General features: G+C 64.5%; 54 protein-coding genes. 16 read left to right on the top strand and 38 right to left on the bottom strand.

The features are described 5' to 3' along the window. Window positions 1–120 precede the first annotated feature (120 nt). Window positions 121–999: a 2-hydroxy-3-oxopropionate reductase gene (locus tag B4F51_RS23605; protein WP_296229227.1), complete on the top strand. Its 879-nt coding sequence runs from the start codon at window positions 121–123 to the stop codon at window positions 997–999. Window positions 1,000–1,099: 100 nt separating this feature from the next. Here the strand turns inward: B4F51_RS23605 and B4F51_RS23600 are convergent, their stop codons facing one another. The 15 genes from B4F51_RS23600 to B4F51_RS23530 all read right to left on the bottom strand — a co-directional run bounded on the left by B4F51_RS23600 (window position 1,100) and on the right by B4F51_RS23530 (window position 15,920). Beyond that, window positions 1,100–2,200, bottom strand: coding sequence for a porin (locus B4F51_RS23600; protein WP_296229226.1), 1,101 nt, complete (start codon window positions 2,198–2,200; stop codon window positions 1,100–1,102). 159 nt (window positions 2,201–2,359) lie between these two features. Continuing rightward, the gene (locus B4F51_RS23595) at window positions 2,360–3,316 is read right to left on the bottom strand and encodes a PDR/VanB family oxidoreductase (RefSeq protein ID WP_296229225.1); all 957 of its coding nucleotides are present in this window, start codon (window positions 3,314–3,316) and stop codon (window positions 2,360–2,362) included. A 23-nt stretch (window positions 3,317–3,339) separates the two neighbouring features. Further along, window positions 3,340–4,302, bottom strand: a complete 963-nt coding sequence (locus B4F51_RS23590; protein ID WP_296229223.1) for a VOC family protein — start codon at window positions 4,300–4,302, stop codon at window positions 3,340–3,342. Window positions 4,303–4,381: 79 nt separating this feature from the next. After that, complete coding sequence (locus tag B4F51_RS23585; RefSeq protein ID WP_296229221.1) at window positions 4,382–5,644, bottom strand: MFS transporter; 1,263 nt, start codon at window positions 5,642–5,644, stop codon at window positions 4,382–4,384. A 100-nt stretch (window positions 5,645–5,744) separates the two neighbouring features. Continuing rightward, window positions 5,745–7,241: an aldehyde dehydrogenase gene (locus B4F51_RS23580; protein ID WP_296229219.1), complete on the bottom strand. Its 1,497-nt coding sequence runs from the start codon at window positions 7,239–7,241 to the stop codon at window positions 5,745–5,747. Between the two features lie 13 nt (window positions 7,242–7,254). After that, on the bottom strand, window positions 7,255–8,058 hold the full coding sequence (locus B4F51_RS23575) for an aspartate dehydrogenase (RefSeq protein ID WP_296229218.1): 804 nt from the start codon (window positions 8,056–8,058) through the stop codon (window positions 7,255–7,257). A gap of 32 nt (window positions 8,059–8,090) precedes the next feature. Next, complete coding sequence (locus B4F51_RS23570) at window positions 8,091–9,806, bottom strand: thiamine pyrophosphate-binding protein (RefSeq protein ID WP_296229217.1); 1,716 nt, start codon at window positions 9,804–9,806, stop codon at window positions 8,091–8,093. Then, window positions 9,799–10,602 (bottom strand): SDR family oxidoreductase, encoded by an 804-nt coding sequence (locus tag B4F51_RS23565; RefSeq protein ID WP_296229216.1) that lies wholly within the window; start codon window positions 10,600–10,602, stop codon window positions 9,799–9,801. Before B4F51_RS23565 ends, B4F51_RS23570 begins: the two co-directional genes overlap by 8 nt. Window positions 10,603–10,604: 2 nt before the next feature. Then, window positions 10,605–11,432: an IclR family transcriptional regulator gene (locus B4F51_RS23560; protein WP_296229215.1), complete on the bottom strand. Its 828-nt coding sequence runs from the start codon at window positions 11,430–11,432 to the stop codon at window positions 10,605–10,607. A gap of 20 nt (window positions 11,433–11,452) precedes the next feature. Then, complete coding sequence (locus tag B4F51_RS23555; RefSeq protein ID WP_296229213.1) at window positions 11,453–12,355, bottom strand: alpha/beta fold hydrolase; 903 nt, start codon at window positions 12,353–12,355, stop codon at window positions 11,453–11,455. Between the two features lie 4 nt (window positions 12,356–12,359). Beyond that, on the bottom strand, window positions 12,360–12,896 hold the full coding sequence (locus B4F51_RS23550; RefSeq protein WP_296229211.1) for a cupin domain-containing protein: 537 nt from the start codon (window positions 12,894–12,896) through the stop codon (window positions 12,360–12,362). A gap of 45 nt (window positions 12,897–12,941) precedes the next feature. After that, window positions 12,942–13,715, bottom strand: a complete 774-nt coding sequence (locus tag B4F51_RS23545; RefSeq protein ID WP_296229209.1) for an SDR family oxidoreductase — start codon at window positions 13,713–13,715, stop codon at window positions 12,942–12,944. Beyond that, on the bottom strand, window positions 13,708–14,775 hold the full coding sequence (locus B4F51_RS23540; RefSeq protein ID WP_296229208.1) for an aromatic ring-hydroxylating oxygenase subunit alpha: 1,068 nt from the start codon (window positions 14,773–14,775) through the stop codon (window positions 13,708–13,710). The genes B4F51_RS23545 and B4F51_RS23540 overlap by 8 nt, the downstream gene beginning before the upstream one ends. 82 nt (window positions 14,776–14,857) lie before the next feature. Next, a complete protein-coding gene (locus B4F51_RS23535) occupies window positions 14,858–15,175 on the bottom strand; it encodes a recombinase-like helix-turn-helix domain-containing protein (protein WP_414706818.1) in 318 nt (105 codons plus the stop codon). Between the two features lie 178 nt (window positions 15,176–15,353). After that, window positions 15,354–15,920 carry a TetR/AcrR family transcriptional regulator gene (locus B4F51_RS23530; protein WP_296229207.1) on the bottom strand — a complete coding sequence of 189 codons (567 nt, stop codon included), beginning with the start codon at window positions 15,918–15,920 and terminating at the stop codon, window positions 15,354–15,356. 95 nt (window positions 15,921–16,015) lie between these two features. On the opposite strand from B4F51_RS23530, the gene B4F51_RS23525 reads away from it, so the two are divergent. Next, window positions 16,016–16,429, top strand: coding sequence for a helix-turn-helix transcriptional regulator (locus B4F51_RS23525; RefSeq protein ID WP_414706816.1), 414 nt, complete (start codon window positions 16,016–16,018; stop codon window positions 16,427–16,429). A gap of 36 nt (window positions 16,430–16,465) precedes the next feature. Here B4F51_RS23525 and B4F51_RS23520 read toward each other — a convergent pair whose 3' ends face one another. The 3 genes from B4F51_RS23520 to B4F51_RS23510 all read right to left on the bottom strand — a co-directional run bounded on the left by B4F51_RS23520 (window position 16,466) and on the right by B4F51_RS23510 (window position 18,217). Continuing rightward, the gene (locus B4F51_RS23520; RefSeq protein WP_296229206.1) at window positions 16,466–16,942 is read right to left on the bottom strand and encodes a nuclear transport factor 2 family protein; all 477 of its coding nucleotides are present in this window, start codon (window positions 16,940–16,942) and stop codon (window positions 16,466–16,468) included. A 134-nt stretch (window positions 16,943–17,076) separates the two neighbouring features. Beyond that, entirely contained in the window at window positions 17,077–17,544 is a 468-nt protein-coding gene (locus B4F51_RS23515; protein WP_296229205.1) for a GNAT family N-acetyltransferase, read from the bottom strand. Between the two features lie 448 nt (window positions 17,545–17,992). Then, window positions 17,993–18,217, bottom strand: a complete 225-nt coding sequence (locus tag B4F51_RS23510) for a DUF2798 domain-containing protein (RefSeq protein ID WP_296229204.1) — start codon at window positions 18,215–18,217, stop codon at window positions 17,993–17,995. Window positions 18,218–18,323: 106 nt separating this feature from the next. On the opposite strand from B4F51_RS23510, the gene B4F51_RS23505 reads away from it, so the two are divergent. Next, window positions 18,324–19,232, top strand: a complete 909-nt coding sequence (locus tag B4F51_RS23505) for a LysR family transcriptional regulator (protein ID WP_296229203.1) — start codon at window positions 18,324–18,326, stop codon at window positions 19,230–19,232. A 3-nt stretch (window positions 19,233–19,235) separates the two neighbouring features. On the opposite strand, the gene B4F51_RS23500 is transcribed toward B4F51_RS23505, so the two are convergent. The 5 genes from B4F51_RS23500 to B4F51_RS23480 are packed head-to-tail and all read right to left on the bottom strand — an operon-like array spanning window position 19,236 to window position 23,767. Continuing rightward, window positions 19,236–19,712, bottom strand: a complete 477-nt coding sequence (locus B4F51_RS23500; protein ID WP_296229200.1) for a hypothetical protein — start codon at window positions 19,710–19,712, stop codon at window positions 19,236–19,238. Window positions 19,713–19,730: 18 nt separating this feature from the next. Then, window positions 19,731–20,513, bottom strand: a complete 783-nt coding sequence (locus tag B4F51_RS23495; protein ID WP_296229198.1) for an FAD:protein FMN transferase — start codon at window positions 20,511–20,513, stop codon at window positions 19,731–19,733. Window positions 20,514–20,521: 8 nt separating this feature from the next. Continuing rightward, complete coding sequence (locus B4F51_RS23490) at window positions 20,522–21,082, bottom strand: FMN-binding protein (RefSeq protein WP_296229196.1); 561 nt, start codon at window positions 21,080–21,082, stop codon at window positions 20,522–20,524. A 37-nt stretch (window positions 21,083–21,119) separates the two neighbouring features. Next, window positions 21,120–22,496, bottom strand: coding sequence for a porin (locus B4F51_RS23485; RefSeq protein ID WP_296229194.1), 1,377 nt, complete (start codon window positions 22,494–22,496; stop codon window positions 21,120–21,122). Window positions 22,497–22,525: 29 nt separating this feature from the next. Continuing rightward, on the bottom strand, window positions 22,526–23,767 hold the full coding sequence (locus tag B4F51_RS23480) for a cytochrome-c peroxidase (RefSeq protein WP_349676327.1): 1,242 nt from the start codon (window positions 23,765–23,767) through the stop codon (window positions 22,526–22,528). Between the two features lie 385 nt (window positions 23,768–24,152). On the opposite strand from B4F51_RS23480, the gene B4F51_RS23475 reads away from it, so the two are divergent. Continuing rightward, window positions 24,153–25,154: an alpha/beta fold hydrolase gene (locus B4F51_RS23475; RefSeq protein WP_296229193.1), complete on the top strand. Its 1,002-nt coding sequence runs from the start codon at window positions 24,153–24,155 to the stop codon at window positions 25,152–25,154. On the opposite strand, the gene B4F51_RS23470 is transcribed toward B4F51_RS23475, so the two are convergent. Further along, window positions 25,155–25,523, bottom strand: a complete 369-nt coding sequence (locus tag B4F51_RS23470) for a hypothetical protein (RefSeq protein ID WP_296229284.1) — start codon at window positions 25,521–25,523, stop codon at window positions 25,155–25,157. It abuts the gene before it with no gap. A 137-nt stretch (window positions 25,524–25,660) separates the two neighbouring features. Between B4F51_RS23470 and B4F51_RS23465 the strand changes: the two genes are divergently transcribed. Next, window positions 25,661–25,873, top strand: coding sequence for a hypothetical protein (locus B4F51_RS23465; RefSeq protein WP_296229190.1), 213 nt, complete (start codon window positions 25,661–25,663; stop codon window positions 25,871–25,873). Between the two features lie 42 nt (window positions 25,874–25,915). Here the strand turns inward: B4F51_RS23465 and B4F51_RS23460 are convergent, their stop codons facing one another. Together B4F51_RS23460 and B4F51_RS23455 are read right to left on the bottom strand one after the other, a co-directional pair. Then, window positions 25,916–26,464 (bottom strand): surface-adhesin E family protein, encoded by a 549-nt coding sequence (locus B4F51_RS23460; protein ID WP_296229188.1) that lies wholly within the window; start codon window positions 26,462–26,464, stop codon window positions 25,916–25,918. A 66-nt stretch (window positions 26,465–26,530) separates the two neighbouring features. Continuing rightward, window positions 26,531–27,412: a D-amino-acid transaminase gene (locus tag B4F51_RS23455; protein WP_296229187.1), complete on the bottom strand. Its 882-nt coding sequence runs from the start codon at window positions 27,410–27,412 to the stop codon at window positions 26,531–26,533. Window positions 27,413–27,588: 176 nt separating this feature from the next. Here B4F51_RS23455 and B4F51_RS23450 point away from each other — a divergent pair, with 176 nt between their 5' ends. Continuing rightward, a complete protein-coding gene (locus B4F51_RS23450) occupies window positions 27,589–28,098 on the top strand; it encodes a GNAT family N-acetyltransferase (protein ID WP_296229184.1) in 510 nt (169 codons plus the stop codon). A gap of 104 nt (window positions 28,099–28,202) precedes the next feature. Continuing rightward, window positions 28,203–28,511: a hypothetical protein gene (locus B4F51_RS23445; protein ID WP_296229182.1), complete on the top strand. Its 309-nt coding sequence runs from the start codon at window positions 28,203–28,205 to the stop codon at window positions 28,509–28,511. A gap of 19 nt (window positions 28,512–28,530) precedes the next feature. Here the strand turns inward: B4F51_RS23445 and B4F51_RS23440 are convergent, their stop codons facing one another. The 4 genes from B4F51_RS23440 to B4F51_RS23425 form a co-directional block, all read right to left on the bottom strand. Continuing rightward, on the bottom strand, window positions 28,531–29,274 hold the full coding sequence (locus B4F51_RS23440; RefSeq protein ID WP_296229180.1) for an ABC transporter ATP-binding protein: 744 nt from the start codon (window positions 29,272–29,274) through the stop codon (window positions 28,531–28,533). Window positions 29,275–29,285: 11 nt separating this feature from the next. Continuing rightward, window positions 29,286–31,112: an ABC transporter permease subunit gene (locus B4F51_RS23435; RefSeq protein WP_296229178.1), complete on the bottom strand. Its 1,827-nt coding sequence runs from the start codon at window positions 31,110–31,112 to the stop codon at window positions 29,286–29,288. Window positions 31,113–31,116: 4 nt separating this feature from the next. Continuing rightward, window positions 31,117–32,169, bottom strand: coding sequence for a branched-chain amino acid ABC transporter permease (locus B4F51_RS23430; RefSeq protein ID WP_296229176.1), 1,053 nt, complete (start codon window positions 32,167–32,169; stop codon window positions 31,117–31,119). Between the two features lie 105 nt (window positions 32,170–32,274). Then, window positions 32,275–33,171, bottom strand: a complete 897-nt coding sequence (locus B4F51_RS23425) for an IclR family transcriptional regulator (protein WP_296229175.1) — start codon at window positions 33,169–33,171, stop codon at window positions 32,275–32,277. 293 nt (window positions 33,172–33,464) lie between these two features. Here B4F51_RS23425 and B4F51_RS23420 point away from each other — a divergent pair, with 293 nt between their 5' ends. The 3 genes from B4F51_RS23420 (at window position 33,465) to B4F51_RS23410 (ending at window position 36,391) form a co-directional block, all read left to right on the top strand. Further along, window positions 33,465–34,424 (top strand): MBL fold metallo-hydrolase, encoded by a 960-nt coding sequence (locus tag B4F51_RS23420; protein ID WP_296229174.1) that lies wholly within the window; start codon window positions 33,465–33,467, stop codon window positions 34,422–34,424. 75 nt (window positions 34,425–34,499) lie between these two features. Next, window positions 34,500–36,179 (top strand): FAD-dependent oxidoreductase, encoded by a 1,680-nt coding sequence (locus tag B4F51_RS23415; RefSeq protein ID WP_296229172.1) that lies wholly within the window; start codon window positions 34,500–34,502, stop codon window positions 36,177–36,179. Window positions 36,180–36,184: 5 nt separating this feature from the next. Further along, entirely contained in the window at window positions 36,185–36,391 is a 207-nt protein-coding gene (locus B4F51_RS23410) for a DUF2783 domain-containing protein (protein WP_296229171.1), read from the top strand. A 49-nt stretch (window positions 36,392–36,440) separates the two neighbouring features. Here B4F51_RS23410 and B4F51_RS23405 read toward each other — a convergent pair whose 3' ends face one another. Together B4F51_RS23405 and B4F51_RS23400 are read right to left on the bottom strand one after the other, a co-directional pair. Then, window positions 36,441–36,884 carry a PaaI family thioesterase gene (locus tag B4F51_RS23405; protein WP_349676325.1) on the bottom strand — a complete coding sequence of 148 codons (444 nt, stop codon included), beginning with the start codon at window positions 36,882–36,884 and terminating at the stop codon, window positions 36,441–36,443. Window positions 36,885–36,952: 68 nt separating this feature from the next. Beyond that, window positions 36,953–37,870, bottom strand: coding sequence for a LysR family transcriptional regulator (locus tag B4F51_RS23400; protein ID WP_296229169.1), 918 nt, complete (start codon window positions 37,868–37,870; stop codon window positions 36,953–36,955). 134 nt (window positions 37,871–38,004) lie between these two features. Between B4F51_RS23400 and B4F51_RS23395 the strand changes: the two genes are divergently transcribed. The 3 genes from B4F51_RS23395 (at window position 38,005) to fahA (ending at window position 42,130) form a co-directional block, all read left to right on the top strand. Continuing rightward, window positions 38,005–39,405 carry an MFS transporter gene (locus tag B4F51_RS23395; protein ID WP_296229168.1) on the top strand — a complete coding sequence of 467 codons (1,401 nt, stop codon included), beginning with the start codon at window positions 38,005–38,007 and terminating at the stop codon, window positions 39,403–39,405. Window positions 39,406–39,468: 63 nt separating this feature from the next. After that, the gene (hmgA, locus tag B4F51_RS23390) at window positions 39,469–40,815 is read left to right on the top strand and encodes a homogentisate 1,2-dioxygenase (protein ID WP_296229166.1); all 1,347 of its coding nucleotides are present in this window, start codon (window positions 39,469–39,471) and stop codon (window positions 40,813–40,815) included. 43 nt (window positions 40,816–40,858) lie between these two features. Beyond that, the gene (gene fahA, locus B4F51_RS23385; protein WP_296229165.1) at window positions 40,859–42,130 is read left to right on the top strand and encodes a fumarylacetoacetase; all 1,272 of its coding nucleotides are present in this window, start codon (window positions 40,859–40,861) and stop codon (window positions 42,128–42,130) included. Window positions 42,131–42,218: 88 nt separating this feature from the next. Here the strand turns inward: fahA and B4F51_RS23380 are convergent, their stop codons facing one another. The 5 genes from B4F51_RS23380 to B4F51_RS23360 all read right to left on the bottom strand — a co-directional run bounded on the left by B4F51_RS23380 (window position 42,219) and on the right by B4F51_RS23360 (window position 48,152). Beyond that, the gene (locus B4F51_RS23380) at window positions 42,219–42,821 is read right to left on the bottom strand and encodes a LysE family translocator (RefSeq protein WP_296229162.1); all 603 of its coding nucleotides are present in this window, start codon (window positions 42,819–42,821) and stop codon (window positions 42,219–42,221) included. A gap of 37 nt (window positions 42,822–42,858) precedes the next feature. Then, a complete protein-coding gene (locus B4F51_RS23375) occupies window positions 42,859–43,497 on the bottom strand; it encodes an FMN-binding negative transcriptional regulator (protein WP_296229161.1) in 639 nt (212 codons plus the stop codon). Between the two features lie 262 nt (window positions 43,498–43,759). Continuing rightward, on the bottom strand, window positions 43,760–45,103 hold the full coding sequence (locus B4F51_RS23370) for a nitrate/sulfonate/bicarbonate ABC transporter ATP-binding protein (RefSeq protein WP_296229159.1): 1,344 nt from the start codon (window positions 45,101–45,103) through the stop codon (window positions 43,760–43,762). A 6-nt stretch (window positions 45,104–45,109) separates the two neighbouring features. Next, the gene (locus B4F51_RS23365) at window positions 45,110–46,843 is read right to left on the bottom strand and encodes an ABC transporter permease (RefSeq protein WP_296229157.1); all 1,734 of its coding nucleotides are present in this window, start codon (window positions 46,841–46,843) and stop codon (window positions 45,110–45,112) included. Window positions 46,844–46,994: 151 nt separating this feature from the next. Beyond that, complete coding sequence (locus B4F51_RS23360; protein WP_296229155.1) at window positions 46,995–48,152, bottom strand: acyl-CoA dehydrogenase family protein; 1,158 nt, start codon at window positions 48,150–48,152, stop codon at window positions 46,995–46,997. 113 nt (window positions 48,153–48,265) lie between these two features. Between B4F51_RS23360 and B4F51_RS23355 the strand changes: the two genes are divergently transcribed. Next, window positions 48,266–49,201 carry a LysR family transcriptional regulator gene (locus B4F51_RS23355; RefSeq protein ID WP_296229271.1) on the top strand — a complete coding sequence of 312 codons (936 nt, stop codon included), beginning with the start codon at window positions 48,266–48,268 and terminating at the stop codon, window positions 49,199–49,201. 26 nt (window positions 49,202–49,227) lie between these two features. Here B4F51_RS23355 and B4F51_RS23350 read toward each other — a convergent pair whose 3' ends face one another. After that, window positions 49,228–49,461 (bottom strand): hypothetical protein, encoded by a 234-nt coding sequence (locus B4F51_RS23350; protein ID WP_296229153.1) that lies wholly within the window; start codon window positions 49,459–49,461, stop codon window positions 49,228–49,230. Between the two features lie 531 nt (window positions 49,462–49,992). Here B4F51_RS23350 and tssI point away from each other — a divergent pair. Then, complete coding sequence (gene tssI / locus B4F51_RS23345) at window positions 49,993–52,929, top strand: type VI secretion system Vgr family protein (protein ID WP_296229151.1); 2,937 nt, start codon at window positions 49,993–49,995, stop codon at window positions 52,927–52,929. Window positions 52,930–53,087: 158 nt separating this feature from the next. Further along, window positions 53,088–56,441: DUF6531 domain-containing protein (locus B4F51_RS23340; protein ID WP_296229149.1), on the top strand; the 3,354-nt coding region annotated here is incomplete at its 3' end.

The raw sequence follows: 56,441 nt of genomic DNA, 5'->3' as shown, positions 1-56,441 counted from the left end.
CGCATGTACAGGTGCAGCGCCCGCACAATGCTGCGCCGTGCGATCTGGCCTACGCTTGTGAGATGCGCTGCCTGCGCGGCAACGCTCTTTTCTTCCACACAGAACAAGCGGGAACACATCATGGCAACCATCGGTTTCATCGGCCTGGGCATCATGGGTACCCACATGGCTCGCAACCTGCTCAAGGGCAGTCACACACTCGTCGTCAGCGGCAAGCACTCCGTACCCGACGATCTACGTGCACATGCCACGGTTGTCGCCAACTCCGCCGCCGTCGCGCAGGCGGCCGACATCATCATCGCCATGGTGCCGGACACAGCGGACGTGGCCGACGTCCTGTTCGGTGAGGATGGCGTCGCTCGGGGGCTGTCTGCCGGCAAGCTCTTCATCGACATGAGTTCGATTTCCCCCATCGAAACGCAGGCGTTTGCCAAGCGCGTCGAAACGCTCGGTGCGGATTACCTCGACGCCCCTGTGTCCGGCGGTGAAATCGGCGCGCGTGACGCGACGCTCACGATCATGGTCGGCGGTAGGGAAGCCGCCTTCGAGCGCGCCAAGCCGCTGTTTGCGCTCATGGGCAAGAACGTCACCCTCGTGGGTAAATCCGGCGCCGGGCAGACCTGCAAAGTGGCCAACCAGATCATTGTGGCGCTGACCATCGAGGCGGTTGGCGAAGCACTGCTGTTCGCCTCCAAGGCCGGCGCAGATCCGGCGCGCGTGCGCGAAGCGCTGATGGGCGGCTTTGCCTCATCGCGCATTCTGGAAGTGCACGGCGAGCGCATGATCAAGCGCACGTTCGATCCCGGCTTTCGCATCGAACTGCATCAGAAAGACCTGAACCTGGCGCTGGACGGCGCCCGCAAGCTGGGCATCGCTCTGCCGAACACCGCGAGCGCGCAGCAACTCTTCAATGCATGCGCCGCCAACGGCGGCAAGGCCTGGGACCACTCGGCCATGGTCCGCGCGCTGGAACTGATGGCAGATCACACGATCGCCTGACCGCACGTCGATCGACGCAGTGCGGCCCGCATGGGACCTACCTTAAAGCCGACGCAGTGCCGCCGGATTTCAGCCCGGCGGCACGCGTTCGGCTCAACGATTAGAACGAGTGGTGCACCCCGGTGCTGACAACGATCTGGCTGCGGTTGGCCGATACGCCCACCCCATTGATGGCCGCCGACGGCGCATCACCGGAAGCACGCTGATACGTCCCTTGCAGATACACCTGCGTGCGCTTGGAGAACGCATAGACGTTACCCAGGCTGAACTGGTTCCAGCGTGCGCTCTCGTACTTGCTGAAGGTGTAGCCCACGTTGAGCGTGTTGGCCGCGCTGTAGTGCCATGCGGTGCCCAGGTCGACGTTCTGCGCACGGGCATTGGCACCGCCCAGCGTGATGCGCGTCTGCGTGTACACGGCGTTGATCTGCACCGGCAGGCTGCTGAACTGGTACAGCGTGCCCGCACCGAACGACTTGACCGAGCTCATCGGCGTCATCACGCCCGGCACCAGCGTCGTGCCCAGCGTATTGGTGATCCCCAGGCGGCCGGCAATGTCCAGCGCGCGGTCATTCGACGCGGTGTAGGCTGCCGCCGCACGGAAACCGCCATTGCTGTAGTACGCACCCAAGCTGTAGCTGCGGCTCTTGGACGGCGAACCTGGCACTTCGCCAAAACCATACATGCCGCCCAGTTGCAGCCCGCCGAAGATGGGCGAGACATAGCGCACGGCATTGTCGATCTGGAACTGGTTGGCCAGGTTGTCGAAGTTGCCCGGGTGGAACAGATAGAAGTTGGTGAGCTGGAAGCCGTTGCTCAGGCGGCCAAGGTAATCGAACATGAAATCCGCCTGGTGGCCGAGCTGAATGTTGCCCAGGTTCTCGTTCGTCAGCCCCACCCACGCGGCACGGTTGAACAGCTTGCCAGCCACCACGCTATTGCCGGTGTCGCCCAGGAAGCCCGACTCCAATTGGAAGATAGCCTGCGTGCCTTGCCCCAGATCCTCCGAGCCACGGAAGCCGAAACGGTCCGGCTGCATCGTGCCCGGGTCCACGCGCATGACAGAACCGCTCGTCGCGCCGCTCTTGACGTTGTTGATATAGGCCACGCCCTGGTCGATGCTGCCGTACAAAGTCACGTTGCTTTGTGCGGCGGCCGTGCCGGCCAAGCCCATCGCTGCCATGGCGAACAATGTCTTCCTCATTTGTTTCCTCCGGTGGCTGGGGCGCCGGCCCCGCCGATTGTTGTCGCCGCCTTGGTGGGCGGGCTGATTGTCTTCGTTCCGTATACGAAACGACGTTTAAAAAATGGGTGAAGATGAAAAAAAAGGAGCGCACGACTGGTCAGATCGGCGCCCCCATACTTAAAGATCAATCACCAGGCGCTTGCCCTTGCAGCCCGATACGCAGACCATCATGGTCTGGTTCGATGCGCGTTCGCTCTTGGACAGCACGCTGTCGCGATGTTCGGGCTCGCCCTCCAGCACACGGGTCTCGCACGAGCCGCACACGCCCTCCTTGCAGCTGTATTCCACCTCGACACCCACTTCCAACAACGCGTCGAGCAGCGACTTGCCGGCCGGCACACACAGCTCTGAGCCGGTTCGATTGAGCTTGACCGTATACTCGCCCTCCTGCACCGATGCCACCGCTGCATCGGCGGCAAAACGCTCGATGTGGACGTTGGTGTAACCAAGCGCCTCGCACGCGGCCTCAAAGGCGCGCAACATCGGGCCGGGGCCGCAGCAATAGAAGTGCGTATCGGCGGGATGGCCTGCGAGCAGCGCCTTCAAGTCGGGGGGGCCACCCGCATCGGCGTCAAAATGGAAGCGCACTGCATCGCCATGAGCAGCCAACTCATCAGCGAAGGCCGCCTCGGCACGCGAGCGCGCGCAGTACAGCATCGAGAACGTCTTGCCCAGCTCTGCCAGCCGGCGCGCCATGCACACGATAGGCGTCACGCCGATACCACCCGCCACCAGCACCGTGCGCGGCGCGGCCTCATCCAGCTCAAAGTTATTGCGCGGGCCACCGATCTTGAGCGTCGAGCCAACACGCAACTGCTCGTGCACGTAGCGGGAGCCGCCGCGGCTGTTGCGGTCGAGCAGCACACCGACCACGTAGCGGTCACGCACCTCCGGTGCGCCGCAGAGCGAATAGCTGCGCACCAGGCCGTTGCCGAGGTGCAAGTCGATATGCGCACCCGGCGAGAACTCCGGCAGGGTCTTGCCCTCGACATCGCGCAGCTCCACGCTCACGATGCCCTGGGCTTCGTAGCGCATGGCCTGCACGCGCAGGGTGAGAGGGGGATTCGTACTCATGGCACTTCTCTGGAAACTTCGGTTTAGCGCTTCTCGGTCAGGAACTTGCCTTCCGGTCCGCCGGCGTTCTTCTGACGGCGCGTATTGCCGTCGATCCCGCCTTCAATGGCCCACTCCGCAAACACCGTGGGGCCGGGCTCGAAATCGCGCGGCAGCCATTCGGCGTCAAGCTGGTCTTCGTCGGCGTAATACTCGATCAGGCCGCCGGCTGGGTTTTTGAAGTACCAGAAGTACGCCGATGAGATCGGGTGGCGCCCCGGCCCGAGCTGCGTATCCCAGCCGCAGCGCGACATCTGCATGCCGCCGCCGAACACCTCATGGATGTCACGCACGGTAAAGGCAACGTGGTTCAGCCCGCTCTTGGCCTGCGGCAATTGCAGCAGGAACAGATCGTGGTGGCCACCTTCGGGCTCGCAGCGCAAGAAGGCACCACGGCCCGGATAGTGATCCGACGGCACAAAGCCAAGCTTGTCGATATAGAAACGCTCGGTGGCCGCCACGTCCTTCACGAAGAACACCACGTGACCCACTTCGATGGGCGTGGCCCGTTCATAGATCGGGCTGGGCTGGTTCACGCGCGGCTTGTCGGTCCAGGTGTTCATGGCCGCGCATTGCACGTTGATCTCGCGCTTGCGGGTGAGCTGCACGCGCACAGCCAGGCCGTTCGGGTCGGTACAGCCGACGCGGCCATCCGCGTTGATGTAGCCGGGCTGGTCAGCCAGCTTGTCGGCCAGTCGATCAAGCACACCTTGCGAATCCGCGCCCCAAATCACCTCGCGCAGCGTCGGGCCTGCCTCAATGGCCGGCGGCAGCGACGAGTCATCGGCGTGCCTGACGCGCACGCGGCAGCCGTTGAGCGTTTCGAACAGCAGGCCGCCTGCGTCTTCGGCCTGCAGCGCGAGGCCCCAGTCCTGGAAGAACTGCTTGCATGCGGCAAGATCGTCGGCACCGTAGACGATTTCGTCGATGCCCCGAATGGTATTCATCTTCATCTCCTGCTTTGCTCCGCTTGGCACCGGGTGGCCAACGGTCGCTGTAAATTCTTGATGTCCTGACAGAGCGGGATCACGCCGCACCCGGGATGCGCTGGGCAGCAAGCGCACCACTCCGCAGCAAGGCCAGGCCACACACCAGCACGACAAGTTGGGTGCCCACCAGGCTGCCGAAGCCGGCAGCAAGGCCGCCACCATTCCCGAGGGCGATCACGACCCCCATGACAGCTGGCATGAAACCCGCTACTAGGCTACCCACGCCATTGACCACCCCAAAGGCGCAAGCGACATGTTCGGGCGCCGAGTTGAACTGCACCGTGCTGGGAATGGCAGGGCTTTGCAGGCCCCAGCACAGACTTGCCGCGGTCAGCCAGTAGGCAGCGGCATAGCGATCAGTGCTATTGATCGCCAGCAACACTGCGACCGCCACACCCAAGCTGCCCAGCACGAACACCAACGGCACGCGACGGCGCGGGATGATATCCAGCAACAGGCCACCCAGCAGCACACCCAACACCGCCGCGTATTGCGGCATAGAAGCCATCCAGCCCATTTCCCGCAAGGAGAAGCCGCGCGCCTCCTTCAAGTAGGTCGGCAACCAGTTGCTGCTCCCCCACAAGTAAGAGAGAAAGGCCGCGGTCAGCACTGTCATGGTCAAGATATGGCGGGTGTGGAAGGCGCCACGGAACATATCGCCCACCGTGCTCAGTGCGGCGGAGAAGGACTCCGGCCTGGGCATGGCTGCGTAGCGGGCCGGCATACGCACAAAGGCCAGCACCAGCGGAATGCCCAACAGCAGGTTGCACAAGCCCAGCAGATGGAATGATGCTTCCCAGTCGACGTTCGCGATGGCGTAACCGACCAGCGGATAACCCACGGCCAGGCCGATGCCGGTGCCCATGTTGAACAGGGCGTTGGGCTTACCGCTTTCCCGGCTGTCGAAATGAGCCTTGATGTAGGACGCCCCCAGCGAGAACAACGGCCCTTCGGCAAAGCCCAGCACAAAGCGCGACGACAGAAGCTCCATGTAGCTGTGGAACCAGGGCGAGGCAATGGTGATGGCCCCCCACAGACTGAGCCCATAGATCAGGCTACGGCGCACACCGAACAGCGCCGCACAGAACGGGGTAAACACAACGGCCGACAAACCGTAGCCAGCCATAAAGGCCGTTGCCAGCAAGCCCTGGCCGCTGCGGTCGTTGGCGGCAAGGCCCATATGTTGCAGAAAGTCGTGCTGCGTAATCAGCACCGCAATATTGATGCGGTCGACGTAAGAAACGGCGACGACCAGAAACAGCGTGGTCACGCCCAGCCAGCGTTGCGCGTTCGAGTTCATTGCGCGCTCCTTTGCGTTGCCGGCGCTTGTGTCGGCTTCATGGCAAAGCCTTTGCCCAAATTGATGCTCATCCTTGTCTCCTCCACACCAGTTCTCGGCCTTAGTTGGCCCAGGCCAGCGGTTGTTCGTTCAGGCCCCAGTAGAGGCTCTTCTGTTCCATGTATTGCAGGATGCCCAGGCGACCCTTCTCGCGACCCAGGCCGCTGTCACGCCAGCCGCCAAACGGCGTCGAGATCGAAAACTGCTTGTACGTGTTGATCCATACGTTGCCGGCCTGCACGGCGCGCGCGACGCGCCAAGCGCGCTTGTAGTCGCGCGTCCAGATGCCAGCAGCCAGTGCGTAGACGCTGTCGTTGGCCTGCTCGATCAGTTCCTCTTCATCGTCGAACGGCATGGCCACGAGCACCGGGCCGAAGATTTCTTCCTGGCAGATGCGGTCGCGGTTGGTCAGGCCTTCGATGATGGTGGGCGTGTAGAAGTAGCCCGACTCGCAGCCGGCAATCTCTGGGCGCAGGCCGCCAGTGCGCAGGTGGCCGCCGTCCTCCACGCCCATCGCCACGTACGATTCGATGGTCTCGCGATGGCGATCGGTGATCAGCGGGCCCATCTGCGTTTGCTCGTCGGCCGGGTTGCCCACACGCAGACGTGCCGCACCAGCGGCCAGACGGTCCATGAATGGCTCGTACAGCGAACGTGCCACGAACAGACGCGAGCCCGCGATGCACGACTCGCCCGACGAACTGAAGATGCCGTACAGCACACCGTTGACCGCGTGGTCGAGGTCGGCATCGTCAAACACCATGGTCGGCGACTTGCCGCCCAGCTCCAGCGACACCGGCATCATCTTCTCGGCAGCAATGTGCGCGATATGGCGGCCTGTGGTCGTGCCGCCCGTGAACGATACGCGGCGCACCAGCGGATGCTTGGTGATCGCATCGCCGATGATCGAACCCTTGCCCGGCAGCACGCTGATCATGCCCTTGGGCACGCCCGCCTCTTCACAGATGGCAGCCAGCTCCAGCGCCATCAGCGGCGTCACCTCGGCAGGCTTGACGACGACGGCGTTACCGGCGGCCAGCGCGGGCGCCATCTTCTGCGCTTCGCTGGCAATGGGGGAATTCCACGGCGTGATGGCGGCCACCACGCCCATCGGCTCGTGCACGCTCATCGTGAGGCAGTCGCCGCGTGCCGGGGTGAGCGATTCTTCCAGCGTCTCGCAAGCCGCTGCAAAGAACTGAAACGTGGCTGCCGCACTAGCCACCAGGGCACGCGTCTCACTGATCGGCTTGCCATTGTCCAGGCGCTGGCGCTGCGCCAGTGCCTCACTGCGCGTGCGGATCAGCTCGGCCACGCGGTACAGCACGGCGGCACGCTCGTGCGGCTTGCGCTGGGCCCAACCGCTGGAGAGGAAGGCACGGTAGGCACCGGCGACCGCCTCCTCCACATCGGCCACGCTGGCGGCGTTGAGTTCGGCGACGACCTCACCCGTGGCCGGGTAGCGGGTGGCATAGCGCTCGCCCGAGCCGAGGCGCCATTCGCCCGCGATGCAGATCGGAAGCAGAGAAGTTGCGGTTGCATTCATGGTTGAGACAGTCATGCGCTGGACTCGCTTAAATCGAAACAGCGTGCGCGCGGTTGCCCAGCGCACGCACCACGCTGAACACCGTCAGCGCTGAAGTCTTGGGATTGGCTGCCAGCGGCTTGCCGCGCATGGTCAGCTCGAAGCCGCCAAAGGCGCCGCGTGCCTCGACGTGATGAACGTTCTCGTCGACGGTCGGGTCGGCCAGCAGTTTGACCTGCGTGTGCTCCAGCCCCAGGCCCGCCAGCGACAGCGTGGCCGCCACGTTGGCGTTCTTCGGGAACAGGCGCGCGGCTTCGCGGGCATTGCCCTCGAAGATCACGGTCGGCTCGCGCAGCGCATCGAGATCGAATTGCCCGTCTGCCGGCGTGTCCTTCCAGGCACGGGGCGGCTTGCGGCCGGTGTAGATCACGGCATCCAGCCCGCCGACGCGCGCAGCCGCCAGCGCATCGATGGCACCGATGGCACCCGAGAGCAATTGCACTTGCGCATTGCCGCGCCGGGCTGCGGCTTCCAGGCGCTCGGCCAGGCCGGGCTCGGACAGCGCTCCCACTGACACCACCAGGCAATCGATGCCCTGCTCCAGCGCAGGCATCACATGCTCTTTCAGTGCCTCATGGCCCGCGCATTCGACCAGCAGGTCGGGGCGTGCATCAGCCGACAGGTGCGTCGTCACCCGCGCATGCGGGGCCAGCGGAGCAATCGCCTCGCGTGCCTTGTCCATCGCGTGCTCGGGCACGATCACCGCGTCGAAGCAGACGTCCGGATCGCTCTTGAGCAGTTCCAGCACGCCCTGCCCGATTGCACCGCAACCGACCATCGATACATGCAGCATGTGCGGCTCCTTGGGTTCTTGCCGTTGCAAGTTCACGCCACCACCGTGGTACGTTCGGCAGCGCGCTTGCCCTGGCCGCCCGGTGCCTGCTGGTTGACCGGCGGGCCGGCAAAGGCCGTCTTGAAGCTGCCGATGGAGAGCATGTCGATCTCCAGCAGGAACGGGCCTTCGCCGTCGATTGCGTCGTTCAGTGCATTGCCGATGTCGGCCAGATCCGACACGCGGCGATGGCGCAGCGACAGCGACTGCGACAACACGGCGTAGTCCGGCGTATGGAGCTCGACATAGTGGCGGCGGCCGCCGTACTGCGCGTCCTGGATGTTCTTGATGACGCCGTAGCCCTTGTCATTCATCAGCACAATGACGAGGTTGGCGCGCTCCTGCACAGCGGTGGCCAGCTCACCCAGGTTCAGGATGAAGCCGCCGTCACCGGCCAGACAGAAGGTCTTCTTGCCCGATGCCGTGGCGGCCGCGCCGATGGCTGCGCCAATGCCCATCGCCAGGCCCTGGCCGATGCCGCCGCCCAGCGCATGCACGCCGGCACGCGAATCGAAGATGCGCAGTTGGCGGTTGCCCCAGGTGCTGTTCGAGACGGTCACGTCGCGCACCCAGTTGAACTCGCGACCGACTGCCGACTGCAGCGCTTCCACCAGCTTGGTGTACGGGCCCAGGCCATCGATCAGCCCGCCGACGGCCTTCTCGTGCACGGCACGCAGGTCGCCCGCAAACGCGGCGTCGATCTGCATCTTCTTTTCCAGCCGATCGGCCAAGCCGTCCAGTGCCAGAGCTGAATCGCCGCAGACGAAGTAGTCGCTGGCGTAGCAGCGGCCCTCCGCAGACGCATCGGCATCGATGCGGTAAAGCGGGCGGGGCAACTTCAGTTCGTACTTGAGCGTTTCGTTGCCGCGCAGGCGCGAGCCCACCACGACCATCGCATCGCACGTCTGGTAGAACGCCTCGACCGGCTTGTGCAGGTTGAAGGCGCCCAGCGAGCGCGGGTCATCTTCCGGCACGATGCCGCGGCCCTGCGTGCTGGTGACCACACCAAAGCCCAGGTCCATCAGGCGCTTGACCTGCTTGGCGGCATGGCGGGCGCCACCGCCCAGCCACAACATCGGACGGCGCGCGCGCAACAGGCGCTCGGCCAGTTCGTCCAGCGCGTGAGCCGACGGCACATGCTGCGGCACCTGCAGCGGGCGCAGGTCTTCCGGCATCGGGATCAGCGCGGCCTGGATGTCGATCGGAATCTCCACGCTCACCGGGCCGGTCGGGGCAGTGAGCGCGGTCTGCACAGCCAGCTTCATGGTACTGATGGCGGTGTCGGCGCTGCGCACACGGAAGGCGGCCTTGGAGACGGCCTTGAGCATGGTGAGCTGGTCCGGCGCCTCGTGGATGTACGCCAGGCTCTGGTCCAGGTACGGCGTTTCGATCTGGCCAGTAATGTGCAGCAGCGGCGTGCCGGCGGTCAGCGCTTCCACCATCGCACCGGCGGCATTGCCGGCGGCGGTGCCGGTGCTCGTCAGGCACACGCCCAGGCCACCCGTGGTACGAGCATAGGCGTCGGCCATGTTGGTGCCACCCGCTTCACCGCGTGCCGGGATGAAGCGGATCTTGCCGCGCTCGCCCATCGCATCGAGGATCGGCATGTTGTGGATCGAGATCACGCCAAAGGCGGCCTTGACCTCGCAGGCTTCCAGGAAGGCGGCGATGGCGCAGCCCACCGTGACCAGTTGTTGTTCGTTACGCATGACGGGAGTGTCCTCCGGAGATATCGATATGGCTGCCCGTGGTGTACGAAGACAACGGCGAGGCAAGGAACAGAATGGCGCGGGCTGCCTCTTCTGGCAGGCCCAGACGGCCAAGGGGGATATGCTTTTGCACGGCCAGGCGGCGCGTCCACGCGGCCCAGTCGAGATGACGATCGGCTTCCGGACGTGCCTCGAAACGGCGGCGCCACTGGCCGGACTCGACCAGCCCGATCAGGATGCCGTTCACGCGCACGCCCTTGGGGGCGAATTCGGTGGCCATCGAGCGCACCAGGTTGAGCACACCGGCGCGCGCGGCCGAGGTGGCCACCATGTGCGGCTCGGGTTGCTGCGCCAGCAGCGAGTTGACGCAGACGATGGCGCCCTGCCCCGAGCGCTCCAATTGCGGCAGGAAGGCACGCGTCGGGTGGATGACGGAGAAGAACTTCAGGTGCAGCTCGTCCGTCCACGCCGCATCTTCGGTATCGGCAAACGTCGAGACGCGGCCCTGGCCGGCGTTGTTGACCAGCATGTCGACAGGCCCGAGTTCTTTCTCCACCGCATCGGCAAACGCGGTCATCTGCGCGGCGTCGAGCACGTCGCAGCTGGCGGCGAACAGCCTGGCACCGGGAAAGCGGCTGCGCAGCGCTTGCTCGGCAGCCGCCAGACGTTCGGCATTGCGGCCGCACAGCGCCACGGCGGCGCCGGCTTCCAGCAGCAGTTCAACAGTGGCGAGGCCGATGCCGGAAGAGCCCCCCGTCACCACGGCCGTCTTGCCGGTCAGGTCGATCATCGGCATGGTCATTCCCGAAACAGGTTGACGACTTTGGCCTCAGCCGGACGGTAATCCAGCAGGTACGACAGCTCACCGGCGGCGGCGCGCACCTTGTCGACCATCGGGTCGAGTTGCGAGGGCTCGATGCGCGGCGACGGGATCGTCGTGCCGAGCGCAGCCACCACCTTGCCGGCGCGGTCCAGCACCGGCGCGGCAATCGTCGAAATGTTGGCTTCGAAGAAGCCCTCTTCCAGCACGTAGCCGTGCTCGCGGTCGCGCTGGACCAGTTCGAACAACTGCTCAACGGTGCGCGGCGTGTTTGCAGAGAACAATTCCAACTGCGACTCCGGATACAACTGGCGCAGTTCGGCCAGCGACAGATCCGCCAGCAGCACACGGCCCAGCACCGTGGCATGCGCGGGCAGACGCGTACCGACGTTGACGGAACTTGTGAACGGCGTGGGCGCCACCGACTTCGCCACATAGACGATCGAGCGGCCATCGCGCACCACGAGGTTGCACGGGTAGTGGATATCGTCGCGCAGGCGATCGAGCAGCGGGCGGCCGAGCTCGGTCAGTTCCAGCGAGGCGAGGTATTCAAAACCCAGGCGCAGCACGGCCATGCCGAGACGGAAATCGCGGCCGCCATCCACACGTTCGATAAAGCCCATCACTTCGAGCGTGGTCAGCAAGCGGAACACCGTCGAGCGTGGCACCTTCAGCCGGCGCGCCAGCTCCGGCGCGGACAACACCCGGTCTTTATGGCTGAACTCGCACAGCAGCCGCAGGCCGCGTTCGAGCCCGGGAACGATGTACTTCTCCTGCACGTCTTCTGGGATGAGGTCGCTGCTCATACGTCTTGGCCCTTAGGTGTCTAGGCGTTTTGAGGATTGGGAATAACGGCTTGCTCGATCCAGCCCGCAACCGCTTCAGGTGCATCGATATAGGAGGCGTGCCCAGCTGCCGGCACCAGTGCGAACGGCACGCCAAATGTTTGGGCCAGCGCTGCGCAGCCAGCCGGCGGCGTGATGCCGTCGACATCACCGCAGGCCACGCGGGCCGATACGGATGTCGGGCGCTTTCGCAAGTAGGCGCCGATGTCGTCACCGCTCAGCATGGCAACCGCCTGGCGGTAGCCGCCGTCGTTCAGGCGCGCCATGTTCCAGCGCACCCAGGCACGTTCTTCGCCCGTGGCATCGGGGCGCAGCAGATGTGCGTGGCGCGACTCGGCCATGCCGTTGATGCCAAGCGAATCGAGCGTTGCCAGACGCTGAGCCTGCACCGCACGGGACTTCTCTTCCTGCCCCGGCTGGCCGTAACCTTGTGCGGGGTTCAGCAGAAGCAGGTTGTTCGGCTGCATCGCCGCCGGTGCTTCGGCCACATACGCGGAGGCCATCAACGCACCCAGCGAATGACCGACGATCACGTCTGGCCTCACATGCAACGCTGCAAGCCACGCTTGCAAACGCAGGGCATAGTCGGCCGCACGCGGCTCCGCCTGTTCGAGCGGCGTCGAGTTGCCGTAGCCCGGCGCATCCCACGCAAGCACGCGCATGGTTTGCGACAGCACGCGCGCGCAGGGCAGCCACGACGCGGCGCTGGAACTGATGCCATGCAGCAGCACCACCAGCGGCCCGCGCTCGCCCCACTGCCGGTAGCCGATACGATCGCGCCGCTCATTGATCGTGACCGTGCGTTCGGCAAACTCCGCGCCAAGCACCGCCAGGGCGTCAGCAACACGGAAAGCGGAGGAAGACATGACAGCCTGCGCGCTCATGGCATCAACGCTTGATCTTGGTGAGCGGATGCTCGGGCGGATACGTCGGCGTGATCGGCTTCTTGGCGCCGAGCATCACGCACATCAGCGCGTCTTCCTCGCCGATGTTGATCTCTTCGCGGTACACGCCCGGCGGCACGGAAACGAGGTCACGGTCGGTCAGGATGGTCTCGTAGCGCTCACCGTCCTTCTCCAGGATCAGCTTGAGCTTGCCGCGCAGGACGAAGAACACCTCTTCCACATCCGTGTGGAGGTGCGACGGGCCTTCATGGCCTGCCGGGATGATCATGGTCGAGAACGTAAAGTGCTCCGACGGCACCGTGTTGGTGTCCGCGGCCACGCCCGTACCACCCGTGCCCAGGTAGCGCATCTGTGCGCGGCGGTACTTCGGATCGTAATCGGCTTGGAACTTGAGGGCGTCCCAGTCGTAGCGGCGGGTGGAGAAGCGCGCCACACGGCTGTTCATCCACTCTTCAAACGACGCGCCCTCAGGACGGTCCCACGTGCGCTGCACTTGCTGTTGTTCGGAGAGATCGCTCATCGAATACCTCTTCTCTGTGGTGTGTGGTTGCAGAATGTGGTCACGTCAGTGCATGACAAAACCGCCGTTGACGGCCAACGTCTGGCCCGTCACGAACCGGGAAAGATCCGACAGCGCGAACAGCACGGCGCCGCAGACGTCGTCGGGCACCTGGTCGCGCGAGATGGCACGCTGGTCGCGGTACAGCGCGTGCCGGTGCGCAGGCACGTATTCGGTGGCTTCCACCAGCGTCAGGCCCGGCGCGATGGCGTTGACGGTGATGCCGTCCGCCCCACATTCGCGCGCCAGCGACTTGGTCATGCCGATGATGGCGCTCTTGCTCGCCACATAGGCCAGCAGGTTGGGCGCGCCCCACAACGGCGTGTCGGAAGCCAGGTTGACGATGGCGCCACGGGCGGAAGCCTTGAGCGCCGGCAGGCAGGCCGTCGTCATCAGCCAGGTGCCGCGCACGTTGACGTTCATCACGCGGTCCCAGGTGTCCACGTCGATGGACGATGCGTCGCGCCCGCCTGAGTTGGTGATGGCCGCATTGTTGACCAACCCGTCCAGACCGCCGAGCGCTTCGGTTGCCGCCGCAGCGCAGGCTTGAACGGAGGTCGGATCGCCCAGATCCAGTACAAAACCATGCGCGTTGAAGCCGGCTGCACGCAGCGCCGCAGCCTCTTCCTGCACGCGCGCGCCCAGGATGTCGGCCAGAGCAACAGCGGCACCGGCTTCAGCAATGGACTTGGCGAAGGCCAACCCCAGCCCGCGCGCGGCGCCCGTCACGAGCACCTTGCGGCCGGCCAGCAACCCGGCGGTTTGATTGCGCTCAGGCATGGTGGGCTTCCGCGGAAACGGGCTTGAGCATGGCAACCGGCTCGTCAGCCAGTTCGGCAGCCGCGCGGCGCGCCAGCACGCGGCGGATGCGCGTCACGCCGATGTCGTGTTGGTACAGGATCTCATGATCGCGCGCGTTCGGCGCCATGGATTCGAGCACCACGCGGTCCTGCTCCAGCACGTCCCAGTGCAGACCTTCCAGGCGATTGCGGTACAGGAAGCGCCACACGTCGCGCTGCCAGCCTTGCACGTTGCGGGTGCGCCAGAAGAACACCATGCAGTGCTCCTCATCGACCGGCGTGGCGATGCCGACGATGGTGAACGGGCCGCCCGGGCCCACCTTCGGCTGATACGGAATCGACAGACGCAGCCACATCGTGCCGGTCTCGCCAAACTCGGTCCAATCGAAGTTCACGCCGCGTTGGCCGGTCTTCTGGAACATGATGCCGGTGTCGGTCTCGATGATTTCCATCTCGGCCTTCTTGTCACCGCTGGCCATCGAGTGCGACACAGCATGCAGGTAAGCACCGTGCATCGGGTCCATGACGTTGTCGATGGCATAGCGGTAGTTGACGTTCCAGTGCGCGAAGCAGAGGAAGTGGCTGTGCTCGTCGTTCGTCAGTTCTTCGGGCAGGCGCAACGTGCCGACGGCTTCGTCGAACTCGGAGGGCGCCTTGTCGCCGAACCACAAGAAGATGGCGCCGGCGCGCTCCTGCACCGGGTAGCTGCGCACGCAGCTCTTACCTTCCATGCTGCAGCTATCGACCGCCGGCACGCTCTCGACCACGCCATCGCCGTTCACCTCGACGCCGTGGTACCAGCAGGCCACGCGGTTGCCCAGATTCCAGCCCATCGACAGGCGGGCGCCGCGGTGCGGGCAGCGGTCTTCCAGCGCATGCAACTGCCCATCGGCATCGCGCCACAGCACGATGTTCTGACTCAGGCGGGTAATGCCCACCGGGGCGTTCTTGACATTCCACGATGCAGCCACCGGGTACCAGTAGTTGCGCAGACCGGTGTTGATGCGCTTGTCTTTCAGCGCTTCCTTGTTGCCTTCCATTGCTTGCCTCGCTTGATGGGGTTGGGCCGGCCGCCTCTGTGGGCGATGCGGCATCAATTCGGATGAAAGAACCGCTCTGGGCTCAGGCGCCCAGGCGGCGCATCTCGGCCAGGAAGGCGTTCTCCGTCCACGCCTCGCCGGCGGGGGTCCGCGGGCCACGTTCGTTCAGCACGACGACGATCTCGGCCGGCGTCTGCGCACCACCCAGAAATGCGGCTTCCAGCGAATCGGCCAGTTGGTTCTCATAGGTGGTCGGCTCGGCCGCACGCGTTTGCCACACCAGATTGGCAACGTGGCCGGGGCGCTCGATGCGGCCCTTGCCGGCGATATTGTTGGGGGAAACCGGCTCCCACGGAGCGAGTTCGGGGTTGTATTGCGGCTGCATCGCTGTCGAGTTCATCATGACTCCATCACGTTTCGCTTGTTTTACCTATAAAACGCTTGTTAATATCTGAAACACAGGTGCAACTATAGACCGCGCCTTCGAAATCGCAGATGCGGGATTACCCTATGCTTTTGTGGGGAAAATTAGCGCCTGAAGCCGGTCGGTCGGTCGGATGGCGCGCCCGGCGTGGGTCTTAGCGCAAACGGGCCAGCAGGCGCCGCCCGGCATCGATGGCCGCACGGTCGCCGGTCATCTGATAGCGCACGATCATGCCCTCCACGCACAGCAATGCTTCTTCGGCAATGGCTTTCGGGCGTGCATAGCCAAGGCGCTTGGCCAGCTCGGCCAGATAGGCGGCGAGGTCCGCCTTGTGCGCCACAGCCTTCTCCATCAGTTGCGCATCGCCGGTTTCGGCGCCGGATTCGGCCACCAGGTTGATGAACGCGCAACCGCGGTAGGTGTCGGTCTGGAACCAGTGCGCCAGAACGTCAGCCAACACATCCAGATCGGCACGCTTGGTCAGGCGCGCTTCCGTCGCTTCGCGAAACCATGCCATCCAGCGTTCATGGCGCGCTTCGAGGAAGGCGGCAATCAAGTCGCTCTTGGACGGGAAATGCCGGTACAGCGACATCTTCGCCACACCGGATTCGGCAATGATCCGGTCGATCCCGGTGGCACGATAACCTTCCTGCAGGAACAGGCGCTCGGCCGTTTCCATGATGCGCTCACGGGCGGAAAGGGTTTCGGCTGCCTTGGTCATGTCGATGCCTTCAGGTGGGATGACGGCAGTATGGTCTTGACAGACAGACCTGTCTACTCAATCATGTAGACAGACCTGTATCATGTACTGACTTCGTGACAACCGCGCTGCCCGCCATCCTCACCGATTGCCGCCCCATCGTGCAACCAACACGCACGCGGCCGGCACCGCTACCGCTGTGGCGCCTGAGGCTGGCGGCGGCCTATGTCGACGCCCACCTGGCCGGGCCAGTGCGATTGGAAGATATCGCCCGCGCGGTGGGCCTGACGCGCATGCACTTCGCAGCGCAGTTCCGTGCGGCGACGGGTGTGCGCCCGCACGACTACCTGCTGCACCGGCGCATCGAGCGCGCCAAGCTCCTGCTCGTGCAAAGCGAAACGACCATCGTCGATATCGCGCTGGCGGTGGGCTTTCAGAGCCAGGCGCATTTCTCGACCGTGTTCAAGCGGCACGTGGGTGACAGCCCGTCGATCTGGCGACGTCACACGCGCGACGGTCTGCGCGACTGAACATGCCGCGCCCGGCCGAAGCCGGGCATCGCACCCTCATAGGCCCAGATCCGACAAACCCGGATGGTCATCCGGGCGGCGGCCCAGCGACCAGAAGAACTTGCGATCGGACTCTTTGATCGGCGCATCGTTGATGCACGCATAGCGGCGCTGCATCACGCCGTGCGCATCGAACTCCCAGTTCTCGTTGCCATACGAGCGGTACCAGTTGCCGGAATCGTCGTGCCACTCGTAGGCAAAGCGCACACCGATGCGATTGCCGCCGAAAGCCCACAGCTCCTTGATCAGGCGGTAGTCGAGTTCCTTCTGCCACTTGCGCGTGAGGAAGGCGACGATCTGCGAGCGGCCGGTGACGAACTCGGCGCGGTTGCGCCATTGGCTGTCCGGCGTATAGGCCAGCGCTACCTTCTCCGGGTTGCGGCTGTTCCAGCCGTCTTCGGCCAGGCGGACTTTCTGGGTGGCGGATTCCAGCGTGAACGGCGGAAACGGCGGGCGTCCTTCGGTGGCAGACATCGTGTGCTCCTGTGCGATCGGTTGCGCCGCAGGCGTCGCGGCGTGAGGACAGTCTGCCGATCAGGCCCTCACAGCGATATCAAGATCGCACGGCGCTTTGCCGGAACGCACGATGACCGCATCTGATCGCGCCGCTACAGGAACTTGCGATAGACCACAAAGCCCGATTTTTCGGCAACGGTGTTGTAGAGCTTCATGGCGGTGGCGTTGGTCTCGTGCGTCTGCCAGTAGACGCGCGGCAGGCCGGCTTCTGCCGCACGGCGGTAGACCGCTTCGATCAACGCGCGGCCCACGCCCTGCCCGCGCGCTGCTTCCGCGGTGAAGAGGTCCTGCAGATAGCACGTCATCTGCAACTGCGTCGTGCTGCGATGAAAGAGGAAATGCACGATGCCCAGCACCACCCCATCACGCTCCGCGACCATGGCGTAGACGGGCTCTTGCTCGTCGAAGAAGCGCTGCCACGTCGTCTGCGTGACGATGTCGGGCAAGGCGGTGTCGCCAGCGCGGCCGTAGAAGGCGTTGTAGCCGTCCCAGAGCGGTTTCCAGGCGGCAAAGTCGTCTTGGCGGATGGGCCGGATCAGCAAGTCTGCGGGTGCGGGCATCGTGGGCAGTCCGTGTGGTGAGGCCGCCATTTTGCCAGGGGGGATGTGAATTCGCTGACACAGGGCATGCAGTATCGGCATGCACATGCGGGTAAGTCCCGAGGCCACCCGAAAGTTTGACGAAAGCATGCGGGCCATACAGTGCAGCCACTGCTTGGCGATGATCGATCTCCACCGGTGTGCACGGTGGAATCGGTCGGGTGTCAGGTAGTCGCGTTTGGCAGCATTGCGCGGCAAGGGCGGGCGTTCGGCGTGATTGGGGAATCCGCGCCGCACCCGACCGAAAGATTGCCGCGTCGATACTGCAAGGCGCGATTCGGTTGGCGACGTTGCGAACGGGACTTCTGCACGCCGCCAGCCTGTTCGTTGTACCGATTTGATCGGTCTTTCCTGCTGTCAATTCTCCGGCCCGCTGGCCCTCCTGGCGGGCCGTTTTCTTTTCTGCGGATCAGGGCGTCACGAGGCGTTGCGTCAGGCGTTGCACCGTCGGCGCAGCGATCAGCACGATGGTAAAGGCGGCCGGCCAAGCCAGCACGAAGGCATGCGGCCAGCGGGCGAAAAAGTCAGGGCCGAAGCCAGCATTGATCCAGCCGATCCAGCCTGTCATCAAGAGCGACATCAGGCCGGACATCAACCAGGCAAAAGTGACACGTAGGCGAGTGGGCGTCGACATGGCGGTTCTCCTGTAGAGCCATCAAATGTGATTGACGGTATGCTAGACAACCGCGTTTCAAGAAACTACATACGTTTATTGAAACTTAAATTCCGAAAATGGAATCATGTTTGACGACTTGGCCCTCTTCGTTTCCATCGTGGAGCACGGCAGCCTGCAGGCCGCAGCCCGCCACGCCAACCTGCCCCCGGCCACGCTCACGCGGCGCCTGCAAAAGCTTGAGGCTTCGCTCGGCTGCCAGCTTCTACTACGCAGCGCCCGCAGCCTGAAACCCACGCCCGAGGGCCAGCTCTATTACGAGCAATGCCGCCCGCTGCTGACCGCGCTCGCGCAGACCACCGCCACGCTCGACGACGATCTCAACCAGGTCAAGGGCACGCTGCGCGTGCTGGCCCCGCTGAACCTGTCGCGCGGGCTATTTGGGCCGGCGTATGCCAGTTTCATGGCGACGTGGCCGGAGATTCGGCTGGAACTGTCTCTGAGCAACCGCAACGAAGATGTATGGCGGCACGGCGCGGATCTCGCCATCCGCGTCGGCCCGCAAGACGACCCGAAGCTGCGGCAGCGCCGGCTGGGCGTGATCGGGATCGTGCTGGTGGCGTCGCCCACCTATCTGGCGGCCCGCGGCACGCCCGAGCACCCGCGCGAACTGGCAGCGCATCGGCTGTTGGTGGCATCGCCCATCTCCACATGGCGCTTCACCTCGCCCGACGGCAACGAGATCATCGAAATGCAGCCCCAGGGGCAATGCGACGTGAACGACATCGAGCTGGCAGTCACGCTGGCAGAAGCGGGACAAGGCCTGCTGTATTGCCCGCGCACGCTATGCCACGAAGCGCTGGAGAGCGGCCGCCTGGTGCGTGCGCTGCCCGAGTGGCGCACGCCGCAGCGCCCCATTTATGCAGTGTGGCCACAGCAACAATTGCCGCGCAAGGTGCGCACGCTGCTGGAGCATCTGGCTGAATTCGCGGCCGCAACACCGCTGCTGCAGGACGGCCTTGAGTCGACCGCCTGAACGCTACATCTGGAACGCCGACGCAGCCCTGCGCCGCCTGCGCCCGATCGCGATGTGCACCCACAGCGCAATGCACACCACCACGCCCGCCACCCAATGCAGGATCTCCGCACTCTGGCGCGGCAGCTCACCATTGACGTAGTACAGCGCATAGCCGGTTGCCACCAGCACCGCCGTCAACGCACTAAACACGGCGCCCGCCGCACGATTGCGCCGCCGTACCCACGCGTTGCGGATATGCGGGCCCCACAGCATGCCGAAGAGGTACAGGCCCGCCATGGCGGCCGCGCCATGCAGCTTCATGCTCCATGCCAGCGCCAGCATGCCGCCCTCGCTGCCGTCATCCAGGAAATGCAGCACCAGCCAGACCAGGCCCGTCACCAGCAGCAAGGCGAACACGCCATACACCGCCCAACGCCGGCGAGGGCCCAGGCGGAACGCACTTTCGCGCAGATGGTGGGAAAAACGGGGCGCAGACATGTCGGACGAAGCAACCGGTTAACCCGCGGAGTATACGGCCACCGCCGCGCCGTACTGACCCAACAGTGGATGCGCAACGTCACCCGTGGCCAATACCACCTTGGTCAGCGCATCGGCCAGCATGCAGGTCGGCGCCAGCACGGTTGCCCCAGCAAGCGCCGGCAAGCTGGTTCGCGCTGCGTTGTGGAGTCGCGAAGCACTCTCTGCATCGGCGCCCAGACCACCTGCCGTCGAACTGGCCAATGCCGCGTTGTCGAGCATCACCGTGGTTGCGATGCGTGCCGCGTTGCGCGGGTCGCGCACCTGCACCGTCATCGGACGCGCACCGTGGTGGCGCAGATCGCCGCCAGCGTTGACGACGGCGCGGTCAATGGCGAAATCACGCATCACCTCGACTGCACGATCGACGGCAAACCCCTTGGCGATGCCGCCCAGATCCATCGGCGCATCGGTCAGCTTGAGCAGCACATCGCCTTCGAAGGCGACTGGAAAGCGCGTGTCGGCCAAGCGTTCCGGCGTTCCGACACGGCAATCGAAGGCACGCGCCGATGCTTCATGCAGCGCGCCAGCCAAGCGCAGAACGGCGAGCGTTCGGGGATCGACATGCAGCCGCGCACCGGGCACTGCGTGATTGACCGTCTGCAACTCACTGTCGTGCGTGTGGAAGCTCAGCAATGCATGCACGGCGGCAATCTCGTTGAATGCCGCCGCCACGGCCATCTCTGCATCGGGACCTTCTGCCTGTATGTCGACGAGCGTACCGAGCAGCGGCCGCGCACGCCGGAAGACGACAGACTCCACCACTCGCCTCAGCTCTTGACGAGCGCCAGTTGCGCCATCACCGCGATGCGTCGGATGCCGTCGGTCAGGTGCGTGCACGACAGCGTCGCTCCGCTGATGTTGTTGATGTCGTCGCCAATGCGCAGCGCCGACTTGGCCGACTTGCCCAAGAACTGCGTGCGCCACGGCTTGTTGCGAACTTCGTAGCCGTGGCTCTCACGGTACGTAAGGATCTCGACGCCGGTAATCTCGCCCGCCGGGTTCAGGCCCACGGCGTAGTTGATCAGCTCGAACTTGCCGATGACGGCGTCGGTGACGACGTAGCCGATCGCCTTATCGCCCTGCCTGGCTTGCCACGCACGCCAGGCACCGGGCTTGGCCTGCCCGCCGGCGCGGTCAGCCAACTGCCTGAGCTGATCGGCCGACAGCGCGAGCGGCACCGGCTCGAAGCTGGTGGCGTGGGGAAACATCGACTTCTGAGCCTCGGCAGCGGACATGTAGTCCGCCGCAAAGGCCTTCGTGACGACGATTCCCGGCGCGCCAATGGCGGCGGCACACACGAGAACAATGGGCACTGGCTGGTAACGCATGGCTTGCACCTCCTTCGGTTCTTCGGATTGACGCCACTTAGAACGATACGCCCAAGCCCAGGTCCACCCGCGAGAAATCGCGATTCTGCTTGAAGCGCTGGTAATCGACCTTGAAGACCACATTCGGGTTCAGGTAGAAGTTCGCGCCGATGGTGTAGACCGTGTCGGACAGCGACGGCCAGCCTGCGGGGAACGTAAAGCCCGGCGCCAGACCCGCGTATTTCTCGCCCATGTTGTAGCGCTCGTAGCGAACGAACGGCGCAAAGCGGTAGTCACCCTTCTGCCACACGTTGTAGGCCGCCTGCATGAACCAGCCGTAGAACGCCGCTGGCATCGGATTGGCCGCCCCCGGGTTCGCTTGGTTGATGACAGCGGTATTGCTGAACAAACCGCGCGCATACAGGGCGGACAGATCCCACTTGCCGGGCGTCCAGCGGGCATGCGCTTCGTACAGTGTGGCGCGCTGTTCAGGCAGCACAGCTTCGGTGCTCGACCGACTGCTCTTGCCCGTGAAAACCGAGCCGCCCAGCGTCAGGCCCGAGATACCGGTGTAGTTGAGCGCCACGTACTGCGACAGGTTCTTCGCATTTGCCAGCCCCAGTTCCTGGTGGGTCTGCTGCAGCGGGCCGGCGCCGTTGTTCTGCATCTCCAGCGCGGAGCTGAATGGCGGGTTCTCGGGGTTGAAGTTCCACTTGGCCAGGTCCAGGCCAGTGGTCAGGCCCACGTTCCAGTTCAGACCGAAATCGGTATCGCCGTACAGCGACAGGCCACCCTCGCGCCACGTGCTCGGGATGATCAGCGTTTCGACAAAGTTACGATGCACGCCGTAGTAGTTGGTCGGCTCGTGATTGCGGTTGATGAAGCCCGTCGGGATCAGGAACAGACCGGCGTTCAGGCCGATCTTGTCCGTCAGCTTGTGGTCGATGTAGAACTGCTCGACCTCGAATTCACCCGAATCGGTCGACGATGCAATTGCATGCTCGACCTCGAATTCCGAGTTGAAACGCGTCTTGTCGTTAAAGCGGTAACCGATGCCGAACACGGCGCGCGAGAGGTCGAACCTGGTGTCTTCGGAGTGGCGGGTTGGGCGGCTGTAGTTGGCTTCGCCGTAACCCCACAGCGTCAGGTTGTCCAGCGGCGACGGCTTGGTCGAGGCAAGCTGCGCGGTCTGCACGGTCTGCTGCACATCCTGCAACGCCGCGGTTTGCTGCTCCTGGGCCTTGGCCTGCGTCTGCTGCTGCGTGGCCAGCGTCGCATTCTGTGCCTTCACTTCCTTCAGCTCGGCCTTGAGCGCTTCGATCTGCGCGGCCATCGCATCCAGCCTCTGCTCCAGTTGCGCGGAGGTGGCGGCATTGGCCGCGCCCGCGCCCATCAGCGCAATGACGGCCGCAGCCGACAAGGCGGTTCGCTTCATGATGTGACTCCCTTGGCGTCTTGAATGGTTTATTTGGTGCTGCTCGTCTTGGCGCCTGTGGCTCCAGTGGCCGAGACGGTCTGGATGCGTGCGGCACCCACGCTGGCGGCGGTGGAGCCGCATTGCGCCGGCACGCGGTAAGCGGAAGGATTGGCCGGATCGAACCCGTCGGTCAGCGTGCACAGGAAATGCACGATGTCGCTCATCTCCTGGTTCGTCAGCGAGGGCGCCTTGGCCGGGTTGTACGGCACCTCCGCCACGTTCACGTTGCCATCAAAGGCGACCGGCAGGTCGTTGTACGGAACGTCGGGCGTGCCATCGGCCTTGACGTACCAACGGCCAGGGTCGGTATCGCGCGTGACGTACCACGCCACCACCTGGTCCAGCGTCTGGAACACGCCGTTGTGGAAATACGGCGGCGTGAGCGCGATATTGCGCAGCGTCGGCACCTTGAAGCGGCCGCATGTCTGGCCACCCACGCGGAAGTCGGTCCGCAGCGGGCCACATAGGCCCATGTCGTAATAGCTGTAGTTCGGATCGCCCAGCGCCAGGCCGTTCTTCGGCACGTACGGCAGCGTGGTGCCTTCTTGGTTGGCGGCAATGCTCCAGTTGCGCGGGATGCCGACGTTGTCGTTGGTGAAGTCGGTAAACAGCGCCGGCGTCGTGCCCTTGCCCGTCGAGATATGGCAGGCGTTGCAGTTGCCCTTGGTCGGGTTGTTGAACAGCAACAGGCCGCGCATTTCAGCATCGGACAGCGTTGCCTTGCCTGCCAGGTACGCGTCGAACTTGCTGTCGAAGGTGTGGAAGCTCGGGTCTTCGGACTGGTAGGCGGCCAGCGCGCGGCCGATGCTCTGCATGGCGGTCGTGCTGTCCTGGACGCCTGCCTTGGTAAAGACGGCAGTGAACTGGTCGATGTACGGGCGCGTCAGCAGCGTCTTGAGCACGTCGTCGGCCGAGGCGTTGGCCATCTCGAACGCGTTGGTGAACGGCTGCTGTGCCTGATCCATCAACGACGGCGAGCGCCCATCGCGGAAGAAGCCGCCGAAGGTCTTGCCGGTGTTGTCGGTCTGGAAGGTGGGCGTGTACGACGCGTAGTTCAGCGACGGCGTGTTGCGCAAACCCGGCAGATCGCCATTCGGCCCGCCGAACGACACGGCCAGGTTGTTCGGGTCAGTAAACCCGCGCGCCGGATCGTGACATGACGCGCACGACTGCTTGCCCGAGGCTGAGAACGCCTGGTCGAAGAAGATCTGCTTGCCGACCTGCGCCATCGGCGAGAGCCCCGAGGACGGCGTCGACTGACTGCTGCTGCCACCGTCCCCGCCACCGCAAGCCGCAACGACCGCTGTGCACGCTGCCAGCCACATTGCGTGCCACGACACGCGCACCACTCGGCGGGCGCACACGCCGTCTCCTCCATGTTCTCTTTCTTGCATTTCCCTGATGCCGGCGGCGCTGCGGCCAACCTAAATGATTCGATTAATAGTAATAGGAACAATTCGCGTTCGCATTCTATGGAGATTTTCCAAGGAAAGCACGAAGTTTGTTGCGACGCGCACACGCAACGTTGGGAAAGTCACGCATTGTCAAACGGTGATGCCGGTTCCACCATGCCATCGATCAATGTCGCAATCTGATCGACATGGAGGTCCGCCGATGCTCACGCCCACCGATTCCCAGCGCCCGAAAAATGGCGCCGCGCAGTCATCTCATGTGGTGCATTCCGGCGGCATCCGACTGCACGCGCGCCTGACCCAGCCTCAAGACCCGAAGGACGCCCGCGCCCGTGAGCGCCCCGCCGTCGTCCTGGTCCACGGCTATCCGGACGACAGCTCGGTGTGGGACGGCGTGCGCGATGCGCTGTCGCGCCATTGCCGCGTCCTCACTTTCGACGCGCGCGGCGCGGGCCTGTCGGACGCCCCCGCCGATATCGCCGGCTACCGCATCCCCCTGTTCGCCGACGACCTTGCCGCCGTGGCCGATGCACTGCTGCCTGGCGAACGCTTCCACCTGGTCGGGCACGACTGGGGCTCCATCCACAGTTGGGAATCGGTGACCACCGACCGCCTGCGCGGGCGCATCGCGTCGTACACATCGATCTCGGGGCCTTGCCTGGACCACGTCGGCCATTGGATGCGCGCGCAGCTCAATGCCGGCACGTGGGCGGCCAAGCGCGCCGTGTGGAAGCAGCGGCTGCAGTCTTGGTACGTGGGTTATTTCCACCTGCCGGTGGTGCCGGAATGGTCGTGGCGATTGTGGGTGGCGCGCGCGTGGCCGTGGTGGCTGCGCAAGACGGAAGGCATCCGCGGCGTAGGACAGCGGCCAACGCTAGTGCGCGACGCGTGCAATGGCGTGCAGATGTATCGCGCGAACTTCCGTGAGCGGTTGGCACGCCCGCAGGTGCGCGCACCGCATGCGCCCGTGCAGTTGATCGTGCCGACGCGGGACCACTACGTGAGCCCAGCCGTCACGCGCGCCGTCGAGGCGTGGGTGCCGCACTACTGGCGGCACGAGATCGACGCGGGCCACTGGCTGCCGCTGCGTCGCCCTGACTGGGTGGCGGATTGCATCCGCCGCTTTGCCGACTATGTGGAATCGGGCAACGAACCCGCCGTGCTGCAGCAGGCCCGCGTAGCCGGCACGAGCGTGCCGGCCTGATCATTGATTCTGCTGACGCGTTACTTGCCGCCTCACTCGACCAAACGCCGGTGGTATTCCTATTCCTCCAGCGGGCGCTGCAGCGTTGCTGCCGATGCGGATGTAGTCCGGCTCGTTCAGGTTGGCCAGCGACACACGCACAGACGGGTTGAGCGTGCCGAAGCCGTTGCCCGGCAGCAGCACCACACCGCTTTCCTTGGCCAGGCGAAACAGCACTCCGGCCTGTAGCCTCATACGCGACATGCAGCGCGCCCGAGAACCTAAGAGAGCGCACATCGCCAATGTCAATTTCGCAAAATTTAACTGCCAAAGCACATTTTCAACGATTCGTATTAGAACATTGCGCCCAACGCAAACGTTGACGTGCATGCATCTCGCTGCAATCATCGTCCGCCTGCAACACCGCTGGCGGTGCGTCACGATCTGACGGCCGGATAGCCCGAGACGCCGACGCCGCGCGAACCGCGGCACCCGGCCATCGAGACAAAAGACAGGGATACGAGACAATGAAAAGCAAGGTCGTGGTGTACGGACCGCTATACGGGAAGTGGTACGCGATTCTGGTCAACGACGGCGTGGCCGCGGAATCGAACCAGTTCGTGTCTTATGAAGCCGCCATGGGCTTCGCTTCGCGCCGGTATCCGGAGCTCGAACAGGAGCGGCAGCCCTACGCGCGGGGCCGCGAAGATGTCGACAAAGAGGAAGAAGCGCCGATCTGAAGGGCCGAGGCGGCATGCGTGCCGCCTTGCATTACTGGCTCACTACTGGCCTGCCGTGCAGAAGCGGCCCGCGATCCAGTCGAACACGCTGCCCTCGCGCAGCGAGCGGCTTTGCGCGTCGTCGCCGTAATGAATCTGGTAGAGCGGTTTGCCGGTGGCGTTGCGTGCGCGGTAGAGCGTCTGCGCAATCACCGTGTAGGTACGTCGCGCGCAGTCAAGCACCACCTGCTTGACCGACGAGCGGATCGGCTGGCCGTCCGACGTCTTGATCGTGAAATCGGGCAGGACGTTGCGCAGCAGCCGGAAGTGCACGGTGGGCATGTCGCTGGTGCCAGCACCGGCGTCGACCTGCGGCTTGACCGATTGCCGATCAACATAGGACACCACGCCGGTAGCGCCCACGAAGCGGCGCCAGCGCGCATCAGCACCGGCTTGCCCGGATATGGATACCACATCGGCGGCCACAGATACCGCCGGCGCAGCCGCCGACGGCGATACGGTTTGAGCGAACACGGGCATCGCGGCCCATTGCGCGACGACCAGGGCGGTCGCCGCGATGGCGCCTTGCCGGCGCCAGCCTCCTGTCTTCATGGGATGTCTCGCCTAGCTGCAAAAAACTCAGCCGGTGATTCTACCGTGCAAGCCCAGCCGTTCTCGTCACATCTGATTGGCGGGCTCGGCAATCTCGGCGGTAGCGATGCCCGCGAAGCGCAGATACAGCGCACGCAGCGCCTGCGTGAGCGCCCCGGGCTGGCCGTTTCCGATCTTCACGCCGTCAATGGAGGCAACCGGCATCACGAACGTCGACGCGCTCGTATAGAACGCCTCCGCCGCCCGCTGGGCTTCCTGCACGGTAAAGGCACGCTCCTCCAGCGTCAGGCCGTGCTCACGCGCCAGCGCCAGCACCGAGACGCGCGTGATACCAGGCAGCACGGCATTGGACAGCGGCCGCGTGATCAGGCGCTTGTCTGCGGTGATGATGAAGGCGGTGGACGACGCGCCTTCGGTCACGCGGTCGCCGTCGGTCATCCAGGCCTCATGGGCGCCGGCGGCGGCGGCCATCTGCTTGGCCATCACCTGCGGCAGCAGGCCGACGCTCTTGATGTCGCAGCGCTTCCAGCGCAGGTCGGGCACCGTCACTACGGTTGCGCCTTTCTTCGCCAGCGGGCTGTCGACGATGGTCTTGACCTGGGTAAAGGCCACGGCCGTCGGCGTGATGCTGGCAGGAATACCGAAGTCGCGCTCGGCCACGCCGCGCGTGACCTGCATGTAGACCACGCCTTCTTCCAGGCCGTTGCGAGCCACCAGCTCCTCGCACACGCGCGTCCATTCGGCCTCGGTGTACGGGTTCTTGATGTCGATGGCGGACAGCGAGCGCGTCAGGCGCGCGAGGTGCGCATCACTGTCGACAAGCTTGCCGCGCGCCACGGCGGTCACTTCATAAATGCCATCGGCAAAGGTAAAGCCACGGTCCATGATGGAGACGGTAGCCTCGGCGGCCGGCACGTATTGGCCGTTCAGGAAGACGATTCGGGACATGCTGGGGAGGAGAGATTCAAGCCGGGCGGGACTGCCCTGCCAACGAATCTACAGGATACGTGCGCCGCACCGCGAATAGCGATTTGCAGGCAGGTTATGCGCAAACGGCATGATGGTCCGGGAGCGTCCGGTAGACTCGCTGGTTTTCCGGCCACCTCCCGCCCACTGCGCCAGCCATGTCCGAACTCGTCATCCGCCCTGCCGCCGCCCGAGACTTGCCCGGCATCCTGGCCGTGCAGCAGGCGTGCTATGGCGATGGGTTCCTGGAACCTGGCGAGGCGCTTGCCAGCCGTTGGGCGCGCAGCCCGGCCATGTGCCTGGTTGCGTTGAACGGCCACCAGGTGGTCGGCTACCTGCTCTCGCATGCGTGGCACGCATGGGCGCCACCCAAGTTGCACGTGCCGCTGCCGGCCGCGGATGCGGCTGACGTGCTCTGGTTCGTGCACGACATGGCCATTGCGCCAGCCGGCCGTGGCCAGCGCCTTGGTGAGCGGCTCTACGCGATGGCTCGTGCCGCTGCCCAGGCGCAGGGCCTGCGCCAATCTCGCCTGGTGGCCGTGCAAGGCGCCGATGCATTCTGGCGCCGCCTCGGCTATCAGCCCGCCGCCATCGAACCCAGCCAATTGCAGACGCTGCGCGCCATCTACGGTGACGACGCCGAACTGATGGAACGCAGGCTTCCCTGACCTCTCGGATTTCGCATCGTTACATTTCGTAACACCGGTATATCTTCTGCAAGACTGCACGCGCGCCACTCGACTACAGTGCAGCCCTGTCGAGGAGTTCCACCATGCAGAAGAATGTGGCGCTGTGCGCGCTGGCCGCAATGGCGGCGTTGTCATCCCAAGCCGCGCTGGCTCGCGTCAATGTTGATGTCGGCATTGGCATTCCGGTCGCGCCGGTCTATGTCGCCCCCGCCCCGGTGTATGCACCGCCCCCTGTCTACGCCCCGCAACCCGTGTACGTCGAGCCGCAGCCGGTGGTGGTTGCCCCCGGCTACTACGAAGACTGGCGTGAGCGGCAATGGCGCGAGCAACGCTGGCGCGAACGCGAATGGCGCGAACATCATCACCACCATCGTCACGACGACGACGATTGATCGTGGCGCCTGACGAACCTCAGGCCGCCTTCTTCGCGAGCCCCAGATAGGTCTCGATCACGCGCGGGTTGACGGCCAGTTCCCCCGCAGGGCCTTCGAGCGTCATGTCGCCCGTTTCCAGCACGTAGCCATAGTCGGCCACTTGCAGGGCGGCGCGCGCATTCTGCTCGATCAGGAGCGTCGCCACGCCTGTTCTGCGCAGGTCGCTGATGATGTGGAAGATCTCCTTGACGATCAGCGGCGCGAGGCCGAGGCTCGGCTCGTCCAGCATCAGCAATTGCGGCTTGGCCATCAGCGCGCGGCCCACGGCCAGCATCTGGCGTTCGCCACCGGAGAGCGTGCCCGCTTCCTGCGCGCGACGCTCCTTCAGGCGCGGGAAGAGGTCATACACCACGTCCATCTGATCCAGGTAGTTGCGCTCGCCGGCGCGCTTGCGGCGGTAGGCGCCGAGCACGAGGTTGTCTTCCACGCTCATGGTGGCGAACAGCTCGCGCTTTTCCGGCACCAGGCACATGCCGCGCGCCACGCGCTTCTCCACCGGCAGCCCCGTCAGGTTGTGGCCCAGGTACGAGACCACGCCATTGGCTGATCCCGTGGTTGGCAACGCCCCCATGATGGCGCCCAGCATGGTCGACTTGCCCGCACCGTTCGGCCCGATGACAGTGACGATCTGGCCCGCGCCTACCTTCAGGTTGGCGCCGTGCAGCGCTTCCACCTTGCCGTAACGGACGTGCAGGTCCTTCACTTCGAGAATGACTGACATGCGCGTTCTCCTTATTCCACGCCACCCAAGTAGGCTTCCAGCACCGCCGGATTCTGCTGCACTTCCTGCGGCAGGCCTTCGGCGATCTTGGTGCCGAACTCCATCACCACCAGCCGGTCGGTCAGGTTCATGACGAAATCCATGTCGTGCTCGACCAGCAGCACGCTCATACCTTCAGACTTCAGCTTGGTCAGCAGGGCTGCCAGCGCCTCCTTTTCCTTGTAACGCAGGCCGGCGGCGGGCTCGTCCAGCAGCAGCAACGCCGGGTCGCAGCACAGCGCGCGGGCGATTTCCAGAATCCGCTGCTGGCCCAGCGCCAGGCTGCCAGCCTCCTGGTACATGCAATCGGCCAGGCCCACGCGCTCCAACTGCCGGCGCGCTTCGAACAGCAGCTTCTGCTCTTCGGCCTGGTTCATGCGCACCACGCTGGCGAGCACCCCGCCCTGCGCGGCAAAGTCACCACGCAGGTGGGCGCCCAGCGCCACGTTTTCGAGCACCGTCATGCCAGACAGCAACTGCACGTGCTGGAAGGTGCGACCGATGCCGCGCTTGACGATCTCGCGTGAAGGCTTGTCGCTGATGCGCTCGCCACGGTAAAGCACCTCGCCGCGCGTGACCGGCAGCACGCCGGTGACGAGGTTGAAGGTGGTCGACTTGCCCGCGCCGTTGGGCCCGATCAGACCGATGATCTCGCCGGCCTTGACCTGGAAGCTCACGTCGTTGACGGCCACCAGCCCGCCGAACTCTTTGCGTGCAGCCCGCACGTCGAGAATCAGTTCGCCGGCCTTCGGCTTCTCGCGTAGCGGCAACGCCGGCGCATCATCTGGCGCGTGGGCCGTCGGCGCCGACGGAAACAGCTTGCGGATGAACGGCCACACGCCATCGCGCGCGTATTGCAACAGCAGGACCAGCAGCACGCCGAATACAATGATCTCGAAATTGCCGTTGGAGCCCAGCAGCTTCGGCAGGATGCTTTGCAGACTGTCCTTCAGGATGGTCAGCAGACCCGCGCCCAGCACCGCGCCCCACACGTGGCCCACACCGCCCACCACGGCCATGAACAGGTATTCGATGCCGTAGTTCAGGCCGAACGGCGTCGGGTTCACCGCGCGCTGCAAGTGGGCATACAGAAAGCCCGAAATGCACGCCAGCACCGCTGCACACACGAAGATCACGACCTTCATCCACGCCGTGTTCACGCCCATCGCCTCGGCCATCGTGCCGCCGCCCTTGAGCGCGCGGATGGCGCGCCCCGGGCGCGAGTTGAGCAGGTTCTGCACCGCCAGCACGGCCACCACCACCACGGCCCAGATCAGGTAGAACATCTCGCGCCCGGTCTGCAGCGATTTGCCAAGCACGTTCAGCACCGGAATGCCATTGAGCCCGTCGTACTTGCCCAGGAACTCCAGGTTGCCGAACAGGAAGAACAGCGACAGCCCCCAGGCAATCGTCGCCAGCGGCAGGTAATGGCCCGACATGCGCATCGTGATGATGCCGATTACGTAAGCGCAGACCACCGTGATCACCAGCCCCGCAAGCAAACCCAGCCACGGAGACAGCCCATACTGCGTCGTCAGGTACGCCGTGCTGTACGCCCCCAGGCCCACGAACGCCGCCTGCCCGAACGAAGTCAGCCCACCGACGCCCGTCAACAGCACCAGCCCCAGCGCGACAAGACTGTAGAGCCCGATGTAGTTCAGCAGCGTGATCCAGAACTCAGGCGTTGGCAGCACGGGCAGCAGCGCCAGCACGATCACAAACACCGACGTCAACAGGCGGTTGCGAGAAAGCCAGCCGCGTTGCGTGTTGTTCTCGGAAGATTTGGTCAACGTGGTCATCGGCTTATTCCTCTTCTTCGACGTGCTTGGTGGTGAGCGATCGCCACAGCAGCACGGGGATGATCAGCGTGAACACGATCACCTCCTTGAACGCCGACGCCCAGAACGATGCATACGATTCCAGCAGCCCCACCAGCAACGCGCCCAGCGCCGCCACCGGATAGCTCACCAGCCCGCCGACGATGGCGCCCACGAAGCCCTTCAGGCCGATCAGGAAGCCCGACTCGTAATAGACCGTGGTGAGCGGCGCGATCAGGATGCCGCACAACGCGCCCAGCGCCGCCGCCAGCGTGAAGGCCAGCCGCCCCGCCTGCGTGGTGCCGATGCCCACCAGCCGCGCCCCCAGCCGGTTGACGGCGGTGGCGCGCAGCGCCTTGCCCGACACAGTGCGGCCAAAGTAGAAGTACAGCGCCACGATCATCAGCGCCGACACTGCCACCACCCACAGGCTCTGGCCCGACACGGTGAGCGCGCCCAGATCGAAGCGCGCATCGGAAAACGCATCCGTGCGCGAGCCTTCCGCGCCGAACATCACGAGGCCCAGCCCCACCATCGCAAAGTGCACGCCCACCGAGACGATCAGCAGCACCAGCGTGCTCGCTTCGGCCAGCGGTTCGTAGGCCAGGCGATAGATCATCGGGCCCATCGGGATGACGATCAGCAGTGCGAGCGCCACCTGCACGGCCTGCGGTAGCGCCATCGGCGCCAACACTGCGGCCGCGGCATACACCGCCAGCGGAAACGCGAGGTACTTGACCGCGTAGATGGCACCCGTGCGCAGCGCATGCAGGCGCAACTCGGGCTGCCGCAAAGTGCGGCCCATTTCAAACAGGAAGGTCAGCACGCCAAGCACCACCAGCATGGTGGCCGACAACGGCGCCTTGTTGCCCTGAATGGCCGCCAGCGTAAGCGCGCCATAGGCCACGAACTCGCCTTGCGGGATGAAGATCACGCGCGTGACGGAAAACACCAGCACGAGCGCCAACGCCAGCAGCGCGTAGATCGCACCTGACGTTACGCCGTCCTGCGCCAGGATGGCGGCAATCGACAAGTCCATGAGTCTCCTCGTTCTTGTAGTCGTGGAGTTCGCGCCGAGCACGAGGGGGCGCCACGAATTACGGGATGGTAAATTTTTTACGCGAGGGTGAAATTGGCGAGAACCCTAACGCTCGGCTCGCGCACGTCTCGCGCCAGGTCTTGGGGACCGAGACGCAGGCTCCGGCATGGGAGCCTGCAGCATGGCAGAAAGCTGCGTCACAAAGGCACGCAGCGTAGCCTCGAGCCCACCGCCGCGCTGCGCATGGAACAGCGGCTTGACATTCAGCGCAATCAGCACCAGCGCCAATTGCCCGTGCGCACCGAACACCGGCAGCGACAGCGCACTCACGCCCGGCAGCAGGCTGCCCGAGACCCATGATGCGCCTTGCACGCGGATCTCCTCGCACAGGCGGTAGTAATCGGTAAGCGAACGCGGCAGGTCTGGCAGGTCGTCGCCGGTGCGCTCGTGGAGCTCGCGCTCAACCAGCGGCAGCGTCTGCTCGATCGGCAGATACGCACCGAAGAGGCGGCCGGTGGCGGAATTGAGCATGGGCATGACATCGCCGATGCGCAGGTTCACACCGGGCGCGCCGCCCGCCTTTTCCCAGTGCACGACGGTTGGGCCGCGATCGCTCCAGACTGCAATGCCGATGGTGTGGCCCGTCTGGTCGCGCAAGCCGGCCAGCAAGGGCCGCGCGCGGATGATCGATTGCGAGCGGTTGAGACTCGCCAAGCCCAGGCGCAGCGCAAACGGGCCAAGCTCGTAGCGGCTGGTCAGCGGATCTTGTGAAACGGCACCGACGCGCTGCAGGCTCACCAGGTAGCGGTGTGCCTTGGACGGGTGCATACCGGCCGCGCGGGCCAGATCGCCCAGCGCCATCGCCCGCATGGCCCGCGTGAGTGCGGCCAGCAATTGGGCGCCGACCTCGATGGACTGGATGCCCGAGCGGTCACGACTCGCGCGCGCATCCTCGGTATCGCTTTCGGGCGACAGGTCATCTTCGACTTCGGTGGTCTCCATGTCCTCTGGGGCGCGTGTTGGGTGCGTGTTGGGCAGGTGCCGGAGGCCGGCAAGTGGCGCGAGCGTAGCATGCCGCAGGCGCCCATCTGCCACATTTCATTTTTATGCATTGTAAAAACAATGCTTCTAAGCATAACTCTCGTATACCCTAGGCGCGACTCCAGAGCGTGCCGTCTATGATGGGCAACGTTCGGCATGACCTGACATCTGCGTGCTCCCAACCGCGCTTCCAGGCCTGTTCCGGCTTCGCAACAATTCCCCCAACCGTAATTCACTACACCAGGAGTGACCGAATGGCCAAAGCCTTCGCCTCGCAAGCCGACCTCGAGGCCAAACAAGTCACCTTCACCCAGCTCTCGCCCAACGCCTACGCCTACACCGCCGAGGGCGACCCCAATTCTGGCGTCATCATCGGCGACGATTCGGTGCTGATCGTCGACACCACCGCCACGCCGGCGATGGCGCAAGACCTGATCGCGCGCATCCGCAGCATCACCGACAAACCCATCAAGCACGTGGTGCTCTCGCACTACCACGCGGTGCGCGTGCTGGGCGCGTCGGCCTACTTTGCCGAGGGCGCGCAGAACATCATCGCCAGCCGCGGCACGTACGAGATGATCGTCGAGCGCGGCGAGGCCGACATGAAGTCGGAGATCGAACGCTTCCCGCGCCTGTTTGCCGGTGTCGAGACCGTGCCCGGCCTGACTTGGCCGACGCTGGTGTTCGAGCGCGAGCTCACGCTCTTCCTCGGCAAGCTGGAAGTGAAGATCCTGCACCTTGGCCCGGGCCACACCAAGGGCGACACGGTGGTGTGGATTCCGTCGCAGAAGGTGCTGTTCTCGGGTGATCTGGTCGAATACGACGCCGCCTGCTACTGCGGCGATGCCCAGCTCGAAGAATGGCCCGCCACGCTGGATGCCCTGCGCGCGCTCGGCGCCGAGAAACTCGTGCCGGGCCGCGGGCCCGCGCTGCTCAACCCGGCCGAAGTCGACAAGGGTCTCGCCTACACGCGCGATTTCGTCTCGACGCTGCTCCACGCTGGCCGCGAAGCCGTGGCACAGAAGATGGACCTGAAGGCCGCCATGGCTCACGCCCGTGCGGCGATGGACCCGAAGTTCGGCCAGGTCTTCATCTACGAACATTGCCTGCCCTTCGACGTGACGCGTGCCTATGACGAGGCCAGCGGCATCAAGCACCCGCGCATCTGGACAGCCCAGCGCGACCAGGAGATGTGGCAGGCGCTGCAAAGCTGACAGCTCCAACCGCTCCGGCGACCCACCATCCACCAACAAAGCGGCGGCCACGACCGCCGCAGGTGCGAGCGAGACATGAACCCCGATTTCCAGAACCGCGTCTTCTCTTACACGCCGTGTGCTGAACAGCAGCCCGACAGTGCCACGGCACCCCGCCCCGTTGTCATCGTCGGCGCGGGGCCGGTCGGCCTGGCCACGGCCATCGACCTGGCCCAGCAGGGCGTGCCCGTCGTCGTTGTGGATGACGACTGCACGCTGTCCGCCGGCTCGCGCGCAATCTGCTTTTCCAAGCGCTCGCTGGAGATCTTCGACCGCCTGGGTTGCGGCGATCGCATGGTCGACAAGGGCGTGAGCTGGAACGTCGGTAAGGTCTACCTGAAGAACGAACTCCTCTATAGCTTCGACCTGCTGCCAGAAACCGGCCACCACCGCCCCGCCTTCATCAACCTGCAGCAGTACTACGTAGAAGGCTTCCTCGTGGAACGCGCGCAGGCGCTGCCCAACATCGAGCTGCGCTGGAAAAGCAAGGTGACGGGCCTGGCGCAGGATGCCGATGGCGTGACGCTTACCATCGAGACGCCCGACGGCACCTACACGCAACATGCGCAATACGTGGTCGCCGCCGATGGCTCGCGCAGCCCCGTGCGCCAGATGATGGGCCTCGAAGCGCACGGCCAGACCTTCAAAGACCGCTTCCTGATCGCCGACGTGCGCATGGAGGCACCCTTCCCGAGCGAGCGGTGGTTCTGGTTCGACCCACCGTTCCATCCGAACCAATCCGTGCTGCTGCACCACCAGCCTGACAACGTCTGGCGCATCGACTTCCAGCTCGGCTGGGATGCCGACCCGGTGGCCGAGAAGCAACCCGAGCGCGTCATCCCGCGCGTGCGCGCGCTGCTGGGCGAGGGTGTCGACTTCGAGCTGGAGTGGGTGAGCATCTACACCTTCTCGTGCGAGCGCATGGACCGCTTCCGCCACGGCCGCGTGCTGTTCATCGGCGATGCGGCGCACCGCGTGTCGCCGTTCGGTGCACGCGGCGCCAACAGCGGCCTGCAGGATGCGGAGAACCTCGCCTGGAAGCTGCGCATGGTCCTGCGTGGCGACGCCCCCGACACCCTGCTCGACACCTATGCGAGCGAGCGCGAATTCGCTGCGGATGACAACATCCGCCACTCCACGCACTCGACCGATTTCATCACGCCCAAGAGCGCAGTCAGCCGGCTCTTCCGCGATGCCACGCTGCGTCTGGCCAAGCACTATCCATTTGCACGCGCACTGGTCAACAGCGGACGGCTGTCGGTGCCGACGGTGCTCGAAGGCTCACCGCTGTTGACGGCGGACGAATCGCCGTTCGCCGGGCCGCTGGTGCCGGGTGCTGTCGCACTCGATGCCCCGGTGCGAGGTGCAGATGGCCGCGCCGACTGGTTGCTTTCCCGCATGCGCGATGGGTTCTGCGTGCTGCGCTTCTGCGGCGCCGGCGAGCATGTCGATGCGCTGCCGTTGCCCACGCTGGCGATCTTCCCGTCGGGCGGCATGGGCACCGTGTCGGCCAACGTGACCGCGCTTGAAGACATCGACGGCCTCGTCGCGCAACGCTATGACGCGCGCCCCGGCACGCTGTACCTGATTCGCCCGGATCAGCATATCTGCGCACGCTGGCGCGGCGTCGACATCGCCAAATTGGCTGCAGCCGTCCGTCGCGCCACCGGCCTCCCCCTGCCCACCGAGACACCGCGCGCCGCTGCCACCGCCTGACCGCCATGCCGCTCAATACCCAACCCAATCTGCCGCGCCCGGACGACTTCTACGAAGCGCTGATCGACACACACCGCGACCTCACCGATGCGCAGAGCGCGATGCTCAACGCGCAGCTCATCCTGCTGCTCGCCAACCACATCGGCGATATGGCGGTGCTTCGCGAGGCGTTGAATGCGGCACGCACGGCGTTGCCGGCCAACGCCTCCTGACGCCGGGCAACACAACGAGGCGGCACGACGGAGCCAGCGCGAACAGCAGCTACTTCTCTGCCTTGCCGTGCATGACCATGATGGTCTGCTGCATGAGGGCACACAGCACCTCCTTGCCATTCTTGACGGCAAACACCTCCGCCTTCGTCACGATCAACGTCCGCCCCGGGCGAACGACCTGCCCCCGGGCAATGAGCTTGTCGCCATCCGCAGGCGCGACCAGGTTCATCTTGTATTCCACCGTCAGGACCGACGCACTGGCCGGGACCATCGTCATGGCAGCGTAACCGGCTGCGGAATCGGCAATCATGCCGACGACCCCGCCGTGAACAAAGCCATGCTGCTGCTCCACGCCCGCCCAATGCGGAACATGGATTTCGGTTCGCCCGTGCTCGACGACAGGCAGCGTGGCACGAATCAAGTGCATCGCATTTTGCCTATCGAAGCTGGCGGCAACGCTTTGTGCAAAGTCTGGGTTGGCAAGATGGGCCACGAATCGGCTCCCATTGGGATGAGGTGTGTTGCGGATTTACGCTCAAGGCTTTTCAGCATTACCACAGGTTATCCATCCACCTCCGCAAACCGCTGCGCCACCAGATTGCGCAGCCACTGGTTGCCTGCGTCCTGATGAAAGCGCCGGTGCCAGAACACATTGGTCTGCAGCGCCGGAAGCTTCAGCGGCGGCGGCACGAAGTGCAGCCCGAACGGCGGCGCCGCGCGCTCGGCAAGCTTGCGCGGCACTGTCACCACCAAGTCGGTCGTGCTGACGATGTATGGCACTGCCACAAAGTGCGGCACCGAGAAGCGCGCCGATTGCGTGATCCCCGCCTTGTCAAGCAGCGGACCGATGGCGTTATACGGGCTGGCTGAACTGGCCACCACCAGGTGCGACGCGGCGCGAAAGCGCTCCAGCGTCACCTCCCCCTCCGCTAACGCGTGCCCGCGCCGGAACATCGTCACGAAGGCCTGCTGGAACAGACGACGCTGGAAGACGCTCTCGCCGGAAAGATCATCGAACGCGCCGATGGCGAGGTCGATGGCGCCCGCCTCCATCCCGGACTTCATGTCGAATGCGCCGGCACGCACCGTGTCGATACGCACGCCAGGCGCCTGCTCGGCACATAACTGCGCCAGCACCGGCATGAAATACACCTCGCCGACGTCGCTCATGGCGATGGTGAACGTGCGTGTGGAACTGACCGCTTCAAAGTGCGTGCGCTGACCAAAGGCGCGCTGCAGCGTATCGAGCGCCATAGCCACCGGCTCGGCCAACTGCTCGGCAAGTGCGGTCGGCATCATGCCGCGCGGGGTGCGCACGAACAGTTCGTCGTCAAACGTCTGGCGCAGGCGCGAAAGCGCGTTACTCACCGCCGGCTGCGACAGGCCCAACCGCTCGGCCACGACGGAAATGCGCTTCTCGCGCAGGATTTCCTGAAAAAGCACGAGCAGGTTCAGATCCACATCCCGCAGATTGAGCATGGCATCGCCCCAACATTCACAATATCAATATCATGCATTCTCGCATTGATATTTCAAATTTTCAGCCAATCCGGACAATACGCGCATACCAAAAATCCAGAACAGAGCGGCAACGCCGCCACCGGAGACCACCCATGCGCCCTGCCCCCGCTGCCCACGCAGCGCCATCCGCTTCCATTGACCTCGCGCGCCTCATCGACCAGCGCAAGGTCGGCGGCTTCCAGATTCTGCTGCTCGCCATCTGCGGGCTGTGCCTGATCATCGACGGTTTTGACGTGCAGGCCATGGGCTATGTGGCGCCGGCCATCATCAAGGACTGGAATATCACCAAGGCGAGCCTGGGACCGGTGTTCGGCGCGGGGCTGTTCGGCATGTTGGTCGGCTCGCTGGTTTTTGGCGTGCTGGGCGATCGTTTCGGGCGGCGCCCGGTGCTGATCATCGCCACGCTCTTCTTTGCAGCTTGCATGCTCGCTACCACGCAGGTGGAAACCGTGCAGGCGCTGCTGGTCCTGCGTTTCATCACCGGCCTGGGCCTTGGCTGCATCATGCCCAACGCGATGGCACTGGCCGGTGAGTTCAGTCCGGCGCGCTCGCGCGTGACCTGGATGATGCTGGTGTCGTGCGGCTTTACCGTAGGTGCTGCGCTGGGCGGGTTCGTAAGTGCGGCGCTGCTGTCGCGTTTTGGCTGGCAGGCAGTGTTTCTAGTGGGCGGGCTGGTGCCGTTGGTGATTGGCACGATGATGGTGCTGTGGCTGCCGGAATCGCTGCAATACCTGGTGCTCAAGGGCGATCCGCAAACGCGCCATCAGCGTCTCGCGCGTTGGCTGGGCAAGCTTGATCCGCAGCTCAAGGTGGATGCGCAGACGCAATTTGTCGTGCCGGAGGCGCCGGCGCGAGGTATGCCCGTCTCCGCGCTGTTCACCGAGGGCCGCGCCAAGGTCACGCTGGTGCTGTGGGTCATCAACTTCATGAACCTGATCGACCTGTATTTCCTGTCGAACTGGCTGCCGACGCTGATTCGCGACGCGGGCTACCCGACCGACACCTCGGTGCTGGTGGCGACCGCGCTGCAGGTGGGCGGCGTGATCGGCACGCTCACGCTGGGCCGCCTGATCGACCGCCTGGGTTTTGTGCGCGTGCTGGCGATGTGCTTCCTGATTGCCTGCACCACCGTCGCGCTGATCGGCCACGTGGCGGCGGCGCTGCCGTTGCTGGTGGCGGTGGTGTTCGTGACGGGCTTTTGCATCGTCGGCGGGCAGCCTGCCGTGAATGCGCTGGCCGCCACGTATTACCCCACCACGCTGCGCGCCACCGGCATCGGCTGGAGCCTGGGCGTGGGCCGCATCGGCTCCGTCATCGGCCCGGTGATCGGCGGACAACTGATTGCCATGCAGTGGAGTGGACCGGCGCTGTTCTCGGCCGCGGCGGTGCCGGCGCTGGTGTCGTTCGGCATGGTGCTGGCGCTAACGCTGGCCGCCAGTGGCCCGGACGCCGCACGCTTTGCCTCAGGTCGCACAACCGGCAAGCCCGCCTGATGGCCCCGTAACGACTACGCTTTCCCTGAAGACGCTCCTGACTTTTTCTCCAAGGACTTCACCATGAACATGCTCGCCCCGACGGCCAAGAACGCATTCACCCCCGCGTCGCTGGACCGGCCCGCTTACCAGAGCGGCTTCGGCAACGAGTTCGCCACCGAAGCCCTGCCCGGCGCGCTGCCGCACGGCCAGAACTCGCCGCAGAAGGCGCCGTATGGCCTGTATGCGGAGCAGATTTCCGGCACCGCGTTCACCGCGCCGCGTGCACACAACCGCCGCTCGTGGCTGTACCGCATCCGCCCGGGCGCGGTGCATCTGCCGTTCGAGGCCATGGCGCAGCAGCGCTTCCATAACAATTTCAATGAGGTGCCGCCCTCGCCCAACCAGTTGCGCTGGGATCCGCTGCCCGCGCCGGCTGCCGGCACCGACTTCATCGATGGCATCGTCACCTTCGCCGGCAACGGCGGGCCGGACGCGCAAACCGGCTGCGGCATCCACCTGTACGCCGCCAACGCGTCGATGACCAACCGCTTCTTCTACAACGCCGACGGCGAACTGCTGATCGTGCCCCAGCAAGGTCACCTGCGCCTGCTGACCGAAATGGGCGTGGTCGACGTCGAGCCACTGGAGATTGCCGTCGTCCCGCGCGGCGTGCGCTTCCGCGTCGAGCTGCCGGACGGCGAGGCGCGCGGCTACATCTGCGAGAACTTCGGCGCCCTCTTCCGCCTGCCGGATCTTGGCGTGATCGGCTCCAATGGCCTGGCCAACCCGCGCGACTTCCTCACGCCGCACGCCTGGTATGAAGACCGCGAAGGCGATTTCGAACTCGTCACCAAGTTCCAGGGCAACCTGTGGCGCGCGAAGATCGGCCACTCGCCGCTGGACGTGGTGGCCTGGCACGGCAACTTTGCGCCGTACAAGTACGACCTGCGCCTGTTCAACACCATCGGCTCGATCAGCTACGACCATCCGGACCCGTCGATCTTCCTGGTGTTGCAGAGCCCATCCGCCACGCCGGGCGTAGACACCATCGACTTCGTGATCTTCCCGCCGCGCTGGCTGGCGATGGAACATTCGTTCCGCCCGCCCTGGTTCCACCGCAACATCGCAAGCGAGTTCATGGGGCTCATCCAAGGCGTGTACGACGCCAAGGCCGAAGGCTTCGTGCCGGGTGGAGCCAGCCTGCACAACTGCATGAGCGGCCACGGGCCTGACGCCGAGACCTTCGAGAAGGCCAGCCATGCGGACACCACCAAGCCGCACAAGGTGGACGCGACGATGGCCTTCATGTTCGAGACGCCCGGGGTGATCCGCCCGACACGCTTTGCGGCCGAATCGGCACAGTTGCAAGCCAAGTACTTCGAGTGCTGGCAGGGCCTGAAGAAGCAGTTCGACCCGAACCAGCGCTGAGCCGCTCGACTCGACCACAACACGAACGAACAACGCCCCCGACATGACCACACGACTCTTGAGCTGGCTGGAATCGGCCAACACGCCCGACACGCACTTCCCGTTGGAGAACCTGCCGTTCGGCATCTTCTCCACCAAGGAGAATCCCTCGCCGCGCGCGGGCGTCGCCCTGGGCGACCAGGTGATCGACCTCGGCACACTGGACGATGCCGGCCTGCTGCCCGCATCTGCGCGCGGGGCCTTCCGCACCGGCACGCTCAACACGTTTATCGCGTTGGGCAAGCCCGTTTGGCACGAGACACGCAAGCGCCTGCAAACGCTGTTCAGCGTGGCCGACACGCACGTGCGCGACAACGCCTCGCTGCACGCGCGCGTGTTGGTGCCACAGGCTCACGCGGTGATGCATCTGCCGATCGACATTCCCGGCTACACGGATTTCTATTCGTCCAAGGAGCACGCCACCAACGTCGGCCGCATGTTCCGTGACCCGGAGAACGCGCTGCTGCCCAACTGGCTGGAGATCCCCATCGGTTACAACGGTCGCGCCAGCTCGGTGGTGGTGAGCGGCACGCCGCTGCACCGCCCGATGGGCCAGATCAAGCTGCCGGACCAGCCGCGCCCAATCTTCAGCGCCTGCCGCAAGCTGGACTACGAACTGGAGATGGCCTTCGTGGTCGGCAAGCCGAGCGCGCTGGGCGAAGCAATTCCCATCGATGCCGCGGCCGACCACATGTTCGGCGTCGTGCTGCTCAACGACTGGAGCGCGCGCGACATCCAGCAGTGGGAATACGTACCGCTGGGGCCGTTCAACGCCAAGACCTTCGGCACGTCGATCTCGCCGTGGATCGTGACGATGGAAGCGCTGGAACCCTTCCGCGTGGCCAACCCGGCGCAATCGCCCGAGCCGCTCGAATACCTGCGCCAAAGCAAGCCGAACGCCTACGACATCGCACTGGAAACCGCACTGCGCCCGCACGGCGGCGAGCGCACGACCATTGCACGTACCAACTTCCGCGCAATGTACTGGACGATGGCGCAGCAGCTTGCGCACCACACCGTCTCCGGCTGCAACGTGCGCGTGGGTGATCTGATGGGCTCCGGCACCATCAGCGGCACCACGCCGGATTCGTACGGCAGCCTGCTGGAACTGACCACCAACGGCAAGCAGCCGCTGCAACTGGGCAACGGCGCCACGCGTGCCTTCCTGGAAGACGGCGATGAAGTCATCATGACCGGCTGGTGCCAGGGGGACGGCTATCGCGTTGGCTTTGGTGAAGTGCGCGGCGAGGTGCTGCCGGCACGCAGCGTGAAGTAACCCAATCCGCTACGGCGGGCGGGCGAAAAAAAACCTCTGCGATTATTCGCAGAGGTTTTTTTCTTGTTGGGACCATGCGTAACATCCGTTACGCCCGCTTCGCGATCAGCAGTGCGCACCCGCCGATCAGCGCTGCTGCAGCTCGATTGACCAGTCGCATGTGGCGAGGCGCCGTGATGAGCTTGCGGGCCTTCAATGCCGCCACCAGATAGAACGACTGCATCGACAGATCGATGACAACGCCCATCGCGACAATGCACAGCGCTTCGGTCATCGACAAAGCGCTCAAATCAAACGCCTGCGGCAGCACAGCCCCGAAAAACACGACCGCCTTGGGGTTGCCCAGCGTCAGAAGCGCGCCGGCAAGAAAGCCCTTGGACCGCGTTTCGCGCGACTCACCGGACGCAGGGTCCGACGTCCACAGTTTCCACGCCACGAACAGCAGATACAGCACGCCTAGCCACTTGACGACTACGAACACCGACGCAAAGCGCAGTGCCAGCGTCGCCAGCCCGAGGATCGTCGCGACCAACCAGATTGCGTTGCCCGACACCATTCCAACGACAAACGACAGGGCCGAAGCTCTGCCTCGCGCAATGACATGGGCCACCATCGAACCCTGGGCCGGCCCCGGCAAGGCCGATGCGATCAGGTAAGGAATCACGAAGAACCAGATATTTGTCCAGGTCATGGGGGCGTCCGTCAGGGTTGAGCCGGAGGGAGCCTCCTCACTCCGTCCTGGCTGCGACGCTGGCGAGCATCGCATCGCCGATCACGCTCTGGCCCGAGGCCTTGAGCGCTTCTCCGGCGCCTCGGGCATCCCGAATTTCCCGGTTCTGGCCCAGCTTGAGCTTGCCTTCGAGCCACGTGATCTCGATCTCGATGCCGACGATCATCGTCAGCAGTGCATTGACGTAATCGGCCGGGGCGTCGGACATCTTCCACGGCACGGGCTGCGATGCTTCATGCGCACGCGTCAGGCGCCCAAGCACACCGCGTAGGAAGCGCTCGTCGTCGCGGATGGTAATGCGGCCATGTGCGTGGACCACGCGGTAGTTCCACGTCGGCACGTGCTTATGGTGTTCTTGCTTGCTCAGATACCACGTCGGCGAGATATAGGCATCGCCCGCGCGAAAAATAACGAGCACTTCGTCGCCATTGGTCACGTCTTGCCAGACCGGGTTGGCACGCGCTACGTGGGCATGCAATACGCCAAACTTGCCTTCCTCGGGAAGCAGCAGGAACGGGATGTGGTTGGCATCGAGGCCGTTCTTGCCATGCGTGACCAGTGAGCCGAACGGGTTCTGCGCGATCAGCGTGTGCAGCGCCTCGGTGCGCGACTCTTCAAAGTGGGCGGGAACGTACATGGCAACTCCGGAAGCCGTGACATTGAGCGTGTCAGACACGCGGCGTCCATTGTGATGCCAAACCGGCTCGGGATATAGAGCCAGTCCGGCGCCATTTTCGGGAACCAAGGCCTCCGCCATCAAGCTCGACATCGACAGCACCCCCTCGTCGGCCCCGGAGCACGGCCGCACGCCACCCACCGAAGCGCTCCGCACGACGCGTGTGCGAGGCCATGATCGGCTCCATCCATTGGTGTCGGTTGATGTGCCGGCGCGAGCGACGTTACGTGGGCTCGCTGCCGAACATGCGTGTGCGGTCGTCGTAGGTGAAGAGCCCCGCATAACGCCCCCAGTCGATTGCGGTGCGCAGTGTGGATTCGGCGTCAGCCTGGTTCAGGTGATCCTGCAGCTCCAGCGCAAAACGGGCACGCGGTGCTCGATGCCCCTCGCGCTCATCCAGCACCTCGCGAATATGCATGGCAAGTGGAACGAACCGCTGCAGGTGCTCGCGGAACAGGCGCTTGCGCTCATCGTCGTTGCTTTGTGCGAAGACGCGGCCGGCGGCGGTCAGCTTGATGCCACCGCCTTGCAATTCAGCGAATTCGAGAATGTGCAGCGCGACGGCAATCGGAAACAGGTCATTGAGCTTGAGCATGAGTGCCCCGGCAATCCTGCCGAGCTCAGCCCGGCCTTCATTGGCCGGTGCGGCCAGTGCGTCGATCAGCCCGTCGATCTGATGGCTGGATACGTCCGGCAGGCGCATCGCCAACCCGCCATGCGACTGCCCCCGGGCGTCCAGCGTCTCGGTCAATCGCGCGGTGAGGATCGCGTAAATGTCGTTCACGATGGCCTGGAAGGCTGCATCGAGGCGATTGCGCGGCTGCGCCAGGGGCACGTTGATCTCGGCCACGATATGCCCCGGATTGGCCCCCAACACGAGAATACGGTCGCACATCAGCACCGCTTCCTCGATGTTGTGCGTGACCATCAGCACCGCCTGCGTCGGCAATTGATGCTCCGTCCACAGGTCGAGAAAATCGGTGCGCAGGGTCTCGGCAGTGAGCACGTCCAGCGCGGAGAACGGCTCGTCCATCAACAGCAAGGTCGGCTCGCTCACCAGCGCGCGCGCAAACCCGACCCGCTGGCGCATGCCACCCGACAGTTCGCGCGGAAACGCCGACTCAAAACCGTCCAGGCCGATCAAGTCGATGGCCGCCATCGCACGCTTGCGCGCCTCATCGAGCGGCAGGTTGAGCGCATCCAAGCCCAGCTCCACGTTGTCGAGCACGGTCAGCCATGGATAGAGCGCAAAGGTCTGGAACACGACGGCGATGCCTTCAGCCGGCCCGTCAAGCGGCTGGCCACGATAGAGCACCTGCCCGGAAGACGGTTTGACCAACCCGGCAGCAATGCGCAGCAGCGTGGATTTTCCCGAGCCTGAACGCCCGAGCAGGCCGAGGATCTCGCCCTCCTGCACGGCCAGGTCGATATTGGCCAGCACGGTCAGCGGCTCGCCGGACGGCTTGGCGAATGACTTGCACACCTGATCCAACGCGATGACGGACGCCTCGGGCCGTGCATGCGGTGTGACAACGATATGGAGCGCTGAAGATGGTGGGTTCGACATGGCGGTTCAGTCCAGCCGCATGCGGCGTTCCGCATAGGCATAGAGCGGCCGCCAGAGCAGCCGGTTCATGGCAATCAGCATCAATGACATGACGGCGATGCCCAGTGCGATGCGCGGGTAATCTCCGGCGGCAGTCATCTGCGCAATGTAGGCGCCCAGCCCGTCGGCGCTCAGGTGCACCGGCCCCCAGCTCACGGCCTCGGAAACGATGCTGGCATTCCACGCACCGCCCGATGCGGTGATGGCGCCCGTCACGTAATAGGGAAAGATGCCCGGCAGCATCACCTTGCGCCACCAGTTGATCTGCCGGACACGGAAGCTCGTCGCGGTCTCGCGCAGGTCACTCGGGAAGGCCGTCGCCCCGGCAATGACGTTGAACAAGATGTACCACTGGGTCCCCAGGATCATAAGGGGGCTGAGCCAGATATTGGGCGAGAGCCGGAAATGCACGATCAGGAACACCGCAACCGGAAACAGCAGGTTGGCCGGAAACGCCGCCAGGAACTGGGCGACCGGCTGCACACGCTCCGTCCAGCGTGGGCTCAGCCCAACTGCCACCCCGATCGGCACCCAGATGAGCGATGCCAGGACAATCAGCACGGCCACGCGCAGCAAGGTGAGTGCGCCGCTACGCGCCACAATCAGCACATCGGCCCACGACAGGGCGTGCCCGGCAAACCGGTGCAACGCCAGCGCCGCATAAGCCACACCGGCTGCGCACAACGCCAGCCAGAGTGCATCCCCCAGGCGCTGCGGTACCGACAGATGCAATGCGGGCATGGGTGACGCCCACCTGAGCGGCGCGCGCGCGGCCTGATGCAAAACCACGCCGACGGGCGCTGATACGCGCTGCATCAGCGCTGAACGGTGAAACACATCGAGCAACCAACTCCTTGGCGTCACCTGCGCGGCAGTCTGCTCGAAGCGGAACTTGTCTGCCCAAGCCACCACCGGGCGGAAGAGCAACTGGTCATAGAGCATGATCGCGATGCTCATCGCCAGAATGGCCCAGCCGACCCCACCCAGGTCGCGCAACTGGATCGCACGCGCCACATATGACCCGACGCCGGGCAGCGCGACTTGCAGTTCGCCCACCGCAATCGCCTCGGAGGCCACCACAAAGAACCACCCGCCTGACATCGACATCATCATGTTCCAGATCAGGCCCGGCATCGCAAATGGCACTTCAAGCCGCCAGAAGCGCTGCCACGCCGACGCCCGAAAACCCCGGCTGGCCTCGTCAAGATCGGTGGGCACAGTGCGCAGCGCCTGGTAGAAACTGAACGCCATGTTCCAGGCCTGGCTGGTGAAGATGACGAAGATGGCCGCGAGTTCCGCCCCAAGCACGTTGCCGGGAAACAGCGACATGAAGAACACCACCGTAAACGACAGATAGCCAAGAATGGGTACCGACTGCAGCACGTCCAGCAGCGGGATCAGCACCATCTCGGCACGGCGGCTCTTGGCCGCCAGCGTTGCGTAGGTGAACGTAAACAGCAGCGAGGCCGCCAGCGCGGCCAGCATGCGCATCACCGTGCGCAGCACGTAACCCGGCAGCGCTGCGGGCGACAGCGAGATCTCGGGCTGGTTGGCCAAGACCAGCGGCCCAACCATCTGCCGCGCGCCGCTGCCAAGCAAGACCAACATGCCCAGCACCAGCAGCACGGCCAGCAAATCGCGCCAGCGGGGGCTGCGCGCGAGCCATCGGCCACCTCTCAGCACCTCGGCATGGTGCTCCATGGTTCATCCCCTTCGGGCTTGCGGGCACGGTACCTGCGGCGCAGGCGATGCCACATCCATGGTCGAGTATGGTGGACGAAGCTGCCCACCGACCGTTGACGCAAATCAACGGTCGGGGAATCGTCATCGAACCGTCATCGAAGTGCGCAGATCAGTCACGCAGCAGATTCTTGGCGATGATGAGTTGCTGGATCTGCGTCGTGCCTTCGTACAGGCGCAGCAGACGCACGTCGCGGTAGAAGCGCTCAGCCTTGTACTCGGCAATGTAGCCGGCACCTCCGTGGATCTGCACGGCGCGATCCGCCACACGGCCGACCATCTCGGTGCAGAACATCTTGGTGCAGGAGGCCAGCATGCTGACTTCGTGGTCCTGTTTGCCGACGGGCTTGGCATCGTAGCGGCGCGCGCAGTCGCGCACCATTGACATGCCCGCGTACAACTCGGTCTGGCTGTCGGCCAGCATGGCCTGGATCAACTGGAAATCTGCGATCGGCTGGCCGAACTGCTTGCGTTCCTTGGCATAGGCCACGGCATCGGTGATGAGGCGATGCGCCATGCCGCAGGCGAGTGCGGAGATATGCAGACGCCCCCGGTCCAGCACCTTCATCGCCGTCTTGAAGCCCTGCCCCGCCACGCCGCCGATGATATTGCCGGCTGGCACACGCACGTTGTCGAGCATCACGTCGCACGTCTTGGTGCCGCGCTGGCCCATCTTCTTGTCGGGCTTGCCAAGCGTGATGCCCGGCGTGTCGGCCGGCACAATGAAGGCAGAAATGCCGCCCGCGCCTTCGCCCCCGGTTCGCGCCATCAACGTAAACGCACCGGCACGCGGCGCGTTGGTGATGAAGCGCTTTGTGCCGTTAATGACGTAATCATCGCCATCCAGCGTGGCGCGCGTCTGCAGCGAAGCCGCATCCGACCCGGCGTTCGGCTCCGTCAGCGCAAACGAAATGATCAGCTCGCCGCTGGCGATGCGCGGCAGGTAGCCGGCTTTCTGCGCCTCGGTGCCGTCCATCAGGATGCCCTGCGAGCCGATGCCGACGTTGGTGCCGAACACCGAGCGGAAGGCGAGCGCCGTGTGCCCGAGGTCGTACGCCACCTCGCATTCCTGCGCCATCGCCAGGCCAATGCCGCCGTACTCTTCCGGAATCGACAGGCCGAACAGGCCCATCTCCTTCATGTCGGCGACGATGTCGGCAGGCACGTCGTCCTCTTCTTCGAGGAAGTTCTCCGCTGGCACGAGCCGTTCTGCGATGAAGCGCTGCACCGATTGCTGCAGCAGGCCGAAGGATTCGTCATCGAGCGCCATGTCACATGCTCCTGTGGAATATTCCGCAGGATGTTACCGGGTTCGTGCGTTTTGACAATCCAACCCGCAATCAACAGAATGTCGAATCCCCTTCACCAATCTCGTTGGCCACCATGGATCTCAATGCGCTCAAGCTGTTCGTGGAAATTGTCGATGCGGGCAACCTGTCGGCGGCGGCGCGCAAGCTGCAGACCACGCGCTCCAACGTCAGCCACCGGCTCAAGGCGTTCGAGCGCGCGCTGGGCGTGCAACTGCTGCGCAGGACCACGCGCCGGGTGGAGCCCACCGAGGTCGGCGCCGGCGTCTACGAGCACGGCCGCAGCATCCTGCGTGAGATGGCGGCGGCGGATGCGCTGGTGTCGTCGCTGGGCAAATCGCTGCAAGGGAGCGTGCGGCTGTCGGTGCCAACGGGGCTGGGGCATCTGCTGGTGTCGCCGCTGCTGGTGGCGTTCAAGCGTGAGTATCCGGACATCCGGCTTGATGTGCGATTCGACAACCGTGTATCTGACCTGATTGGCGAAGATGTGGATGTGGCGCTGCGCATTGTTTCGAACCCGCCGGAATCGCTCGTCGCCACGCTGCTCGATGAGGTCGATTGGGTGCTGTGCGCCGCGCCGGACTACCTGGCAGCGCACGGCATGCCGAAGACGCTCGACGCGTTGGCCGAGCACACCATCGTCAGCGCGCCGGCGGTCGGGCAACCGCTGCGGCTATCCGCGCAATTGGGCGATGAGCGCACACACATCACGCTCGACCCTGGCGTCTCGTCCGATAACTATCTGTTCCTGCAGGCCGCCGTGCGCGCGGGCAATGGGCTGGGCATCCTGCCTTACTACGCGATGGCCGATGATCTGCACGCGGGCCACGTCAAACGCGTGCTGCCGGGGTATCGGTTTTCCGTGTTCGGCAGTCGGCTTTACATGCTGGCAATGCCGAGCCGCTACCGCACGCTGGCGACACGGCATCTGCTTGATTTTCTGAAGGAGGGATTGCAGGGGAAGTTGCCGCGGTTGCCCACCTCTGGCAAAGCTCATCGCCCAGCCGCGTGAGCAATTGAAGCGGTTCGCCAACGGTTCTAACCACCCACCAATCCATCCGACGCCAGCATCGCCTGATACGCCCCATCTGCGTATTCCATACACGTCCAGAGGTACTCCGCCTGCCGCGTCTCATCCAGGCTGCGGAAGTGCTCGAAGCCGTTGGAATGCAGCATTGCGAGCATCGTGCGCAACTTCGACAGCTTGTCGAACAGCTCGGCATGCGCCTCAAGGCGTTTGGGATTAAAAGATTCGGGGATCGAGCGGGTCATCGGGTTTCCTTTTCACGTGATGAACGGAACCGCGCTCGCCCAATGAAGGGGGGGGTGGGCGAGCACAGGCAAGGTGGAAGTCCGATGACTAGCAATCGGCGCGGCCGAAGCCGCTCTCGCCTGGCTCACCCAATGATGATGACGCCAGGCCATAGCAAATGAGGACAAGGTCCTATGCTCGGTCCTTGCCCGCCAGTCACGAGGCTTCCACACCTCGATCACTTTCTCTATGGCACCGAAAGCGATACCGGAAAGTGTAATGACTGTGGTTTCATCAAAACCGGGCGGAACTATAAATCAGATTCGGCCTATGCCGGTTGATCGACGCGATCCACCACCGGCAACTTGGCTGGCCGCAAGGGACGGTGTTCAGGAAAACAAGGTCGCATAGAGCCCAGCCAGGCGGCTCGCCTGTGCTCCGTCCGGATCGAGAACCCTCGAACCGAGACGGGATACCTCTTCGACGCACAATGAATTGAGTCAAATTTGGTGATGCCGCGCACAAGCGGGGCACTCGCTGGCTACCCTCGCATGTTTGCCACGCTGGAGAACCACTCCATGGGCCATCGAGACCTGCCGCTATCCACCAGAACCGTCAGCGTCACGGGCAACGGCCTGCCCGAGATCATGGGCCAGCCAGCCTTGGTGTTCTCCAAGCTGACCGGCACCGAGCGCCTGTGCGAACTGTTCCAGTACGAGCTCGAACTCAAGACCCCTGACGAGCAGAACGCTCTATTCGGTCCCGCCGCCAATCTCGACACCAATGCCCTGCGCGGCCAGGAAGTCACGGTCACCATCGCCCTCGATGGCAATGGCACAGGATTGGAAGGCGGCTTCGGCGCAGGCGCGCGCGAGATCACCGGCATCGTCACCGACATCCACGGCCCGATCCCTGACGGCCGACAGATCAAGTACCGCCTCACGCTGCGCCCGTGGCTCTGGCTCGCCACCCGCAACCGCGACTTCCGCATCTTCCAGCAGCAAAGCGTCGTCGAGATTCTCGACACACTGCTCGCGGATTACATCTTCCCCGTCGAGCTCCGCCTGGATGTCGCGCGCTACCCCAGGCGCGAGTACCAAGTCCAATACGGTGAAAGCGATTTCGAATTCTTCCAGCGCCTCACGCAGGAATGGGGCATCGCTTGGCATATTGCGCATCGTGGCGGCAAACATCGGCTTGTGCTCACCGACAGCAACAGCGCGTTTGCGCCGTTTGCCAGCACGGCCTATCACAACATCCGCTGGCAACCTTCGGCCGATCGCATCGACGAAGAACACCTGCACGCATTTGAACTGCACGACCGCGTTGTGTCCGGCCAATGGACGAGTTCCGACTACGACTTCGTCAAGCCGACCGCCGATCTGACGGTCCGCGCGTCCGACCCACTCGACACTGCCCACGCCGATGCCGAAGTGCGCGAATGGCCCGGCGACCACAGCCAGCCCGCCACCGGCAACGACCCCTGGGCCGAAGGCAACCAGATCGCCCGCCTGCGCATGGAAGCGCTGCGCCAGCATGGCCGGCGTGCCAGCGGCGCGGGCAATGTACGCGCGATGGTGCCGGGCCGCACCTTCAAGCTGACGCACTTCCTGCAGGACGAAGCCAATCGGGAGTACCTGATTCTCGGCACGCAGCTCCTGATTGAAGACGTGCCCGAAGCCTCCGGAGGTTCTCAACCTTGGCGGTGCGAAGTCGCCTTCACCGCTCAGCCTTCGAATGAGCTGTTCCGCCCCGAACGCACCCAACCCAAGCCACGCACCACCGGCCCGCAGACCGCTACCGTCGTGGGCCCCGCAGGCGAAGAAACCTGGACCGACGCGTTCGGGCGCGTACGCCTGCAATTCCACTGGGACCGCATCGGCCAGCGCGATGCCAACAGCACGTGCTGGGTACGCGCCGCCTCCCCTTGGCAGGGCGAGCGCTTTGGCGCCATCCAGATCCCGCGCATCGGCCAGGAAGTCATCGTCGACTTTTTGAATGGCGATCCGGATTGCCCGATCATCACCGGCCGTGTGCCCAACCGGGACAACATGCCGCAATGGCCGCTGCCTGCACAGCACGCACTCTCCGGCTTCGTTAGCAAGGAACTGCACGGCGGCCGCACGAACACCTTCGTGCAAGACGACACCGAGGGGCAAATTCAGACGCAGCTCCAGAGCGACCACCGGAGCTCGTGGTTGAGCCTGGGCTTCATCACGCGGGTGCTGCGCGGCCAAGGGCGCAAGGACAAGCGCGGTGAAGGCTTCGAGCTGCGCACCGACGCGCAAGGTGTCGTGCGTGCCGGTGGCGGCATGCTGGTCACCACCGAGCTACGCCAGAACGCCCAAGCTCACCACAAGGACCTTGGCGAAACCGTGCAACGCCTGACCGTTGCGCGCGACCAGCAGGAAACCTTCGCCGAACTCGCGCAGGAACACGAAGCGCAGGAGCCTGGCGACCAGGCCGAAGTCGCCCGCACCATACAGGCCCAGAACGACGATATCCGAGGCAAGGGATCAGCCAACCCCGAGACTGGAAGCTTCCCTGAACTGAGTGCGCCGCACCTCGTCCTCGCCAGCCCCGCCGGCATCGAAGCCACCACACCCAAGTCGATGCATCTGGCTACCGGAGAACACCTTGCCCTCACCAGCACCGGGCACGCCAGCCTCGCGGTTGGGCAGAAACTGCTCGCCAGCGTCAGCCGTGGGGTGCGCGTCTTCATCCAGAGCCTGGGCTGGCGGCTGGTGGCCTTCAGCGGTGACATCGACCTGCGCGCCCTGCAGAACAGCGTCAACCTGCTGGCCAAGCTCAACGTGACGGCCACGGCCAACCGCATCACGATCTCGGCCAAGGAGGCGTTGGTGATCAGTGGTGGCGGCAGTGGCACCACTTACAGCGCCGGCGGCATCACGCACAAGACCCCAGCCGCCTACACCGTGCACGCTGGCGGTTACACCGTCACTACAGCGGCTACGCAGTTAGCGCAGTTCCCCGGGAAGCCGAAACCCGGCCAGGGCAATCTGGAGGTGTTTAACCAATACGCCAACCGCCTGGGGATCAAGGGTGGCGACTTCCGCGTGGAAGATGCGCTGGGCAAGGTGGTCAAGGGCACGTTGGATGCCAAGGGCTTTGCAGCGGTCAGCGGCATTGCGCCAGGGCCAGCACGCGTCACCTTCGGCCAGGACCCGGCCGATACCTGGGCCAAATCCAGCCATGTGGGTCACCGGACGTGGCCAAAACAAGGTGCGCGTCCAACTTCCTCTGAGGGCACCTCCCCCGCATTGCCCGGCGTTATAGCAAGCCAAGTTCTCCAGATGGGTCGGCAGGTTGCCAATGCCGACAAGGCCGGGCCTGCCGGACTCGCCAGCCTCGGCTTGTCGGGCGCTCAGGCGCTTCTGAGCAAGGTCTTGCCGAGCACGGCGCCCATATTGAGTGCCGTCAGCGGTCACATCCACCCCACCACGGCGCGCATGCCCGGTCCCGTCTGATCGCACGCCTGCTCTGAAACAAACACGAACGAAAACAACAGGTCATGACACCTTCCACACCAGCAAGCCAGCCCCGGATACCTCAGGTTGCGGTCGCCCCGCTGAGCACGATCGCCCTCGAAGACATTGGCATCGGAGCCGCCCGGGTCGATGCATGGTTGCGTGAAATAAGCGGTGGCTCCGTCACGCTTGAGCACCTGCAGACCGTCGCCGGGGATATCCCGGTGGCCGGCAACATCATGGCTTTGGTCGGCGCACTAGATGGGATCGTGGCAATGGTCAGTCAACCACCTGCGTTGCCAGCGTTGGCCGACCTCGGAACCGATCTGATCGCCATCACACCCAACCCGCCTGATACGGTTGCTGCCCGCATGAGCTTGCGCCCCATGCTCATGCTTGCCAGCCAGGAATTGCAGCAGCGCAGGAAGGAAGCACTCGGAGACGCCTTCGTCGAAGTCCTTGTCGGCCACCTGAACGCAACCATCGTTGGCGAAATCGACGACTTTGTGAAACAGGCCCAGGGCCGGATAGCCAGCATCTTGAGCGACGCCGCGCAGCTTGGTGCCGCAATGATCGAGCAACTCGCCCTCGGCATCGAACGCGTGGCATTCGGAAGCCGCGATGCAGCGGGCAAGGTCGTAGCGGTTGCCTCTCAGCCGCGAACCGCTGCCGAACCGATTCGCTACGACCCGGCATCCAAGATAGACAACATCTTCGGCGCTGCCTGGAAGGCCTACCAGGCTTCCGGCAAGGTGATGAGCAACACCGCTACGCAGGCGGTCGCGCCCGCCGCAGCCCGACAACGCATTGACGCCACGGTCACCAAGTTGCGTCAACTCGCGATCCAGTTGCCCGCCCACATGGGGCAACAGACCGACCCGGCCACCGCACACACCATCGGATGGTCGCTGGGGCAAATCTCCGCGGCCGTTTCCGCATGGCGCAAGCGCAACAGCAGCGGGCAAGCCGCCAACGTTCATACCAGCCAGACCAGTCAGGCGAAGCACACTGCGCACGAAGGCGAGCTGGGTGGGTCCCGGAGCCAGGCCACGGTAACAGGCGCACCCGGCTGCAAGAACTGTCCAGCACCGGACGGCACCGGCATGAGCATCAGCCTGGCCAAGGGCGATGAAACACTCGTGCACTCCGATTTCGTCCTACTAGGCCTGTTCCCCATCGCATGGACACGCACCTACCGCTCCAGCCTCGGTGCTTACGATGACGGCGAACAAGGCGCGCGCTGGATCACCTCCTTCACCACACGCTTTGATGTGTTGACGGAGCGCGGAAGGCAGAGCCTGATGTATCACGCCGCCGATGGGCGCAGCCACGCTTATCCGCTACCTGAGATTGGCAAATTCCACCACGATCCGATTGAGGACGTGACGCTGGTGCGCGTCTCCGAGCACGCCCTCACGCTCGCGCGTGGCTTCGATAGCCAGGAGGCCTATCAACGCCATGGCGCGTGCTTCCGCCTCACCGGCGTCACCCTCAAAAGCGGCGCCAGCGTGGCCCTGCACTACGACCACCGCATTGGCAACCGCACCGTCCTGTCTGATGTGATTGCCTACCAAGGTCAAACCACCTTGGCTCACGTCGGCATTCGCCCCGACGAACAAGGCCGCATTACCGAGCTCTGGCAGATCGCCGATGGGCAACTTGTGCGCCAACTCTCGCGCTACCAGTACGACGCAGCCGGCGACCTCATCCTGGCTCAGGACGAGAACGCCGCGCACTGGGACTACACCTACCAGCACCACCTCGTCACCCGCTACACCGACCGCACCGGACGCGGCATGAACCTGCAATGGACAGGCGACAGTCCCGACGCAAAGGCGATTCGGGAGTGGGCCGACGACGGCAGCTTCGACACCCGCCTGGCGTGGGACGAGAACATCCGCCTGACCTACGTGACGGATGCCCACGGCAACGAAACCTGGCACTACTACGACAGCCTCGGCTACACCTATCGCATCAAGCACCCGGATGGCCTGTCCGAATGGTTCTTCCGCGATGACGCCAAGAATGTCGTCCAGCACCTCCACACCAACGGCAGCATCGAGCGCTTCAGCTATGACGCGCGCGGCAATCTCGTCGAACACATCCGCGCCGACGATAGCCGCGTCCACTACGCTTACGACGACAAGGATCAGCTCATCAAGGTCCGCGATGCCGAAGGCGGCCTGTGGCAGCGAGACTACGACCCGAAGGGCAACCTCACCGAAGAGATCGACCCGCTGGGCCACAAGACCGAATACGCCTACAACAAAGCCGGCTTGCCGGTCGAGATCACCGATGCCAAGGGCGGCAAGAAGCAGCTCGCCTACAACGCCGCAGGCCAACTGACGGCCTATACGGATTGCTCCGGCAAGACCAGCGCCTGGCAGTACGACAAGCGTGGCCGGCTCAGCAAGTTCACGGACGCGGCAGGTGGCGACACGCGCTACGAATACGAAGCCGGCCAACTGGTCCGGCTGATCCGCCCCGACGACACCGCTGAGCGCTTCGAGCGCGACGCAGAAGGCCGGCTCCTGACCCATACCGACGCACTGCACCGGCGTACCACCTGGACCTACTGCGAAGCCGGCCTCATCGCCAGCCGCACCGACGCCGCCAACGGCACGCTCGCCTACCGCTGGGACAAGCTCGGCCGCCTCACCGGCCTGACCAACGAGAACGCCCGTCAGATCAGCTTCCAGTACGACCCGGTGGGCCGGCTGCTCAAGCAGACCGGCTTCGACGGCGAGGCGACCGAATACCACTACCACCCAGAGAGCGGCGTACTGGATTGGGCAATGGAGCCGGGCCGGCTCATGGTGGAGTTCGGTTTCGATGCCATCGGGCGCCTGACACGCCGCCGTGCCGGGCTGGTCGATGCCAACAACAAGGTGCCGCGTTTCGCAAGCGAATCCTTTGCCTACGACGGCAACGGCCGCCTGATCCTGGCCGAGAACGCATCGAGCCGCCTGCAATGGTTCCACGACGCCGCAGGCAACGTCACCCGAGAGCATCAGCACTACACCTGCGTGGAGCCGCAGCGGGTTGCGGTCTGGCGCCACGAATACGACGCCCTGAACCAGCGCATCACGACCATCCGCCCCGACGGTCACCGTGTCGATGTGCTCACCTACGGCAGCGGCCACGTTCACGGCATCCACCTGGACGGGCAAGAACTGGTGGGCTTCGAGCGTGACAACCTGCACCGCGAAACCATTCGCACCCAAGGCAACCGGCTCACCCAGTCGCAGACCTACGACGCCGCAGGCCGGCTGCTGGAGCAAACGCTCTCGCACCTGGACCGCACCACCGCATATGTAAACCGCCGCAAGTACCGCTACGACCAAGCCGGACAACTCACTGACATCAGCGACACCCGGCGCGGCAGCCTCAGTTACCGCTACGACCCCGTCGGGCGTCTGCTGCAGGCCAACAGCGCCCTCGGCCAAGAGACCTTCGACTTCGACCCGGCCGGCAACCTGCTGGAAGACCCGACGCTGCGCACCTTTGCGGCC

The sequence above is a fragment of the Ralstonia sp. UBA689 genome (assembly GCF_002298975.1).
Classification (GTDB): domain Bacteria; phylum Pseudomonadota; class Gammaproteobacteria; order Burkholderiales; family Burkholderiaceae; genus Ralstonia.
Note: the sequence above shows the minus strand (reverse complement) of the source record. Positions and strands in the feature narration are given on the sequence as shown.

Coding starts and splice junctions, on each gene's coding strand:
- B4F51_RS23485 (WP_296229194.1), bottom strand. CDS start 22,496: ATGAAGCGAACCGCCTTGTCGGCTGCGGCCGTCATTGCGCTGATGGGC.
- hmgA (WP_296229166.1), top strand. CDS start 39,469: ATGAACATGCTCGCCCCGACGGCCAAGAACGCATTCACCCCCGCGTCG.
- B4F51_RS23360 (WP_296229155.1), bottom strand. CDS start 48,152: ATGGCGCTCGATGACGAATCCTTCGGCCTGCTGCAGCAATCGGTGCAG.
- B4F51_RS23465 (WP_296229190.1), top strand. CDS start 25,661: ATGAAAAGCAAGGTCGTGGTGTACGGACCGCTATACGGGAAGTGGTAC.
- B4F51_RS23355 (WP_296229271.1), top strand. CDS start 48,266: ATGGATCTCAATGCGCTCAAGCTGTTCGTGGAAATTGTCGATGCGGGC.
- B4F51_RS23365 (WP_296229157.1), bottom strand. CDS start 46,843: ATGGAGCACCATGCCGAGGTGCTGAGAGGTGGCCGATGGCTCGCGCGC.
- B4F51_RS23375 (WP_296229161.1), bottom strand. CDS start 43,497: ATGTACGTTCCCGCCCACTTTGAAGAGTCGCGCACCGAGGCGCTGCAC.
- B4F51_RS23420 (WP_296229174.1), top strand. CDS start 33,465: ATGGCCAAAGCCTTCGCCTCGCAAGCCGACCTCGAGGCCAAACAAGTC.
- B4F51_RS23550 (WP_296229211.1), bottom strand. CDS start 12,896: ATGAGCGATCTCTCCGAACAACAGCAAGTGCAGCGCACGTGGGACCGT.
- B4F51_RS23505 (WP_296229203.1), top strand. CDS start 18,324: ATGTTTGACGACTTGGCCCTCTTCGTTTCCATCGTGGAGCACGGCAGC.
- B4F51_RS23595 (WP_296229225.1), bottom strand. CDS start 3,316: ATGAGTACGAATCCCCCTCTCACCCTGCGCGTGCAGGCCATGCGCTAC.
- B4F51_RS23350 (WP_296229153.1), bottom strand. CDS start 49,461: ATGACCCGCTCGATCCCCGAATCTTTTAATCCCAAACGCCTTGAGGCG.
- fahA (WP_296229165.1), top strand. CDS start 40,859: ATGACCACACGACTCTTGAGCTGGCTGGAATCGGCCAACACGCCCGAC.
- B4F51_RS23460 (WP_296229188.1), bottom strand. CDS start 26,464: ATGAAGACAGGAGGCTGGCGCCGGCAAGGCGCCATCGCGGCGACCGCC.
- B4F51_RS23410 (WP_296229171.1), top strand. CDS start 36,185: ATGCCGCTCAATACCCAACCCAATCTGCCGCGCCCGGACGACTTCTAC.
- B4F51_RS23430 (WP_296229176.1), bottom strand. CDS start 32,169: ATGGACTTGTCGATTGCCGCCATCCTGGCGCAGGACGGCGTAACGTCA.
- B4F51_RS23500 (WP_296229200.1), bottom strand. CDS start 19,712: ATGTCTGCGCCCCGTTTTTCCCACCATCTGCGCGAAAGTGCGTTCCGC.
- B4F51_RS23535 (WP_414706818.1), bottom strand. CDS start 15,175: ATGAACTCGACAGCGATGCAGCCGCAATACAACCCCGAACTCGCTCCG.
- B4F51_RS23445 (WP_296229182.1), top strand. CDS start 28,203: ATGCAGAAGAATGTGGCGCTGTGCGCGCTGGCCGCAATGGCGGCGTTG.
- B4F51_RS23560 (WP_296229215.1), bottom strand. CDS start 11,432: ATGAGCAGCGACCTCATCCCAGAAGACGTGCAGGAGAAGTACATCGTT.
- B4F51_RS23490 (WP_296229196.1), bottom strand. CDS start 21,082: ATGCGTTACCAGCCAGTGCCCATTGTTCTCGTGTGTGCCGCCGCCATT.
- B4F51_RS23530 (WP_296229207.1), bottom strand. CDS start 15,920: ATGACCAAGGCAGCCGAAACCCTTTCCGCCCGTGAGCGCATCATGGAA.
- B4F51_RS23380 (WP_296229162.1), bottom strand. CDS start 42,821: ATGACCTGGACAAATATCTGGTTCTTCGTGATTCCTTACCTGATCGCA.
- B4F51_RS23435 (WP_296229178.1), bottom strand. CDS start 31,112: ATGACCACGTTGACCAAATCTTCCGAGAACAACACGCAACGCGGCTGG.
- B4F51_RS23605 (WP_296229227.1), top strand. CDS start 121: ATGGCAACCATCGGTTTCATCGGCCTGGGCATCATGGGTACCCACATG.
- B4F51_RS23370 (WP_296229159.1), bottom strand. CDS start 45,103: ATGTCGAACCCACCATCTTCAGCGCTCCATATCGTTGTCACACCGCAT.
- B4F51_RS23600 (WP_296229226.1), bottom strand. CDS start 2,200: ATGAGGAAGACATTGTTCGCCATGGCAGCGATGGGCTTGGCCGGCACG.
- B4F51_RS23480 (WP_349676327.1), bottom strand. CDS start 23,767: ATGGCGCAGGTCGGCAAGCAGATCTTCTTCGACCAGGCGTTCTCAGCC.
- B4F51_RS23590 (WP_296229223.1), bottom strand. CDS start 4,302: ATGAATACCATTCGGGGCATCGACGAAATCGTCTACGGTGCCGACGAT.
- B4F51_RS23450 (WP_296229184.1), top strand. CDS start 27,589: ATGTCCGAACTCGTCATCCGCCCTGCCGCCGCCCGAGACTTGCCCGGC.
- B4F51_RS23565 (WP_296229216.1), bottom strand. CDS start 10,602: ATGCCGATGATCGACCTGACCGGCAAGACGGCCGTGGTGACGGGGGGC.
- B4F51_RS23575 (WP_296229218.1), bottom strand. CDS start 8,058: ATGCTGCATGTATCGATGGTCGGTTGCGGTGCAATCGGGCAGGGCGTG.
- B4F51_RS23440 (WP_296229180.1), bottom strand. CDS start 29,274: ATGTCAGTCATTCTCGAAGTGAAGGACCTGCACGTCCGTTACGGCAAG.
- B4F51_RS23415 (WP_296229172.1), top strand. CDS start 34,500: ATGAACCCCGATTTCCAGAACCGCGTCTTCTCTTACACGCCGTGTGCT.
- B4F51_RS23520 (WP_296229206.1), bottom strand. CDS start 16,942: ATGTCTGCCACCGAAGGACGCCCGCCGTTTCCGCCGTTCACGCTGGAA.
- B4F51_RS23475 (WP_296229193.1), top strand. CDS start 24,153: ATGCTCACGCCCACCGATTCCCAGCGCCCGAAAAATGGCGCCGCGCAG.
- B4F51_RS23540 (WP_296229208.1), bottom strand. CDS start 14,775: ATGGAAGGCAACAAGGAAGCGCTGAAAGACAAGCGCATCAACACCGGT.
- B4F51_RS23545 (WP_296229209.1), bottom strand. CDS start 13,715: ATGCCTGAGCGCAATCAAACCGCCGGGTTGCTGGCCGGCCGCAAGGTG.
- B4F51_RS23400 (WP_296229169.1), bottom strand. CDS start 37,870: ATGCTCAATCTGCGGGATGTGGATCTGAACCTGCTCGTGCTTTTTCAG.
- B4F51_RS23580 (WP_296229219.1), bottom strand. CDS start 7,241: ATGACTGTCTCAACCATGAATGCAACCGCAACTTCTCTGCTTCCGATC.
- B4F51_RS23425 (WP_296229175.1), bottom strand. CDS start 33,171: ATGGAGACCACCGAAGTCGAAGATGACCTGTCGCCCGAAAGCGATACC.
- B4F51_RS23510 (WP_296229204.1), bottom strand. CDS start 18,217: ATGTCGACGCCCACTCGCCTACGTGTCACTTTTGCCTGGTTGATGTCC.
- B4F51_RS23570 (WP_296229217.1), bottom strand. CDS start 9,806: ATGCGTAACGAACAACAACTGGTCACGGTGGGCTGCGCCATCGCCGCC.
- B4F51_RS23555 (WP_296229213.1), bottom strand. CDS start 12,355: ATGAGCGCGCAGGCTGTCATGTCTTCCTCCGCTTTCCGTGTTGCTGAC.
- B4F51_RS23585 (WP_296229221.1), bottom strand. CDS start 5,644: ATGAACTCGAACGCGCAACGCTGGCTGGGCGTGACCACGCTGTTTCTG.
- B4F51_RS23470 (WP_296229284.1), bottom strand. CDS start 25,523: ATGCACGTCAACGTTTGCGTTGGGCGCAATGTTCTAATACGAATCGTT.
- B4F51_RS23515 (WP_296229205.1), bottom strand. CDS start 17,544: ATGCCCGCACCCGCAGACTTGCTGATCCGGCCCATCCGCCAAGACGAC.
- B4F51_RS23395 (WP_296229168.1), top strand. CDS start 38,005: ATGCGCCCTGCCCCCGCTGCCCACGCAGCGCCATCCGCTTCCATTGAC.
- B4F51_RS23455 (WP_296229187.1), bottom strand. CDS start 27,412: ATGTCCCGAATCGTCTTCCTGAACGGCCAATACGTGCCGGCCGCCGAG.
- tssI (WP_296229151.1), top strand. CDS start 49,993: ATGTTTGCCACGCTGGAGAACCACTCCATGGGCCATCGAGACCTGCCG.